Source organism: Escherichia sp. MOD1-EC5495 (assembly GCF_002965965.1).
Taxonomy (GTDB): domain Bacteria; phylum Pseudomonadota; class Gammaproteobacteria; order Enterobacterales; family Enterobacteriaceae; genus Escherichia; species Escherichia ruysiae.
Window position 1 is genome coordinate 1 of the sequence record NZ_PTRI01000030.1, and the last position, 48,043, is coordinate 48,043.

The 48,043-nt window shown below is 49.2% G+C and carries 38 protein-coding genes and 1 tRNA gene; 27 read left to right on the plus strand and 12 right to left on the minus strand.

Annotation, left to right across the window (positions count from 1 at the left end; all coding sequences use genetic code 11):
• Positions 1–212: 212 nt before the first annotated feature.
• From BEG40_RS19465 to BEG40_RS19480, 4 genes are all read right to left on the minus strand, one after another.
• Positions 213–695, minus strand: coding sequence for a YqeJ family protein (locus BEG40_RS19465; RefSeq protein ID WP_000199214.1), 483 nt, complete (start codon positions 693–695; stop codon positions 213–215).
• Positions 682–1,497 (minus strand): winged helix-turn-helix domain-containing protein, encoded by an 816-nt coding sequence (locus BEG40_RS19470; RefSeq protein WP_105285979.1) that lies wholly within the window; start codon positions 1,495–1,497, stop codon positions 682–684. Before BEG40_RS19470 ends, BEG40_RS19465 begins: the two co-directional genes overlap by 14 nt.
• A 333-nt stretch (positions 1,498–1,830) precedes the next feature.
• Entirely contained in the window at positions 1,831–2,463 is a 633-nt protein-coding gene (locus BEG40_RS19475; RefSeq protein ID WP_010354900.1) for a helix-turn-helix transcriptional regulator, read from the minus strand.
• Positions 2,464–2,921: 458 nt separating this feature from the next.
• Positions 2,922–4,151 (minus strand): amino acid permease, encoded by a 1,230-nt coding sequence (locus BEG40_RS19480; RefSeq protein WP_000036850.1) that lies wholly within the window; start codon positions 4,149–4,151, stop codon positions 2,922–2,924.
• 256 nt (positions 4,152–4,407) lie between these two features.
• Between BEG40_RS19480 and BEG40_RS19485 the strand changes: the two genes are divergently transcribed.
• From BEG40_RS19485 to BEG40_RS19510, 5 genes are all read left to right on the plus strand, one after another.
• Entirely contained in the window at positions 4,408–5,589 is a 1,182-nt protein-coding gene (locus tag BEG40_RS19485; protein ID WP_000656049.1) for an acetyl-CoA C-acetyltransferase, read from the plus strand.
• Between the two features lie 284 nt (positions 5,590–5,873).
• Complete coding sequence (gene kduI, locus BEG40_RS19495; RefSeq protein WP_000383242.1) at positions 5,874–6,710, plus strand: 5-dehydro-4-deoxy-D-glucuronate isomerase; 837 nt, start codon at positions 5,874–5,876, stop codon at positions 6,708–6,710.
• Between the two features lie 29 nt (positions 6,711–6,739).
• Positions 6,740–7,501 (plus strand): 2-dehydro-3-deoxy-D-gluconate 5-dehydrogenase KduD, encoded by a 762-nt coding sequence (gene kduD / locus BEG40_RS19500; protein WP_000602499.1) that lies wholly within the window; start codon positions 6,740–6,742, stop codon positions 7,499–7,501.
• Positions 7,502–7,816: 315 nt separating this feature from the next.
• A complete protein-coding gene (gene araE / locus BEG40_RS19505; RefSeq protein ID WP_105285980.1) occupies positions 7,817–9,235 on the plus strand; it encodes an arabinose-proton symporter AraE in 1,419 nt (472 codons plus the stop codon).
• A gap of 128 nt (positions 9,236–9,363) precedes the next feature.
• Positions 9,364–10,056 carry an aspartate/glutamate racemase gene (locus tag BEG40_RS19510; RefSeq protein WP_105285981.1) on the plus strand — a complete coding sequence of 231 codons (693 nt, stop codon included), beginning with the start codon at positions 9,364–9,366 and terminating at the stop codon, positions 10,054–10,056.
• Positions 10,057–10,060: 4 nt separating this feature from the next.
• Here the strand turns inward: BEG40_RS19510 and lysR are convergent, their stop codons facing one another.
• Positions 10,061–10,978, minus strand: coding sequence for a DNA-binding transcriptional regulator LysR (gene lysR, locus BEG40_RS19515; protein ID WP_000741843.1), 918 nt, complete (start codon positions 10,976–10,978; stop codon positions 10,061–10,063).
• Between the two features lie 254 nt (positions 10,979–11,232).
• Between lysR and lysA the strand changes: the two genes are divergently transcribed.
• Complete coding sequence (gene lysA / locus BEG40_RS19520; RefSeq protein WP_105285982.1) at positions 11,233–12,495, plus strand: diaminopimelate decarboxylase; 1,263 nt, start codon at positions 11,233–11,235, stop codon at positions 12,493–12,495.
• A 6-nt stretch (positions 12,496–12,501) separates the two neighbouring features.
• On the opposite strand, the gene galR is transcribed toward lysA, so the two are convergent.
• Positions 12,502–13,533: an HTH-type transcriptional regulator GalR gene (gene galR, locus BEG40_RS19525; protein WP_000201036.1), complete on the minus strand. Its 1,032-nt coding sequence runs from the start codon at positions 13,531–13,533 to the stop codon at positions 12,502–12,504.
• Positions 13,534–14,119: 586 nt separating this feature from the next.
• On the opposite strand from galR, the gene aas reads away from it, so the two are divergent.
• Together aas and lplT are read left to right on the plus strand one after the other, a co-directional pair.
• Complete coding sequence (gene aas / locus BEG40_RS19530; protein ID WP_000899033.1) at positions 14,120–16,279, plus strand: bifunctional acyl-ACP--phospholipid O-acyltransferase/long-chain-fatty-acid--ACP ligase; 2,160 nt, start codon at positions 14,120–14,122, stop codon at positions 16,277–16,279.
• A complete protein-coding gene (gene lplT, locus BEG40_RS19535) occupies positions 16,272–17,465 on the plus strand; it encodes a lysophospholipid transporter LplT (protein WP_000004643.1) in 1,194 nt (397 codons plus the stop codon). The genes aas and lplT overlap by 8 nt, the downstream gene beginning before the upstream one ends.
• A 32-nt stretch (positions 17,466–17,497) precedes the next feature.
• Here lplT and BEG40_RS19540 read toward each other — a convergent pair whose 3' ends face one another.
• The 4 genes from BEG40_RS19540 to mutH form a co-directional block, all read right to left on the minus strand.
• The gene (locus BEG40_RS19540) at positions 17,498–18,538 is read right to left on the minus strand and encodes an NADP(H)-dependent aldo-keto reductase (RefSeq protein ID WP_001199282.1); all 1,041 of its coding nucleotides are present in this window, start codon (positions 18,536–18,538) and stop codon (positions 17,498–17,500) included.
• Positions 18,539–18,645: 107 nt separating this feature from the next.
• The gene (gene ygdR / locus BEG40_RS19545) at positions 18,646–18,864 is read right to left on the minus strand and encodes a lipoprotein YgdR (RefSeq protein WP_000758660.1); all 219 of its coding nucleotides are present in this window, start codon (positions 18,862–18,864) and stop codon (positions 18,646–18,648) included.
• A 137-nt stretch (positions 18,865–19,001) separates the two neighbouring features.
• Positions 19,002–19,715 carry a TerC family protein gene (locus BEG40_RS19550; RefSeq protein ID WP_000895630.1) on the minus strand — a complete coding sequence of 238 codons (714 nt, stop codon included), beginning with the start codon at positions 19,713–19,715 and terminating at the stop codon, positions 19,002–19,004.
• 68 nt (positions 19,716–19,783) lie between these two features.
• The gene (gene mutH / locus BEG40_RS19555; RefSeq protein WP_000082202.1) at positions 19,784–20,473 is read right to left on the minus strand and encodes a DNA mismatch repair endonuclease MutH; all 690 of its coding nucleotides are present in this window, start codon (positions 20,471–20,473) and stop codon (positions 19,784–19,786) included.
• Positions 20,474–20,658: 185 nt separating this feature from the next.
• Here mutH and BEG40_RS22195 point away from each other — a divergent pair, with 185 nt between their 5' ends.
• From BEG40_RS22195 to recD, 13 genes are all read left to right on the plus strand, one after another.
• The gene (locus BEG40_RS22195) at positions 20,659–20,805 is read left to right on the plus strand and encodes a hypothetical protein (protein WP_016159643.1); all 147 of its coding nucleotides are present in this window, start codon (positions 20,659–20,661) and stop codon (positions 20,803–20,805) included.
• Positions 20,806–21,157: 352 nt separating this feature from the next.
• Positions 21,158–21,688 carry an RNA pyrophosphohydrolase gene (gene rppH / locus BEG40_RS19560; protein WP_000564488.1) on the plus strand — a complete coding sequence of 177 codons (531 nt, stop codon included), beginning with the start codon at positions 21,158–21,160 and terminating at the stop codon, positions 21,686–21,688.
• Positions 21,689–21,700: 12 nt separating this feature from the next.
• Entirely contained in the window at positions 21,701–23,947 is a 2,247-nt protein-coding gene (ptsP, locus tag BEG40_RS19565) for a phosphoenolpyruvate--protein phosphotransferase (protein WP_105285983.1), read from the plus strand.
• A gap of 150 nt (positions 23,948–24,097) precedes the next feature.
• Entirely contained in the window at positions 24,098–24,973 is an 876-nt protein-coding gene (gene lgt / locus BEG40_RS19570) for a prolipoprotein diacylglyceryl transferase (RefSeq protein WP_000204651.1), read from the plus strand.
• 6 nt (positions 24,974–24,979) lie between these two features.
• Positions 24,980–25,774: a thymidylate synthase gene (gene thyA, locus BEG40_RS19575; protein ID WP_000816226.1), complete on the plus strand. Its 795-nt coding sequence runs from the start codon at positions 24,980–24,982 to the stop codon at positions 25,772–25,774.
• Positions 25,775–25,959: 185 nt separating this feature from the next.
• On the plus strand, positions 25,960–26,430 hold the full coding sequence (locus tag BEG40_RS19580; protein ID WP_000857048.1) for a prepilin peptidase-dependent protein: 471 nt from the start codon (positions 25,960–25,962) through the stop codon (positions 26,428–26,430).
• Positions 26,421–26,984 (plus strand): prepilin peptidase-dependent protein, encoded by a 564-nt coding sequence (locus tag BEG40_RS19585; RefSeq protein ID WP_105285984.1) that lies wholly within the window; start codon positions 26,421–26,423, stop codon positions 26,982–26,984. The genes BEG40_RS19580 and BEG40_RS19585 overlap by 10 nt, the downstream gene beginning before the upstream one ends.
• A complete protein-coding gene (locus tag BEG40_RS19590; RefSeq protein ID WP_001078546.1) occupies positions 26,981–27,388 on the plus strand; it encodes a DUF2509 family protein in 408 nt (135 codons plus the stop codon). The genes BEG40_RS19585 and BEG40_RS19590 overlap by 4 nt, the downstream gene beginning before the upstream one ends.
• Entirely contained in the window at positions 27,373–27,696 is a 324-nt protein-coding gene (locus BEG40_RS19595) for a prepilin-type N-terminal cleavage/methylation domain-containing protein (RefSeq protein WP_001276468.1), read from the plus strand. Before BEG40_RS19590 ends, BEG40_RS19595 begins: the two co-directional genes overlap by 16 nt.
• Before the next feature lie 12 nt (positions 27,697–27,708).
• A complete protein-coding gene (gene recC, locus BEG40_RS19600) occupies positions 27,709–31,077 on the plus strand; it encodes an exodeoxyribonuclease V subunit gamma (protein WP_105285985.1) in 3,369 nt (1,122 codons plus the stop codon).
• 175 nt (positions 31,078–31,252) lie between these two features.
• Positions 31,253–34,141, plus strand: coding sequence for a pitrilysin (ptrA, locus tag BEG40_RS19605; RefSeq protein ID WP_105285986.1), 2,889 nt, complete (start codon positions 31,253–31,255; stop codon positions 34,139–34,141).
• Entirely contained in the window at positions 34,134–37,676 is a 3,543-nt protein-coding gene (gene recB, locus BEG40_RS19610; RefSeq protein WP_105285987.1) for an exodeoxyribonuclease V subunit beta, read from the plus strand. Before ptrA ends, recB begins: the two co-directional genes overlap by 8 nt.
• Complete coding sequence (gene recD / locus BEG40_RS19615) at positions 37,676–39,502, plus strand: exodeoxyribonuclease V subunit alpha (RefSeq protein WP_000775922.1); 1,827 nt, start codon at positions 37,676–37,678, stop codon at positions 39,500–39,502. Before recB ends, recD begins: the two co-directional genes overlap by 1 nt.
• A gap of 81 nt (positions 39,503–39,583) precedes the next feature.
• Here recD and argA read toward each other — a convergent pair whose 3' ends face one another.
• On the minus strand, positions 39,584–40,915 hold the full coding sequence (gene argA, locus BEG40_RS19620) for an amino-acid N-acetyltransferase (RefSeq protein ID WP_000237966.1): 1,332 nt from the start codon (positions 40,913–40,915) through the stop codon (positions 39,584–39,586).
• A 229-nt stretch (positions 40,916–41,144) separates the two neighbouring features.
• Between argA and amiC the strand changes: the two genes are divergently transcribed.
• From amiC to BEG40_RS19655, 6 genes are all read left to right on the plus strand, one after another.
• On the plus strand, positions 41,145–42,398 hold the full coding sequence (amiC, locus tag BEG40_RS19630; RefSeq protein ID WP_000016908.1) for an N-acetylmuramoyl-L-alanine amidase AmiC: 1,254 nt from the start codon (positions 41,145–41,147) through the stop codon (positions 42,396–42,398).
• A gap of 261 nt (positions 42,399–42,659) precedes the next feature.
• Positions 42,660–43,484, plus strand: coding sequence for a PRD domain-containing protein (locus BEG40_RS19635; protein WP_105285990.1), 825 nt, complete (start codon positions 42,660–42,662; stop codon positions 43,482–43,484).
• A 31-nt stretch (positions 43,485–43,515) separates the two neighbouring features.
• Positions 43,516–45,096, plus strand: a complete 1,581-nt coding sequence (locus tag BEG40_RS19640; RefSeq protein ID WP_105285988.1) for a PTS transporter subunit EIIC — start codon at positions 43,516–43,518, stop codon at positions 45,094–45,096.
• Complete coding sequence (locus BEG40_RS19645; RefSeq protein WP_000350908.1) at positions 45,096–46,286, plus strand: MalY/PatB family protein; 1,191 nt, start codon at positions 45,096–45,098, stop codon at positions 46,284–46,286. Before BEG40_RS19640 ends, BEG40_RS19645 begins: the two co-directional genes overlap by 1 nt.
• On the plus strand, positions 46,273–46,869 hold the full coding sequence (locus BEG40_RS19650) for a KpsF/GutQ family sugar-phosphate isomerase (RefSeq protein WP_105285989.1): 597 nt from the start codon (positions 46,273–46,275) through the stop codon (positions 46,867–46,869). The genes BEG40_RS19645 and BEG40_RS19650 overlap by 14 nt, the downstream gene beginning before the upstream one ends.
• Positions 46,870–46,940: 71 nt before the next feature.
• Positions 46,941–47,888: a phosphoglycerate dehydrogenase gene (locus BEG40_RS19655; RefSeq protein WP_016159634.1), complete on the plus strand. Its 948-nt coding sequence runs from the start codon at positions 46,941–46,943 to the stop codon at positions 47,886–47,888.
• Between the two features lie 78 nt (positions 47,889–47,966).
• On the opposite strand, the gene BEG40_RS19660 is transcribed toward BEG40_RS19655, so the two are convergent.
• Positions 47,967–48,043 (minus strand) — tRNA-Met (locus BEG40_RS19660).

A 48,043-nucleotide genomic window follows, 5' to 3' on the forward strand; every position in this document is an offset into this window, starting at 1 on the left:
AGGCCAGTAATGGGTTAAGTGATAACAGGTGTCTGGAAATATAGGGGCAAATCCAGTTAATTTGAAGAGTGAGTGTCATACTGAGAGAAGGGGAATATATTGCTGATGTTTTTAGGGAGTGGAAGGTTGCTATATAGATATGTATGGTTATAAAAAATTATAGAAATATTGCATGTGTTATTTTTAATATTTTTATTTCGACCGTGTCAGGGTTACCTTGCACAGTACATAATCGCTCTGTTACTAATGTTAAAAAGAAAACCGCGATTACCCTGTGTTTGTATATTATAGCTTATCATTTTTCCTGAAAAGACATAGAAGTCAGGAAGGAGTAGTGCGAGTTTATTATCTTCAACTTGATCAATAATATCGAACTTATTTATTTTGTTGGAGGTGAGATGCAACGTATTATAATTTTCAGTCCATGTATATTCAATATCACGTCGAATTGCTTTATAAGCCTTTGTGTTTTGTTTCCATGTACCGCTGAGTGCAACTATACCTGTCTTTTTGTTTTTATTATACATAAAGTCAAGAGTAAGATTGGCTTGTCCCTGGTCATTAAAAATAACCCAGTTAGCTGTACATTTTTCATTGTATGCGATTTGCTGTTTAGAATAATGATAGGTAATAAAAAGAACAAATCCGCTAATAAAACATAAAATAAGTATCAGGGCTTTTTTATAACGAGTCACGATTAATCCCACGATAAGACAAAGTTAAACAACCTGCAACTTCGTTATTTATATAGCTTTTTTTGCAGGCCATAACAATCAAGCCCGGAAACGATCTGGCAAGAGGGAAATATAGCCATGGATATTTTTTGCAGTCAATTCCTGACGCTAATATATGCTTTTTATATTTATCAAAATCTTTCAGGCCATTAATGCTATCTTCTGTTACATTAAAATGACAACCATTTATTTCTGCAACAGTCCTGTAATCTCTAAAGAATGGTTTGGGTTGATTATTATTCCATAGTAAAAATGCGGTAAGCAAACCCACACCAAATGCACTTAACATGAGTAAATAAAATTTAGAGTGCCGGAGTATGTTCCTGACATGATTATCTGGAGCAGCATTTATCTCTTTAACCTCATCTGTAACGTTCAAACTGAGGGGAGAGTTGTGCTTTTGAACATCTATTGCAGAGAGGGGGGTATGATTTTCTATGTTGATATCGTTATTGAGTTTGAACCCTTTTCTCGGCACGGTTGCAATAAGCGAATGGGTCGTATCACCAACCGCGCGAAACCCACGCCTGATAATCGATATGTTTTGGTATAACGTGTTGACCGGTACACGCATACCTTCTTCTTCCCAGACTCTGGAGAAAAAGTCCTGCTGGGCGACCACATCTGGAAAAGCTTCGAGTAGCAACGATAAACACCTGCTTGCGGGCGTTGTCAGAACAACGTTCAACTCGGCGTCATGTACCGAAATTAATTTCTTGTGTTCCGGCCAGAACTCAATATTATTGTTAATAATCCAGTACATAGGTCAATAAAACACAGCATCAAGAAAATTCAAATGAGATAGTTTGGTAAGTATATTAGTATTCATCTAATAAATATATATTAATTTTATATTCATTATGACAATTATAATTGCAATATATTAATGCAACTTAAATAACCATGTGTGTTAACAAATTTAACGGTTATAACGTCTACTTTTATGGTTTTTTCTCTCATGAATTTTTGAATAGCACACAAAATTCACATGATTAAACTAAAAATTAACAAGCGGACTTGAAGCTCATCGTATAAAACACGGGCATCATTATAAATGCCCGTATATACAATAATTATTATTGCCGATAGTTACGCTTCAATGCTGAACTGAGTTTGAGCGTATAAATAATTCGTTTATTTTACCACCCATCCTTTTTTCAATTCTTTGCTTGTAGGCGTAGATGCTACGGATATCCATGTCGAGAGTGTCTGCAATCTGATATGGATTATAGCCAGAGACCATATGCCCCATTATGGTGAACTCCATTTGAGTCAACGTATTGCCTCTGGTAAATGACAGGTAACGACCAATAAACAACTGCCTGATCTTCTCGTTAGCAACATCCAGTCCATCATCATTATATATAATGGCTGATATTGCGGGGTTGTGTTTTCTCCAGTAATTAGCAAGAGATTGCATATTCCTGTCGCTTATCAACACAATTCCCATTTCCGTACTTGCAAGATACTCAATCCAGTCTTTATCCAGGAAAAGACGTAAAAAACTTACTGAAAAATCCACAAAAATGTATCCGCTTAATCGAGCATTGTGATTTTTACTTAATATGCCTTCAACCACGCCACGATTAAAATACGAACTATCTTCGGGCCACATACAAAAACAGGCGTTTGCACAATACTGCAAGCGCGGTGACTTTTCTGGCATTATTTGGCAATGCATTGAGCAACTATTGCATGTAAGACTTTTATATCTACTACAAAGTCTCATGTTAATAACCTCCCTATTCATAGATAATCGCATAATTTCATTGGTTATTGATGATGTCAATACACCCTGATTTAATAAGCTTTTAATTGGAATTTGCGTTTAATCTGTATTTGATATTATTCTCAATAAGATATTTAAGAATGCATCATTAAGTTTTAAATATGGCTTGATTTCACTCATTTAACCATGTTTGGCTTATCGCAAATCAGATAAATGCTTAATGCATTAGGAATATCTATACTGCAAATTGTTTTCGAATAACCAGACGATATCGTGTAAATCTAAGTGACGCATCTTAAATAGTCTTATTTAAGATGTTCAGATTTTTACTGAGGATAACAGCTTGATATTGTTTGTTTATGCTATAGATAGTCAGGAGGGTGATTAATGGTGGAGAGGCATTGTAAGAACTGGAATGGTTCAAAATAATGACTATTTTGAACCATTCTCATCAGCGATTAACTAAAGAACATTACCGACACGCACAGGATACCCACGATCAACGTAATTAGATTTCCGATGGAGCGCCAGGGTTTAAGGGCTGGAATGAGATACGTAGACAGTGTTGGCATGATAAAAAGAATCATGGCAATGAGCGGACCACTGATCGCGTAAATCATCGAAATTGCGTTAGGGTTGATGCAGCAAACGATGAAAGTAATCAGTGATACCAACATAATTGACAGCGCGCGGTTAAATGCACGGCTTTTTTTAACGCCCGCCTGCTGTAACGTGGTTTTGACTAATTCCGTCGCACCTTCAATAACGCCAAAGTAGGTGCCTAAAAATGATTTAGACATTGCAACTACCGCGACTATAATCCCGGAAATTGACAACCATGCAGGGGAATTTGGCAGCATAGACAGTGCCGATAAAATGGTGACGCCTTCCTCTTTGGCTGCCTCAATATATGAAGGTGGAATTGATAACAGGCAGCTAAACACGAAGAACAGCACGCTCACACAGATGATGAGATAAGCGACCTTCATAATTTTTTTGCATTTATCCATAGCGTGTTCGCCGTATTTTTCTCGTCTGTCGATGGCAAACGTAGAAATAATCGGAGTATGGCTAAAGGCGAAAACCATCACGGGAATCGATATCCATATCTGGTGAAGGGTATTCTGATTGAACTCTACCTGGGTTGTTAATAAAGAAGGCTGCCAGCTACCGACCAGGTAGATGGAAAGAAATAAGAAGTAAGCAATCAGCGGGAAAACCAAAAATCCCATTACCCGAATTGTGGCATGACGCCCCATCAGAAAAATAAGATTCAGGATTAACACAACGCCAAGACTCACCAGCATACGGATGCGTAGATCAATGACCATATGCTTCGCCAGCTGTTCAGTGAGTGAGTTGGTGATTGCCACTGCGTATATCAGTACAACGACAAAAAAGGCAATGAAGTACAGAGTGGTAATCAGATTACCGATCTTCTTGCCATAGTAGTGAGTTACCGCGCCAGTGATCCCTTCGCCTGCCGATGTTTTTGAAGAAAGGATGAACTGGCACAAGGCCTTATGTGGCCAATATGTTAAAGGCCAGGCGACCAGTGCAGTAATAAACAGGACCACCGCTCCTGCTGAACCTAATTGAATAGGAAGGAAGAGCGTGCCTGCGCCAACGGCTGTGCCGTAGAGTGCGAAGCTCCAGAGAGTTTCTTCTTTTGACCAAATTTTAGACATTATTTGAACGTATCATCTACAAATTAAACAAAATGGAGGGCAATTTACCATAAACCAGGCCGGACATGGGAGATTAACGCTATATCAACCTCTGGATTGGTGTGTTAGTAGATGCAAACCTTGCGTGCCAGTCAGATATCATCGCCCCTTCTTACGGTAAATTTCCTTTGTGATAAAAATCACTTTTTTTAAACATTTTGGATAATTGAAATTAACAATCATTTACTATTGCGCTGTTAATTGGTGCGAGGTTGTGATGAAAGATGTTGTGATTGTCGGTGCGTTACGAACACCTATCGGCTGCTTTCGTGGCGCGTTGGCTGGTCATTCTGCGGTAGAATTAGGCAGTCTGGTCGTGAAAGCATTATTAGAGCGCACCGGCGTTGCTGCACATGCGGTGGATGAAGTGATTCTTGGACAGGTTCTGACTGCCGGGGCAGGGCAGAATCCAGCACGGCAATCTGCCATTAAAGGTGGTCTTCCCAACAGCGTTTCGGCAATAACCATTAATGATGTTTGTGGTTCCGGGCTAAAAGCTTTGCATCTTGCTACTCAGGCGATCCAGTGTGGCGAGGCTGATATTGTTATTGCCGGTGGTCAGGAAAATATGAGTCGTGCGCCACATGTTTTGACTGATAGCCGCACCGGAGCACAGCTTGGCGATAGCCAATTGGTTGATAGCCTGGTGCATGATGGCTTGTGGGATGCATTCAATGATTACCATATTGGTGTCACTGCCGAAAATCTGGCGCGCGAATATGGTATCAGTCGTCAGTTACAAGATGCCTACGCACTTAGCTCACAACAGAAAGCGCGAGCGGCCATTGATGCCGGACGATTCAAAGATGAGATCGTCCCGGTCAGAACGCAAAGTAACGGGCAGTTACTGATTGTTGATACCGATGAGCAGCCGCGTACTGATGCCAGTGCCGAAGGGCTGGCTAGTTTAAATCCGTCATTTGATAGTCACGGTTCTGTTACCGCAGGAAATGCCTCATCCATCAATGATGGCGCAGCTGCGGTAATGATGATGAGCGAAGCCAAAGCACATGCGTTGAATTTACCCGTGCTGGCACGTATTCGCGCCTTTGCCAGCGTTGGTGTTGATCCTGCACTGATGGGTATTGCTCCTGTGTATGCGACTCGCCGTTGCCTGGAGCGTGTAGGCTGGCAGCTGGCTGATGTTGATCTTATTGAGGCTAATGAAGCATTTGCCGCGCAGGCGCTTTCTGTTGGCAAGATGCTTGAATGGGATGAACGCCGGGTCAATGTCAATGGCGGCGCGATTGCATTGGGTCATCCGATTGGCGCCTCTGGTTGCCGCATTTTGGTTTCTTTGGTTCATGAAATGGTGAAACGCAACGCTCGTAAAGGATTGGCTACACTCTGTATTGGTGGTGGTCAGGGGGTGGCGTTAACTATTGAGCGTGACGATTAGATCTGTATTTCTTCCTTATCAGTTAAACCTCTACCGCCATCAAGCTGCTTTATAATGATGGCTGGCACGTCTATGCATATCCCATATAGAACCTGACTTTTTCCTTTCCCCGGCTTATTCGTGATCGACACTACACTTTTCACAATCGCCTTCTTAAAAATGAAACAATGTTTTATTTTTAATTGAAAAGAGCACATCACGGGCTTATCATCCTTCAATAGAAAAACGAAACGATGTTTCATAATCGTTCTAATTTCACACTTCAATGATTATCGGAGGTTGATGTGGACGTAAGACAGAGCATCCACAGTGCGCACGCGAAAACGCTGGATACCCAAGGGCTGCGCAATGAATTTTTGGTTGAAAAGGTATTCGTCGCGGATGAGTACACCATGGTTTACAGCCACATTGACCGTATTATTGTTGGCGGCATTATGCCGGTAGCAAAAACGGTTTCCGTTGGCGGGGAAGTAGGAAAACAACTGGGCGTGAGCTACTTTCTTGAGCGTCGTGAGCTGGGCGTTATCAATATTGGCGGAACCGGTACGATTACCGTCGATGGCCAATGTTATGAAATCGGTCACCGCGACGCCCTCTATGTTGGTAAAGGTGCAAAAGAAGTTGTTTTTGCCAGCATTGATAGCGCCACTCCGGCGAAGTTTTATTACAACTGCGCACCTGCTCACACGACGTATCCCACCAAAAAAGTCACGCCGTCTGAAGTGTCTCCGGTTACGCTGGGCGATAATCTCACCAGTAACCGCCGCACGATTAACAAATACTTTGTGCCGGATGTGCTGGAAACCTGCCAGTTGAGTATGGGGCTAACGGAACTGGCACCGGGAAACCTGTGGAATACCATGCCGTGCCACACCCACGAGCGCCGGATGGAAGTTTACTTCTATTTCAACATGGACGATGACGCCTGCGTTTTCCACATGATGGGGCAACCGCAAGAAACGCGTCACATTGTGATGCATAACGAACAGGCGGTGATTTCCCCAAGCTGGTCTATCCATTCAGGTGTAGGAACCAGGGCTTATACCTTTATCTGGGGCATGGTCGGTGAAAACCAGGTCTTTGATGATATGGACCACGTTGCCATTAAAGATCTGCGCTAGTCGCGGATATATATGAATAAGGTATTCTCATGATTTTAAATGCATTTTCTCTTGAAGGTAAAGTTGCAGTTGTCACCGGTTGTGACACTGGGCTGGGGCAGGGAATGGCGTTGGGTCTGGCGCAAGCGGGCTGTGACATTGTTGGCATCAACATTGTTGAGCCAACAGAGACCATTGAACAGGTCACTGCGCTGGGGCGTCGTTTTTTAAGCCTGACCGCCGATCTGCGTAAGATTGATGGTATTCCAGCACTGCTGGATCGTGCAGTGGCAGAATTTGGTCATATTGATATCCTGGTGAATAACGCCGGTTTGATTCGCCGCGAAGATGCTCTCGATTTCAGCGAAAAAGACTGGGACGATGTGATGAATCTGAACATCAAGAGCGTGTTTTTCATGTCCCAGGCGGCGGCGAAGCACTTTATCGCGCAGGGCAATGGCGGCAAGATTATTAATATCGCGTCAATGCTTTCATTCCAGGGCGGGATCCGCGTGCCCTCATATACCGCATCAAAAAGCGGCGTAATGGGTGTGACGCGCCTGATGGCGAACGAATGGGCAAAACACAACATCAACGTTAACGCGATTGCTCCGGGTTACATGGCGACCAACAATACTCAGCAACTGCGGGCTGATGAACAGCGTAGTGCGGAAATTCTGGATCGTATTCCTGCGGGGCGTTGGGGGTTGCCGAGCGATTTGATGGGGCCGGTGGTGTTTCTGGCATCCAGTGCTTCTGACTATGTTAATGGCTACACCATTGCCGTGGATGGGGGCTGGTTAGCACGTTAATTCATTTAGCTTACATTTATGACCCTGTCACATTGGCAGGGTTTTTTATTTCTGATAATCAACATAATCCATATCACGGCTATTAAATAATCCATATCAATTATCAATTGATGAGTTTTATTGGTTTTATCTACTTTAAAATTAGTTGGTTAATTATAATGTCATTAATTTCACTTAATTTTAAAAGTGTAATGTCCATCACATAACTGCATGTGGCAGCAATTTAATCCATATTTATGCTATTTCCGACCTGACACCTGAGTTAATTGTTCACGTATTTTTTCACTATGTCTTACTCTGTGCTGGCAGGAAAAAATGGTTACTATCAATACGGAATCTGCTTTAACGCCGCGCCCTCTGCGTGATACGCGGCGTATGAATATGTTTGTTTCGGTAGCTGCTGCGGTCGCGGGATTGTTATTCGGTCTTGATATCGGGGTTATCGCAGGTGCATTACCGTTTATCACCGATCACTTTGTGCTGACCAGTCGTTTGCAGGAATGGGTCGTCAGTAGCATGATGCTTGGCGCAGCAATCGGTGCGCTATTTAACGGCTGGCTGTCATTCCGTCTGGGACGTAAATACAGCCTGATGGCTGGTGCTGTGCTGTTCGTATTGGGCTCAATAGGATCAGCGTTTGCCACCAGTGTCGAAATGTTAATCGCGACCCGTGTGGTTCTGGGGATTGCGGTGGGGATTGCCTCTTACACTGCGCCACTGTATCTCTCTGAAATGGCGAGTGAAAAAGTACGTGGCAAGATGATCAGTATGTACCAGTTAATGGTCACGCTTGGCATCGTTCTGGCGTTTTTATCCGACACAGCATTCAGCTATAGCGGTAACTGGCGCGCAATGTTAGGTGTTCTTGCCTTACCGGCAGTTGTGTTGATTATTCTGGTGGTCTTCCTGCCGAATAGCCCGCGCTGGCTGGCGGAGAAGGGGCGTCATATTGAGGCGGAAGAAGTGCTGCGTATGCTGCGCGATACGTCGGAAAAAGCGCGAGACGAACTCAACGAAATTCGTGAAAGCCTGAAATTAAAACAGGGCGGTTGGGCGCTGTTTAAGATCAACCGTAATGTCCGTCGAGCAGTGTTTCTCGGTATGTTGTTGCAGGCGATGCAGCAATTTACCGGTATGAACATCATCATGTACTACGCGCCTCGCATCTTCAAAATGGCGGGCTTTACGACCACAGAACAACAGATGATTGCGACTTTGGTCGTGGGGCTGACATTTATGTTCGCCACCTTTATTGCTGTCTTTACAGTAGATAAAGCGGGGCGTAAACCGGCACTGAAAATTGGTTTTAGCGTGATGGCATTGGGAACTCTGGTGTTGGGCTATTGCCTGATGCAGTTTGATAATGGTACGGCTTCCAGTGGTTTGTCCTGGCTCTCTGTTGGCATGACAATGATGTGCATTGCCGGTTATGCGATGAGCGCCGCGCCAGTGGTATGGATCCTGTGCTCCGAAATTCAGCCGCTGAAATGCCGCGATTTTGGTATTACCTGCTCGACCACCACAAACTGGGTGTCGAACATGATTATTGGCGCGACCTTCCTGACTCTGCTCGATAGCATTGGTGCGGCAGGTACGTTCTGGCTCTACACTGCGCTGAACATTGCGTTTGTTGGCATCACCTTCTGGCTTATTCCGGAAACCAAGAATGTCACGCTGGAACATATCGAACGTAGACTGATGGCTGGTGAGAAATTGAGAAATATCGGTGTCTGATTTCACAGGCCGGATGTGCTGTACATCCGGCCTTTTTTTCGCTAATAGAGATCTGGCACCAGGCCGTTGAGGCGTTTGTCTCGTTCCTTAATCAGCCCTGTTGCGGTAACTCACACCAGGAGAGAGGAATGAAAACAATTGGTTTGCTGGGAGGAATGAGCTGGGAATCCACTATTCCTTACTATCGCCTGATAAATGAAGGCATTAAACAGCGACTTGGCGGGCTTCACTCTGCGCAAGTGCTGCTACATAGCGTCGATTTTCATGAAATAGAAGAGTGCCAACGTCGCGGTGAGTGGGACAACACAGGAGAGATTCTTGCCAGTGCGGCGCTTGGATTACAACGGGCAGGAGCAGAAGGCATTGTGTTATGTACCAATACGATGCACAAAGTAGCAGATGTCATCGAGTCTCGTTGCTCACTGCCTTTCTTACATATTGCGGATGCCACCGGGCGTGCCATCACCCGTGCTGGAATGACGCGCGTGGCGCTGCTGGGAACGCGCTACACCATGGAACAGGATTTTTATCGTGGACGGCTGGCAGAGCAATTTTCTATCGATTGTCTGGTGCCTGAAGCGGATGAGCGGGCGAAAATTAATCAGATTATTTTTGAAGAGCTGTGTCTGGGGCAATTTACCGAAACGTCACGCGCTTATTATGCACAAGTCATTACTCGTCTCGCAGAACAGGGGGCGCAGGGCGTGATTTTCGGTTGTACTGAAATTGGTTTACTGGTGCCAGAGGAGCGCAGTGTCCTGCCCGTGTTCGATACCACCGCTCTTCATGCCGAGGATGCCGTCGCCTTTATGCTGTCGTAACTCGCTACAAAATAGCGTTAAGTGAGGCAACCAGATTCGGTAAACCTGCCTGTAAGTGCTCACTAAATGCCTGCACCAGTGCTGATGACGGGCGGTGAAGGGGGCGAATCAGGCTAACGGTAAACGGAACTGCAATGCTAAATCGCCGCACCACTAAACCGCTTGCCGCATAATCCAGTGCGGTGAGCGGGTTAACCACGGAAACTCCCGCCCCCGCCCGTACCATCGCGCAGACTGACGCGGCGCTGTGGGTCTCCACAATCATGCGGCGTTTAACCTGATGTTCATTAAATAGTTGATCCAATAACTGGCGATAGCTGTCAGTACGGGAAAGGCTGATGTAATTCTCACCCTGAAAATCTTCCGGCGTTAATACCTCTTTTGCTGCCAGCGGATGCCCCTGCGGTAAAACACAGACTTCATCTAAAGACAGTAATTCAGTACGTTCCGTACCCGCAGGTGTATGCAGCGTCTCGGTGAGGCCTAAATCATGGCGCTGGGCCGAGAGCCACTCTTCAAGTAGCGGCGATTCCTGCGGCACTATGTTTAAGCTGACTTCAGGATAGCGAGCCAGAAACGGTTGCATCAGTGGCGGCAAAAAAGACTGCGAAAAGACCGGCAGGCAGGCAATAGACAGTTCGCCCTGGCGAAACTCGCGCAAACTTTCTGCGGCACTGACAATGCGATCCAGGCCGTACCAGGATCGCTGCACCTCTTCGAACAGCCGCAGCCCTTGCACGGTAGGATGTAATCGTCCACGTACGCGCTCAAACAATTTCAGCCCAATCACTTTTTCAAAGCGCGCCAGTTCGCGGCTGACAGTGGGTTGTGAAGTATGTAGCAGTTGTGCCGCTTCAGTCAGGCTTCCGGCGGTCATCACCGCATGAAAAATTTCAATATGACGTAAGTTAACGGCGGCCATCTGCTTAATCTCATTCTTCGGTAATCCATATCATTTTTGCATAGACCTGGCATAAATCGATATTTTTTATTCTTTTTATGATGTGGCGTAATCATAAAAAAGCACTTATTCAGATTGTTGACAATGTGCGCTTTGTTGATGCGCCTACAAGATCATGCAAATTCAATATATTGCAGGAGCCATGTAGGCCTGATAAACGAAGTGCATCAGGCAATGTTTTATTCGCCGTCAGCCTCACTTATTCGGAGTTTGTTATGCCACATTCACTGTTCAGCACCGATACCGATCTCACCGCCGAAAATCTGCTGCGCTTGCCTGCAGAATTCGGTTGCCCGGTTTGGGTCTACGATGCACAAATTATTCGTCGGCAGATTGCGGCTCTGAAGCAGTTTGATGTGGTGCGCTTTGCGCAGAAAGCCTGCTCCAATATCCATATTTTGCGCTTAATGCGAGAGCAGGGCGTGAAAGTAGATTCCGTCTCGTTGGGCGAAATCGAGCGCGCGCTGGCGGCGGGATACAATCCACAAACGCATCCCGATGATATTGTTTTTACCGCTGATGTTATCGACCAGGCTACGCTCGAGCGTGTCAGTGAATTGCAAATTCCGGTGAATGCGGGTTCTGTCGATATGCTCGACCAACTAGGCCAGGTTTCGCCAGGGCATCGGGTATGGCTGCGCGTTAATCCGGGATTTGGTCACGGGCATAGCCAAAAAACCAATACCGGTGGCGAAAATAGCAAGCACGGTATCTGGTACACCGATCTTCCCGCCGCACTGGAAGTGATACAGCGGCATCAATTGCAGCTGGTTGGCATTCACATGCACATTGGTTCCGGTGTTGACTATGCGCATCTGGAACAGGTGTGTGGTGCGATGGTGCGGCAGGTTATCGACTTTGGTCAGGATTTACAGGCGATTTCTGCTGGCGGTGGGCTTTCAGTTCCTTATCAGCATGGAGAAGAAGCGGTTGATACCGAGCATTATTATGGCCTGTGGAATGCGGCACGTGAGCAGATCGCTCATCATCTGGGTCACCCTGTGAAACTGGAAATTGAACCGGGTCGCTTCCTGGTGGCGCAGTCTGGTGTGTTGATTACCCAGGTGCGAAGCGTCAAACAGATGGGGAGCCGCCACTTTGTGCTGGTTGACGCCGGGTTTAACGATCTGATGCGCCCGGCAATGTACGGCAGTTACCATCACATTAGCGCACTGGCGGCTGATGGTCATTCCCTTGAGCACGCACCAACGGTGGAAACCGTTGTCGCCGGGCCGCTATGTGAATCGGGGGATGTTTTTACCCAGCAGGAGGGGGGGAATGTCGAAACTCGTGCTTTGCCGGAAGTGAAGGCGGGGGATTATCTGGTACTGCATGATACTGGCGCATATGGCGCGTCAATGTCATCAAACTACAATAGTCGCCCACTGCTGCCAGAAGTTCTGTTTGATAATGGTCAGGCGCGGTTGATTCGCCGTCGCCAGACCATTGAAGAATTACTGGCGCTTGAGCTGCTTTAATTGCGGCTAGTTGCTGGAGGCGTTATGACTTGCCTCCAGCGACGGTGTTGAAACTGAATGGCGACGTACCAGCGTTGGACTAAAGACGTTGGTAATTTCAGGAAGCGGGTGATTGTTCGCCAGTGCCAAAGCCAGTTCGGCAGCCTGAGTCGCCATCGTTACAATTGGATAGCGTACTGTCGTCAAACGCGGACGCACATAGCGCGATACCAGCACATCATCAAAGCCAATCAATGAAATCTCACCCGGTACATCAATACCATTATCATTGAGTACACCCATCGCGCCTGCCGCCATTGAATCGTTATAACAGGCCACGGCAGTGAAATTTCGCCCCCTTCCCAGCAGTTCAGTCATTGCCTGTTCGCCGCCGCTTTCATCCGGTTCGCCAAAAGTTACCAGCCGATCATTGGCCGGAATACCGCTTTCGGCAAGGGCATCGTAATAACCCTGCAGACGATCTTCGGCGTCAGAAATAGAGTGGTTAGAGCAGAGATAACCAATGCGAGTATGGCCTTGTTGAATCAAATGACGCGTCGCCAGCCAGGCGCCATAACGATCGTCCAGTGCGATGCAACGATTCTCAAACCCCGGAAGGATCCGGTTGATCAGCACCATGCCGGGCATTTGTTTCATCAATGCTGTCAAATCGGCATCGGGAATCATTTTGGCATGAACGACCAGTGCGGCGCAGCGATGGCGGATCAACTGCTCAATGGCCTGACGTTCTTTTTGCTCGTTGTGGTAACCATTACCAATCAATAAAAAATTACCCGTGTGATAAGCCACCTGTTCAACCGCTTTCACCATTGCGCCGAAAAAAGGATCGGAGACATCGCCAACAATCAAACCAACGGTTTCGGTGGCCTGTTGTGCCAGCGCCCGGGCGTTGGCGTTCGGGTGATAGCTAAGAGACTCCATTGCACTATGTACAGCCAGCCGGGAAGCTTCGCTGGCTTTGGGAGAATTATTAATGACGCGGGAAACTGTGGCGACTGAAACGCCTGCCAGTCGGGCTACATCCTTTATGGTCGCCATGAAAATACCTTTGTGGGTAAACGCTTACATTCTGTCAGTGTTACGGAAAACGTCCGTTGGTTCAAGGGGTGTGGTACTTTCAGCGCGGGGAATGTGAGCGAAACGCAAATAAGTAAGACAAAAAAAGAGATTGCAAACCTTTGGTTACACTTTGCGAAACGCTGTTGCGATTGACCGCTGGTGGCGTTTGGCTTCAGATTGATAAAGTGGTGATCCCAGAGGTATTGATAGGTGAAGTCAACTTCGGGTTGATCACATGAATTACACCAACCTGCGCAGATGCGCAGGTTTTTTTTGTCTGTCATCAATCTGTAACAGTAACCGATAATTTACACACCTGGTTGCATTTCCCTTCACTCCTTTGCGTTTTCTCGCTGGCGAACAGTCTGTGTGCAGACCACAATCAAGATCCCAGAGGTATTGATTGGTGAGATTATTCGGTACGCTCTTCGTACCCTGTCTCTTGCACCAGCCTGCGCGGATGCGCAGGTTTTTTTTCGCACCCATTTTACTGTCGCTCGCGTTCTCCTTCTGGTGTAATCTCGCACCATTCGCTTTTACTGAAGAATGAGCAAAGGGAGTTGGAATGCTTTTTAGCTTTTTTCGTAATTTGTGCCGTGTCCTGTACCGTGTTCGTGTGACAGGCGACACCCAGGCACTGAAGGGCGAGCGCGTTCTTATCACGCCCAATCACGTCTCATTTATTGATGGCATATTGCTGGCACTGTTTTTACCCGTTCGCCCTGTTTTTGCCGTTTACACCTCCATCAGCCAGCAGTGGTATATGCGTTGGCTGAAATCATTTATCGACTTCGTTCCCCTCGACCCGACGCAACCTATGGCAATTAAACATCTGGTACGTCTGGTGGAACAGGGGCGACCGGTGGTGATTTTCCCTGAAGGACGAATCACGACAACCGGCTCGCTGATGAAAATCTACGATGGCGCGGGTTTTGTCGCTGCGAAGTCAGGTGCGACAGTCATTCCAGTGCGTATTGAAGGGGCGGAACTTACGCACTTCAGCCGCCTGAAAGGTCTGGTTAAACGTCGCTTGTTCCCGCAAATTCATCTGCATATTTTGCCACCAACGCAGGTACAGATGCCGGATGCGCCGCGTGCCCGTGACCGTCGCAAAATCGCTGGCGAAATGCTGCATCAAATTATGATGGAAGCGCGTATGGCAGTGCGCCCGCGTGAAACGTTGTACGAATCCTTTTTGAGTGCGATGTACCGCTTCGGTGCGGGTAAAAAGTGTGTCGAAGATATCAATTTTACCCCTGACACCTATCGTAAATTACTTACCAAAACGCTGTTTGTCGGGCGCATTCTTGAAAAATACAGTGTTGAAGGGGAACGCATCGGCTTAATGCTGCCCAATGCGGGCATCAGTGCGGCAGTGATTTTCGGAGCCATCGCACGTCGTCGCATTCCCGCAATGATGAACTACACCGCCGGGGTAAAAGGGCTGACCAGCGCCATTACGGCGGCTGAAATCAAAACCATCTTCACTTCCCGCCAGTTTCTCGATAAAGGCAAACTCTGGCATCTGCCGGAACAGCTAACTCAGGTACGTTGGGTCTATCTGGAAGATTTAAAAGCGGATGTCACCACTGCCGACAAAGTGTGGATCTTCGCGCATCTGCTGGTGCCGCGCCTCGCACAGGTAAAACAGCAGCCAGAAGAAGAGGCGCTGATCCTCTTTACCTCCGGTTCTGAAGGTCATCCGAAAGGTGTTGTCCATAGCCATAAAAGCATTCTGGCGAACGTCGAGCAGATTAAAACCATTGCCGACTTCACCACCAACGATCGCTTTATGTCGGCATTGCCACTGTTCCACTCTTTTGGTCTGACTGTTGGTCTGTTTACGCCACTGCTGACGGGGGCGGAAGTATTCCTTTATCCAAGCCCGCTGCATTACCGCATTGTGCCGGAACTGGTGTACGACCGCAGTTGTACCGTGCTCTTTGGCACCTCGACCTTCCTCGGTCACTACGCGCGCTTTGCCAACCCGTATGATTTCTATCGTCTACGCTATGTGGTGGCAGGCGCAGAGAAACTGCAAGAAAGCACCAAACAGCTTTGGCAGGATAAATTTGGCCTGCGCATTCTTGAAGGTTACGGTGTGACGGAATGCGCGCCCGTGGTGTCCATCAACGTACCGATGGCGGCGAAACCAGGTACGGTAGGGCGTATTTTGCCTGGTATGGATGCGCGACTGCTGGCGGTTCCGGGTATCGAAGACGGTGGTCGCCTGCAACTGAAAGGGCCGAACATTATGAACGGCTACCTGCGGGTAGAGAAGCCGGGCGTGCTGGAAGTGCCCACCGCCGAGAATGTTCGCGGCGAGATGGAGCGCGGCTGGTATGACACGGGCGATATCGTGCGTTTCGACGAGCAGGGCTTTGTGCAGATTCAGGGACGCGCGAAACGCTTTGCCAAAATTGCAGGCGAAATGGTGTCGCTGGAAATGGTGGAACAACTGGCTATTGGCGTTTCACCAGACAAAATGCATGCCACTGCGATTAAGAGCGATGCCAGCAAAGGTGAGGCGCTGGTGCTTTTCACCACGGACAGTGAACTGGCGCGCGATAAACTGCAACAGTATGCCCGCGAGCACGGCGTGCCGGAACTTGCCGTACCGCGCGACATTCGCTATCTGAAACAGATGCCATTACTGGGCAGTGGTAAACCTGACTTTGTCACGTTGAAAAGCTGGGTAGACGAAGCGGAACAACACGATGAGTGAGTCAGTGCACACTAATACTTCGCTGTGGTCGAAGGGGATGAAAGCGGTTATCGTCGCGCAGTTTCTCTCTGCGTTTGGCGATAACGCGCTGCTGTTTGCCACTCTGGCGTTACTGAAAGCACAGTTCTATCCGGAGTGGAGTCAGCCCGTCCTGCAAATGGTGTTTGTAGGTGCTTACATTCTTTTTGCGCCGTTTGTCGGGCAGGTGGCCGATAGCTTTGCCAAAGGTCGGGTGATGATGTTTGCCAACGGTCTTAAGCTGCTGGGTGCTGCCAGTATCTGCTTTGGCATCAATCCCTTTCTCGGCTATACGCTGGTCGGCGTGGGAGCTGCGGCGTATTCACCGGCGAAATACGGCATTCTCGGCGAATTAACCACGGGTAGTAAGTTAGTAAAAGCTAACGGTTTAATGGAAGCTTCTACCATAGCGGCGATTTTGCTCGGTTCCGTAGCCGGTGGTGTACTGGCAGACTGGCATGTTCTTGTCGCTCTGGCAGCATGTGCGCTGGCCTATGGTGGTGCGGTCGTCGCCAATATCTACATTCCAAAACTGGCGGCGGCGCGTCCGGGGCAGTCGTGGAATCTCATCAACATGACCCGCAGTTTCCTGAATGCCTGCACCTCGTTATGGCGCAATGGAGAAACGCGTTTTTCGCTGGTAGGCACCAGTTTGTTCTGGGGAGCAGGCGTCACGCTGCGTTTCCTGTTAGTACTTTGGGTGCCAGTGGCGCTGGGCATTACCGATAACGCTACGCCGACCTATCTCAACGCCATGGTGGCGATTGGCATCGTGGTTGGTGCCGGCGCGGCAGCGAAGCTGGTCACGCTGGAAACCGTTTCACGCTGTATGCCCGCCGGGATTTTAATTGGCGTGGTGGTGCTGATTTTCTCCCTGCAACATGAGCTGCTGCCAGCCTATGCCTTGCTGATGTTGATTGGCGTGCTGGGCGGCTTTTTTGTCGTTCCATTGAATGCGTTACTCCAGGAACGAGGTAAAAAAAGCGTCGGGGCGGGGAATGCGATTGCAGTACAGAACCTGGGCGAAAACAGTGCCATGTTGCTGATGTTGGGGATTTATTCACTGGCGGTAATGGTGGGGATTCCGGTCGTGCCCATTGGCATTGGCTTCGGTGCGCTGTTTGCGCTGGCAATAACGGCGCTGTGGGTCTGGCAACGCCGTCATTAATATTTAACGCCGGGTAACCCCGGCGTTAATGCTTAAGGTGCCGGATAAGTATAAACCTGATGCACCGCTTCAATTTCAGTTAATACGTCTTCGCTCAACTCCAGATGTAAACTTTCGATGTTAGTTTTCAACTGTTCCATCGTCGTTGCGCCCAGCAGCGTGCTGGCAACAAACGGTTGGCGGCGTACAAAAGCGAGCGCCATCTGAGCAGGATCGAGACCATGACGTCTGGCAATATCAACATACGCCGCGACAGCTTTTTGCGTTTGCTCACCACTATAACGGGTGAACCGACTAAAGAGCGTATTACGCGCACCAGCCGGTTTTGCACCATTGAGATATTTACCGGTCAGCGTGCCGAAACCCAGACACGAATAGGCCAGCAACTCGACGCCTTCATACTGGCTGACTTCCGCCAGACCCACTTCAAAGCTGCGGTTTAACAGGCTATAGGGGTTCTGAATAGTGACGATGCGCGGCAGATCGTGTTTGTCCGCCAGATGTAGATAACGCATTACGCCAAATGCGGTTTCATTCGACACGCCGATATAACGAATTTTCCCTGCGCGTTGGTATTCTGCCAGTGCATCCAGCGTATCCAGCAGCGAAACCGCAGGCGCGGAATCCGTCCAGCTATAACCGAGTTTGCCGAAGCAGTTGGTCGGGCGCTGCGGCCAGTGCACCTGATAAAGATCGAGGTAATCAGTCTGTAGGCGCTTGAGGCTGTCATGCAGAGCTTCGCGAATATTCTTCCTGTCCAGCGCCTGATCCGGGCGAATACCCTTGTCATTGTTGCGCGACGGTCCGCTCACTTTGGAGGCGATAATTAATTTTTCGCGGTTGCCATGTTTTGCCAGCCAGTTACCGACATAGGTTTCGGTCAGACCCTGAGTTTCGGGGCGCGGCGGTACAGGGTACATCTCGGCAACGTCGATAAGATTAATGCCCTGAGCGACGGCATAGTCGAGTTGTGCGTGGGCGTCGGCTTCGCTGTTCTGTTCACCAAACGTCATCGTGCCAAGCCCCAGCGTGCTGACTTCCAGCGAGCTGTGGGGTATACGGTGATATTGCATAGCCGTTTCCTTTTTATAATCACGACATAAGGAATATAAAAATGGCAGAGGGAAGGGAAAAGGGAAAGCGAAAAATCTTAAGGCCAGCCGGATGCTGACCTTATTTTTTAACGTTCAATAATTTGCGAGACATCATCGCGGTTAATTTGCATCGCGTTACCTTGTTGATCGTGATAACTCACAAGCCCGGTATCATCGTCAATTTCCGGTTTTCCATCAGTCAGGATCATTCGACCATCTTTAGTTGCCATCACATAATCGCTGCTACAACCGGAAACAGCAAATGCCAGTCCGACTGCGGAGATTAATACTGCCCATTTTTTCATCCGGTTATCCTCATTAAGCCCATCAATGATAATAGTCTGTTTATAATCTGACGTTATACATCTTGAAAGCAGGAAAGTCTTAAACTGTGAGAATAAAGGGAAGACGTTCGCTCTCCCACAGGAGAGCGAACGGAATATCAGAGCGGATTCTTTTTATTGCGAATCAGGTTGAGGCTTTCTACTGCAATGGAGAAGAACATCGCGAAGTAGATGTAACCTTTCGGTACGTGGATATCGAAACTTTCCAGGATCAGGGTAAAGCCCACCAGAATCAGGAAAGAGAGCGCCAACATTTTCACTGATGGATGGCGTTCAACAAAATCACCAATCGAACGTGCGGCGAACATCATCACGCCTACGGCAATGACTACGGCCGCCATCATAATAAACAGGTGATCCGACAGACCCACGGCGGTAATCACCGAATCGAGGCTGAAAATAATATCCAGCAGCATAATCTGCACGATAGCGCCGAGGAATGATGAAACACGTGTTTTCAGCCCTTCTTCTTCGCCTTCGATAGACTCGTGGATCTCCTTACTGGCTTTCCAGATAAGGAACAGACCACCCAGCAGCAGAATCAAATCACGAGCGGAAATTTCCTGATTGAAAATTGTAAAAAGCGGATTCGTCAGGCGCGTAACCCAGGCAATCGACGCCAGCAGCGCCAGACGCATAACCATGGCTCCTGCCAGTCCCAGACGCCGCGCGTGACCACGCTGTGCGGTGGGCAACTTTGCGACCACCAGAGAAAGGAAAATAATATTATCGATCCCAAGAACGATCTCCAGCAGCGTCAGCGTACCGAGCGCAAGCCAGGCGTTAGGATCGGTTATCCATGCAAATAACATCTAAAAAGCCCTGCCAAAAAAATGAAGCGGTAATTATATGCCCGGAATGCAGCAGGTCAAAGCGATGGCTACTGGATCAAAAAATGACGCGCCAGCAGTGCGCTGGTGAAATTCTTTTTCAGATAAAATCCGCGCGGCAATGTCAGAATTCGTTCACCCTCGGCGCCAATGGCTTCGGTGAGAGCTTTCGCATTCGCCGCTTTCGGTCGTATTTGCAAATATTCCCCGTGACGAGCGGTGATTCGCTCAACCTGACCGAGGACAATCATATCCATTAATTCTTCCCAGTCTTCGCGTAGCTGGCGGTCTTCCTCTTCGTTCGGACTCCACAGCAACGGTGCTCCTACGCGACGCTGCGCCAGTGGGATGCTGCGCTCGCCTTCAACCGGTATCCATAACACCCGTTTGAGTTTGTGGCGCACGTGGCTGGTTTCCCAGGTCACACCGCTATTGCCAGTTAACGGTGCAACACAAACGAATGTCGTTTCCAGCGGGCGACCAAGAGTATCTACAGGTATAGTTTTGAGTTCCACGCCTAAAGCGGCAAAATCTTGTTCAGGTTTACTTCCTGCGCTGGCGCCAAGCCAGATCTCCAGTAACACACCGATCCAACCTTTATCGCGTTTTAAATTCTCCGGCGTAACCAATCCGGCAAGTGCTGCCAGTTCTCCAAGGGTGTAACCAGAAAGTTGCTGTGCTTGCGCTAATAACTGCGCTTCAGTTTCGGGGGGAGAGGGCAATGGACGAGGTTGAGACATGGCATTACACCTTGATTAAAAAACAAGCAGCTATTTTGTACCGAATATTCAGAGTGTAACTTTTTCCACAAGCGTTATTCAATTCTATGATTTATCTTGTTTTTTAATTCACAGGTGACGGTGTTGCGCAACGTCCTGGTGGGTTTTCCAATTCTGGTCACTGAAAATAAACAGGATCTTACACCATGTTATCCACAGAAAGCTGGGATAACTGTGAAAAACCCTCACTACTGTTTCCATTTACAGCCTTGACGTGCGACGAAACTCTAATTTTTAGTGGTTCGGTGCTTAACTTAGTGGCACATTCTGTGGATAAATACGACGTTGGTTGATCTTTCGCCAACGCGTAAATGAGTGGTGTGACATGGGTCACGAACTTGTCTGTTTTATCAATATTTATGTATTTAATATATTGATTAATAACGAATATTTTAAAGTGTATTTTAGCGGCTGATTCAGAGTGCTCTGGGTTTTCCCGTGGTAATTCCGTAGTTCTTCACAACTCTATCCACAGAAAAGGTGAATAAAAACGGCTATTCACCCCTTCCTCTGTTTATAACTCTGCACTTAACTGTGAGTTATTCAATTGTTATTAGTGTGTAATGCCTTGCAGAGAGTGGTTTACCGTCTTCCTGGAGTATGAAACAATCATTCGTATATAAAGCTTTATTTTGAGGTAGTCCGGTGATTGATGACGATGGCTACCGCCCAAACGTAGGTATCGTGATTTGTAATCGTCAGGGGCAAGTAATGTGGGCCCGGCGATTTGGTCAGCACTCCTGGCAATTTCCGCAAGGCGGAATTAATCCCGGAGAATCCGCAGAACAGGCGATGTACCGTGAATTGTTTGAAGAAGTAGGATTAAGCCGTAAAGACGTTCGAATCCTTGCTTCAACGCGTAACTGGTTGCGCTACAAATTACCGAAACGTTTGGTGCGTTGGGACACGAAGCCGGTGTGTATCGGCCAAAAACAAAAATGGTTTCTCTTGCAGCTGGTGAGCGGCGATGCGGAAATCAATATGCAAACCAGCAGTACACCAGAGTTTGACGGCTGGCGATGGGTAAGTTACTGGTATCCGGTCAGACAGGTGGTGTCATTTAAACGTGATGTCTACCGTAGGGTAATGAAAGAGTTCGCAAGTGTTGTGATGGCGCTGCAAGAAAATACGCCTAAACCACAAAACGTATCTGCTTATCGACGTAAAAGAGGTTAAGTCACGCCCATTATGCTCACTCGCCTGCGCGAAATAGTCGAAAAGGTAGCCAGCGCACCACGCCTGAATGAGGCGTTAAATATTCTGGTTACCGACATCTGTCTTGCGATGGATACCGAGGTCTGTTCGGTCTACCTGGCCGATCACGACCGACGTTGTTACTACCTGATGGCGACCCGGGGATTAAAAAAGCCACGTGGTCGCACCGTAACGCTCGCGTTTGATGAAGGGATCGTCGGCCTGGTTGGCAGGCTGGCGGAACCGATAAACCTTGCGGATGCGCAAAAACACCCCAGCTTCAAATATATCCCCTCCGTAAAAGAAGAACGTTTCCGCGCGTTTTTAGGCGTGCCAATTATTCAACGTCGCCAGTTACTTGGTGTACTGGTGGTACAGCAACGAGAGTTGCGGCAGTACAACGAAAGTGAAGAATCTTTCCTGGTGACGCTTGCCACCCAGATGGCAGCTATTCTTTCTCAGTCGCAGTTGACTGCCTTGTTTGGGCAATATCGCCAGACGCGAATTCGCGCATTACCGGCAGCGCCCGGCGTAGCGATTGCCGAAGGCTGGCAGGATGCCACGTTACCCTTAATGGAACAGGTGTATCAGGCATCAACGCTGGATCCGGCTCTGGAACGCGAGCGACTGACCGGGGCGCTGGAAGAAGCGGCTAACGAGTTTCGTCGCTACAGCAAACGCTTTGCCGCCGGTGCACAAAAAGAAACGGCGGCTATTTTCGATCTTTACTCACACCTGCTTTCTGACACGCGTCTGCGTCGCGAATTATTTGACGAGGTGGATAAAGGCTCAGTTGCAGAGTGGGCGGTGAAAACGGTCATTGAAAAATTCGCCGAACAGTTTGCTGCGCTAAGTGATAGCTATCTCAAAGAGCGAGCCGGTGATTTACGTGCGCTGGGCCAACGATTGTTGTTTCACCTTGATGATGCCAACCAGGGGGCGAACGCCTGGCCGGAACGTTTCATTCTGGTGGCAGATGAACTGTCAGCGACAACCCTTGCAGAGCTGCCTCAGGATCGCTTAGTCGGCGTTGTCGTGCGCGATGGCGCAGCCAACTCCCATGCTGCGATTATGGTACGTGCGCTGGGGATCCCTACCGTGATGGGCGCGGACATTCAGCCTTCGGTGCTGCATCGTCGCACACTGATCGTTGACGGTTATCGTGGTGAATTGCTGGTCGACCCGGAGCCGGTGCTGCTGCAAGAATATCAGCGGCTGATTAGCGAAGAGATTGAGCTTAGCCGCCTGGCGGAAGATGACGTCAATTTACCCGCGCAGTTAAAAAGCGGCGAGCGCATAAAAGTCATGCTCAATGCGGGATTAAGCCCGGAACATGAAGAAAAACTGGGCAGTCGCATTGATGGTATCGGTCTTTATCGTACTGAAATCCCTTTCATGCTGCAAAGTGGTTTCCCGTCGGAAGAAGAACAGGTGGCGCAGTATCAGGGGATGCTGCAAATGTTCAATGATAACCCCGTCACCTTGCGTACGCTGGATGTCGGTGCTGACAAACAACTGCCTTACATGCCGATCAGCGAAGAGAATCCATGCCTGGGATGGCGTGGGATTCGCATTACGCTCGATCAGCCGGAGATCTTTTTGATCCAGGTGCGGGCGATGTTGCGCGCCAATGCTGCAACGGGCAACCTGCACATTCTGTTGCCAATGGTCACAAGCCTGGATGAAGTTGACGAAGCGCGTCGCCTGATTGAACGTGCCGGACGTGAAGTTGAGGAGATGATCGGTTACGCAATTCCCAAACCACGCATCGGTATCATGCTGGAAGTACCTTCAATGGTATTTATGCTGCCGCATCTGGCAAATCGGGTCGATTTTATCTCTGTTGGCACCAACGATCTGACTCAATACATCCTGGCCGTTGATCGCAATAACACCCGGGTCGCGAACATTTATGACAGTCTTCATCCTGCAATGTTACGTGCTCTGGCGATGATCGCCCGTGAGGCGGAAACGCAGGGAATCGATCTGCGTTTATGCGGTGAAATGGCGGGCGATCCCATGTGCGTGGCAATCCTCATTGGGCTGGGGTATCGCCATCTGTCGATGAACGGACGTTCTGTCGCGCGCGTCAAATACCTGCTGCGGCGCATTGATTTTGCCGAAGCAGAAAATCTTGCGCAGCGCAGCCTGGAAGCGCAACTAGCGACCGAAGTTCGTCATCAGGTCGCGGCATTTATGGAGCGTCGCGGTATGGGCGGGCTGATTCGCGGAGGGTTATAGCGCGGATCATATACATATCTTTTAACGGTATCCGGCAACCAGCCAGGTTCCCTTGTGCTATTATTCGCACCTTTGGAGCGCCTGAAACCTGCGGCGCGCATTTCAATCGCTGTTCTCTTTCAGCGAAATAACAAGAACTTGTGGTGACAGATGACCAGTAGCTATCTGCATTTTCCGGAATTTGATCCGGTCATTTTCTCAATAGGACCCGTTGCGCTTCACTGGTACGGCCTGATGTATCTGGTGGGTTTCATTTTTGCGATGTGGCTGGCTGGGCGTCGGGCTAGCCGTCCGGGCAGTGGCTGGACCAAAAATGAAGTTGAAAACTTACTCTATGCGGGCTTCCTCGGCGTCTTCCTTGGCGGACGTATTGGTTATGTTCTGTTCTACAACTTCCCGCAGTTTATGGCCGATCCGCTGTATCTGTTCCGTGTCTGGGACGGCGGCATGTCTTTCCACGGCGGTCTGATTGGCGTGATTGTGGTGATGATTATCTTCGCCCGCCGCACCAAACGTTCCTTCTTCCAGGTGTCTGATTTTATAGCACCGCTCATTCCATTTGGCCTTGGAGCCGGGCGTCTGGGCAACTTTATTAACGGTGAATTGTGGGGGCGCGTTGATCCGAACTTCCCGTTTGCCATGCTGTTCCCAGGCTCCCGTACTGAAGACATTCTGCTGCTGCAAAACAACCCTCAGTGGCAATCTATTTTCGACACCTACGGCGTACTACCGCGTCACCCGTCGCAACTTTACGAGATGCTGCTGGAAGGTGTGGTGCTGTTTATTATCCTCAACCTGTATATCCGTAAACCGCGCCCGATGGGGGCTGTCTCGGGCTTGTTCCTGATTGGCTATGGCGCGTTTCGCATCATTGTTGAGTTTTTCCGCCAGCCCGATGCGCAGTTCACCGGCGCATGGGTGCAGTACATCAGCATGGGGCAAATTCTTTCCATCCCGATGATTGTCGCGGGTGTTTTCATGATGGTCTGGGCATATCGTCGCAGCCCACAGCAACACGTTTCCTGAGGAACCATGAAACAGTATTTAGAACTGATGCAAAAAGTGCTCGACGAAGGCACACAGAAAAACGACCGTACCGGAACCGGAACGCTTTCCATTTTTGGTCATCAGATGCGTTTTAACCTCCAGGATGGATTCCCGTTAGTGACAACCAAACGTTGCCACCTGCGTTCCATTATCCACGAGCTGCTGTGGTTCCTGAAGGGCGACACTAACATTGCTTATCTGCACGAAAACAATGTCACCATCTGGGACGAATGGGCCGATGAAAACGGCGATCTTGGTCCGGTTTATGGTAAACAGTGGCGCGCCTGGCCCACGCCGGATGGTCGTCATATTGACCAGATTACTACGGTACTGAACCAGCTGAAAAACGACCCGGATTCCCGCCGCATTATTGTTTCGGCATGGAACGTAGGCGAACTGGATAAAATGGCGCTGGCTCCATGCCATGCGTTCTTCCAGTTCTATGTGGCAGACGGCAAACTCTCTTGCCAGCTTTATCAGCGTTCCTGCGACGTCTTCCTCGGCCTGCCGTTTAACATTGCCAGCTACGCGTTACTGGTGCATATGATGGCGCAGCAGTGCGATCTGGAAGTGGGTGATTTTGTCTGGACCGGTGGCGATACGCACCTGTACAGCAATCATATGGATCAAACCCATCTGCAATTAAGTCGTGAACCGCGTCCGCTGCCGAAGCTGATTATCAAACGTAAACCTGAATCCATCTTCGACTACCGTTTCGAAGACTTTGAGATTGAAGGCTACGATCCGCATCCGGGAATTAAAGCGCCGGTTGCTATCTAAATTACGCAACATCCTGCCAGAGCCGACGCCAGTGTGCGTCGGTTTTTTTTATCCTTCGCTAAATTCTTCGAGACGCCTTCCCGAAATTTTGCAACGCCCTGCAACAGCGTAAATAGTCCGGAAGACGCGCCAAAGAATGAGAAACTGACCCTCGTCTTTTTTTCTCCTCGCTCCATACTGCCGGCATGAAAACACAACGTGGTTATACGCTGATTGAAACGCTGGTTGCGATGCTGATTTTGGTCATGCTAAGCGCAAGTGGACTCTATGGCTGGCAATACTGGCAGCAGTCGCAACGGCTCTGGCAAACCGCCAGCCAGGCGCGGGACTATTTGCTCTATTTACGTGAGGATGCCAACTGGCATAACCGCGACCACAGTATCAGCGTCATCAGGGAGGGGAAGTTATGGTGTCTTGTGAGTTCTGCCGCAGGGGCGAATGCCTGTCATGGCAGTTCACCGTTGGTCTTTGTGCCACGCTGGCCCGACGTAGAAATGAACGACCTGACGCCTTCGCTCACTTTCTTTGGCCTGCGCAATACCGCATGGGCCGGGCATATTCGCTTCAAAAATTCAGCGGGAGAGTGGTGGCTGGTGGTTTCGCCGTGGGGAAGGCTCCGGCTTTGCCAGAAAGGAGAAACAGAAGGATGCCTGTAAAAGAGCAAGGATTTTCTCTGCTGGAAGTTTTGATTGCTATGGCGATCAGTAGCGTACTGTTGCTGGGGGCTGCACGATTTCTGCCTGCATTACAGCGTGAAAGTTTGACGAGCACCCGTAAGCTGGCGCTGGAAGATGAAATATGGCTGCGGATATTTACAGTCGCGAAGCATCTCCAGAGAGCAGGTTATTGTCATGGTAGCTGCACTGGCGAGGGGCTGGTCATTGTCGGACAGGGTGACTGTATCATTGTGCAGTGGGATGCGAACAGTAACGGTATCTGGGAGAGCGAACCGGTAAAAGAGTCCGACCAGATTGGATTTCATCTGAAGGAGCATGTGCTGGAAACGCTACGCGGTGCGACATCTTGTGAAGGTAAGGGCTGGGATAAAGTCACTAATCCGGATGCCATCATTATCGACACTTTTCAGGTCGTGCGTCAGGATGTCAGCGGTTTCTCGCCGGTGTTGACGGTGAATATGCGGGGCGCCAGTAAGGCTGAACCACAAACCGTGGTGGATGCCAGCTATAGCGTAACAGGATTCAACCTGTGAATCGTGAACGGGGAGTTTCATCGCTGGCACTGGTTCTAATGTTGCTGGTTTTGGGCAGCTTGCTGCTACAGGGAATGAGCCAACAGGATCGCAGTTTTGCCTCTCGGGTGACTATGGAAAGCCAGTCATTGCGCCGCCAGGCTATCGTACAGTCGGCGCTGGAATGGGGCAAAATGCACTCCTGGCAGACACAGCCCGCAGTTCAGTGCTCACAGTACGTTGCAACCGGTGCCCGGGTTTGTCTGCGTTTACTGGCAGATAATCAAACCTTGCTGATTGCCGGTTATGAAGGCGTTTCATTATGGCGAACAGGCGAAGTCATCGATGGAAACATTTTTTTTTCGCCACGCGGCTGGAGTGATTTTTGTCCGCAGAAAGAGGGGGCGTTATGTCAGCTTCCCTGAAGAATCAACAAGGCTTTAGCCTGCCGGAAGTGATGTTGGCGATGGTGCTGATGGTGATGATTGTCACTGCGTTATCGGGGTATCAGAGAACATTAATGAACAGTCTTGCCAGCAGAAACCAGTATCTGCAACTCTGGCGGCATGGCTGGCAGCAAACGCAACTGCGCGCGATTTCGCCACCTGCCAATTGGCAGGTTAACCGAATGCAGACATCGCAGGCGGGATGTGTCAGCATCAGCGTTACGTTAGTTTCACCCGGGGGCAGAGAAGGCGAGATGACCCGCCTGCATTGCCCGAATCGTCAGTAGTCAGGAGCCGCTATGCTAAGGGTCTACCATTCCAATCGTCTGGACGTGCTGGAAGCGTTGATGGAGTTTATCGTCGAACGCGAACGGCTGGACGATCCTTTCGAACCAGAAATGATTCTGGTGCAAAGTACCGGTATGGCGCAGTGGCTGCAAATGACGCTGTCGCAGAAGTTTGGCATTGCGGCAAACATTGATTTTCCGCTGCCGGCGAGCTTTATCTGGGATATGTTCGTCCGCGTATTGCCGGAGATCCCTAAAGAGAGCGCCTTCAACAAGCAAAGCATGAGCTGGAAACTGATGACTCTGCTGCCGCAATTGCTGGATCGCGAAGATTTTACCCTGTTGCGTCATTACCTGACTGACGATAGCGACAAGCGCAAGCTGTTTCAGCTTTCCTCAAAAGCGGCGGACCTGTTTGACCAGTATCTGGTCTATCGCCCGGACTGGCTGACACAGTGGGAAGCGGGACATCTGGTTGAAGGGTTGGGAGAAGCGCAGGCCTGGCAAGCTCCCTTGTGGAAGGCGCTGGTGGAATATACCCATGAACTGGGGCAACCGCGCTGGCACCGTGCCAATCTCTATCAACGCTTTATCGAAACGCTGGAGTCCGCGACGACCTGCCCGCCGGGGTTACCTTCGCGCGTCTTTATATGCGGTATTTCCGCGTTACCGCCTGTTTATCTACAGGCGCTACAGGCGCTGGGTAAACATATTGAAATCCATCTTCTGTTTACCAATCCCTGCCGTTATTACTGGGGCGATATTAAAGATCCGGCTTATCTGGCGAAACTGCTGACTCGCCAGCGCCGACACAGTTTTGAAGATCGCGAATTGCCGCTATTCCGCGATAGCGAAAACGCCGGACAGTTGTTTAACAGCGACGGCGAACAGGATGTTGGCAACCCGCTACTGGCCTCATGGGGAAAGCTGGGGCGCGACTACATCTATCTGCTTGCTGATCTCCAGAGCAGTCAGGAGCTGGACGCATTCGTTGATGTTACGCCAGACAGCCTGCTGCATAACATCCAGTCCGACATTCTCGAACTGGAAAATCGTGCCGTTGCGGGCGTGAATCTGGCAGAGTTTTCCCGTAGCGATAATAAACGTCTGCTTGATCCACAAGATAACAGCGTCACCTTCCACGTATGCCACAGCCCGCAGCGCGAAGTGGAAGTTTTGCACGATCGCCTGCTGGCGATGCTGGAAGAAGATCCGACACTTACTCCACGCGACATCATCGTGATGGTGGCCGACATCGACAGCTATAGTCCGTTTATTCAGGCTGTATTTGGTAGCGCACCTGCGGATCGTTACCTGCCTTATGCCATTTCCGACCGTCGGGCGCGGCAGTCACATCCAGTACTGGAAGCATTTATTAGCCTGTTATCACTGCCTGACAGCCGCTTTGTGTCGGAGGATGTGCTGGCGCTGCTGGACGTGCCGGTACTGGCGGCGCGGTTTGATATCACCGAAGAAGGGCTACGTTATTTACGTTTGTGGGTTAATGAATCCGGCATTCGCTGGGGGATTGATGACGACAACGTTCGCGAGCTGGAACTCCCCGCCACCGGGCAACACACCTGGCGATTTGGCCTGACGCGCATGTTGCTGGGCTATGCAATGGAGAGTGCCCAGGGCGAGTGGCAATCGGTTCTGCCTTATGATGAATCGAGCGGCTTAATTGCGGAACTGGTAGGGCATCTGGCGTCACTGCTAATGCAACTGAATATCTGGCGTCGCGGGTTAGCGCAGGAGCGCCCGCTTGAGGAGTGGCTGCCGGTTTGTCGCGATATGCTTAACGCCTTCTTCCTGCCGGATGCGGAAACTGAAGCGGCGATGACGCTTATCGAACAACAATGGCAAGCGATTATCGCCGAAGGTTTAGGTGCGCAGTATGGCGACGCGGTGCCGCTGTCGCTGTTACGTGATGAACTGGCACAACGCCTCGATCAAGAACGTATCAGCCAGCGTTTTCTTGCAGGTCCGGTTAACATTTGTACGTTGATGCCAATGCGTTCAATCCCGTTCAAAGTGGTTTGCCTGCTGGGAATGAACGATGGTGTTTATCCGCGCCAGCTTGCGCCATTGGGCTTTGATTTAATGAGTCTGAAACCGAAACGTGGCGATCGTAGCCGTCGCGATGATGACCGCTATCTGTTCCTGGAAGCGTTAATTTCCGCGCAGCAAAAACTCTATATCAGCTATATCGGGCGTTCCATTCAGGATAACAGTGAACGTTTCCCGTCGGTGCTGGTGCAAGAACTGATCGACTACATTGGACAAAGTCATTATCTGCCGGGTGATGAAGAGCTTAACTGTGATGAAAGCGAGGTACGGGTAAAAGAGCATCTTACTTGCCTCCATACCCGGATGCCGTTTGATCCGCAAAACTACCAGCCTGGCGAGTTACAAAGCTATGCACGTGAATGGCTACCGGCAGCCAGCCAGGCAGGCAAGGCGCATTCTGAATTTGTCCAGCCTTTACCGTTTACCTTGCCGGAAACCGTGCCGCTGGAAACACTACAACGATTCTGGGCGCATCCGGTGCGAGCGTTTTTCCAGATGCGTTTACAGGTGCACTTCCGTACCGAAGACAGCGAAATTCCCGATACCGAACCATTTATTCTTGAAGGGCTTAGCCGTTATCAAATTAATCAGCAGTTATTAAATGCGTTGGTGGATCAGGATGATGCAGAACGCTTGTTCCGCCGCTTCCGGGCGGCAGGGGATTTACCGTACGGCGCTTTTGGTGAAATTTTCTGGGAAACGCAGTGTCAGGAGATGCAGCAGCTTGCTGACAGAGTCATTGCCTGTCGCCAGCCGGGGCAAAGTATGGAAATCGATCTCGCCTGCAACGGTGTGCAGATAACTGGGTGGTTGCCGCAGGTTCAGCCGGATGGCCTGTTGCGCTGGCGTCCCTCTTTGCTCAGTGTGGCACAGGGAATGCAACTTTGGTTAGAACACCTTGTCTACTGTGCCAGTGGTGGTAACGGTGAAAGCCGCCTTTTTCTACGCAAAGACGGCGAGTGGCGTTTCCCGCCGCTTGCAGCCGAACAGGCTTTACATTACCTCTCCCAACTGATTGAAGGGTATCGTGAAGGGATGTCCACGCCGTTGCTGGTGTTACCTGAAAGTGGCGGCGCATGGCTAAAAACCTGTTATGACGCGGCAAACGATGCCATGCTGGATGACGATTCCACGTTGCAAAAAGCTCGTACGAAATTCCTTCAGGCTTACGAAGGCAACATGATGGTGCGTGGTGAAGGTGATGATATCTGGTATCAACGGCTCTGGCGGCAATTAACGCCAGAGACAATGAAAGCCATCGTTGATCAGTCGCAGCGTTTCCTGTTACCGCTGTTTCGTTTTAATCAGTCATGAGTTCTGTATAAAAATTGCGCAATCCATCTGCTTACTTTATGATGCGCACCAGTCACGGACTGATGGTTATATAGACACTGGCTGGCTCGTTCAGCACAAGATTATATTCTGCCGGATGATTTTCTTTAAGCTATTGAATCTGGTTGAAAAATAAAGTTGATAATGAGGTTCGTGAATGCCCCGCAGCACCTGGTTCAAAGCATTACTGTTGTTTGTTGCCCTTTGGGCTCCCTTAAGTCAGGCAGAAACGGGATGGCAGCCGATTCAGGAAACCATCCGTAAAAGTGATAAAGATAACCGCCAGTATCAGGCTATACGTCTGGATAACGGTATGGTGGTGTTGCTGGTTTCTGACCCGCAGGCGGTAAAATCGCTTTCGGCGCTGGTAGTGCCCGTTGGGTCGCTGGAAGATCCTGAGGCGTATCAGGGGCTGGCGCATTACCTTGAACATATGAGTCTGATGGGGTCGAAAAAGTACCCTCAAGCAGATAGCCTCGCTGAATATCTCAAAATGCACGGCGGCAGTCACAATGCCAGTACGGCACCATATCGCACCGCTTTCTATCTGGAAGTGGAAAACGATGCCTTGCCTGGTGCAGTAGACCGCCTGGCCGATGCCATCGCTGAACCCTTGCTCGACAAGAAATATGCTGAACGTGAACGTAATGCAGTGAACGCAGAATTAACCATGGCGCGCACGCGTGACGGGATGCGCATGGCGCAGGTCAGCGCAGAAACCATTAACCCGGCGCACCCAGGTTCAAAGTTTTCTGGCGGTAACCTGGAAACCTTAAGCGACAAACCCGGTAATCCTGTGCAGCAGGCGCTGAAAGATTTCCATGAGAAATATTACTCTGCCAATCTGATGAAGGCGGTTATCTACAGCAATAAACCATTGCCGGAACTGGCAAAAATGGCGGCGGACACCTTCGGTCGCGTGCCTAACAAAGAGAGCCAGAAACCGGAAATTACCGTACCGGTAGTCACCGACGCGCAAAAGGGAATTATCATTCATTACGTCCCGGCACTGCCGCGTAAAGTTCTGCGCGTCGAGTTTCGCATCGATAACAACTCGGAGAAGTTCCGTAGTAAAACGGATGAGTTGATTACCTATCTGATTGGTAATCGCAGCCCAGGTACACTTTCTGACTGGCTGCAAAAGCAGGGATTAGTTGAGGGCATTAGCGCCAACTCCGATCCTATCGTCAACGGCAACAGCGGCGTATTAGCGATTTCTGCGTCCTTAACCGATAAAGGTCTGGCGAATCGCGATCAGGTTGTGGCGGCCATTTTCAGCTACCTCAATCTGTTACGCGAAAAAGGGATTGATAAACAGTATTTCGATGAGCTGGCGAATGTGCTGGATATCGACTTCCGTTATCCGTCAATCACCCGTGATATGGATTACGTCGAATGGCTGGCGGATACCATGATTCGCGTTCCTGTTGAGCATACGCTGGACGCGGTAAATATTGCCGATCGGTATGATGCTAAAGCAGTAAAAGAACGTCTGGCGATGATGACTCCGCAGAACGCGCGTATCTGGTATATCAGCCCGAAAGAGCCGCACAATAAAACGGCTTACTTTGTTGATGCGCCGTATCAGGTCGATAAAATCAGTGAACAAACCTTCGCTGACTGGCAGAAAAAAGCCGCCGACATTGCGCTCTCCTTGCCGGAGCTTAACCCCTATATTCCTGACGAGTTCTCGCTGATTAAGTCAGAGAAGAAATACGACCATCCAGAGCTGATTGTTGATGAGTCGAATCTGCGCGTGGTGTATGCGCCAAGCCGTTATTTTGCCAGCGAGCCCAAAGCTGATGTCAGCCTGATTTTGCGTAATCCGAAAGCCATGGACAGCGCCCGCAATCAGGTGATGTTTGCGCTCAATGATTATCTCGCAGGGCTGGCGCTTGATCAGTTAAGCAACCAGGCGTCGGTTGGTGGCATAAGTTTTTCCACCAATGCTAACAACGGCCTTATGGTTAATGCCAATGGTTACACCCAGCGCCTGCCGCAGCTGTTCCAGGCTCTGCTGGAAGGCTACTTTAGCTATACCGCTACGGAAGATCAGCTTGAGCAGGCGAAATCCTGGTATAACCAGATGATGGATTCGGCAGAAAAGGGCAAAGCGTTCGAGCAGGCGATTATGCCCGCGCAGATGCTCTCGCAGGTGCCGTACTTCTCGCGAGATGAGCGACGTAAAATTTTGCCCTCCATCACTCTGAAAGAGGTGCTGGCCTACCGCGACGCCTTAAAAACGGGGGCACGACCAGAGTTTATGGTTATCGGCAACATGACCGAATCACAGGCAACAACGCTGGCGCGCGATGTGCAAAAACAGTTGGGCGCTGATGGCACTGAGTGGTGTCGTAACAAAGATGTGCTGGTTGAGAAAAAACAGTCCGTCATCTTTGAAAAAGCCGGTAACAGTACCGACTCTGCCCTGGCAGCGGTTTTCGTACCGACTGGCTACGATGAATACACCAGTTCAGCCTACAGTTCTCTGCTGGCGCAGATTGTACAGCCGTGGTTCTACAATCAGTTGCGTACCGAAGAACAGTTGGGTTATGCCGTGTTCGCGTTTCCTATGAGTGTGGGCCGCCAGTGGGGCATGGGCTTCTTGCTGCAAAGCAATGATAAACAGCCTTCATACCTGTGGGAGCGATACAAAGCCTTTTTCCCAACCGCAGAGGCAAAATTGCGGGCGATGAAGCCAGAAGAGTTCGCGCAAATTCAGCAGGCGGTCATTACCCAGATGCTGCAGGCTCCGCAAACGCTCGGCGAAGAAGCATCGAAGTTAAGTAAAGATTTCGATCGTGGCAATATGCGCTTCGATTCGCGTGATAAAATTGTGGCACAGATAAAACTGCTGACGCCGCAAAAACTGGCCGATTTCTTCCATCAGGCGGTGGTCGAGCCGCAAGGCATGGCTATCCTGTCGCAGATTTCCGGCAGCCAGAACGGGAAAGCCGAATATGTACATCCTGAAGGCTGGAAAGTGTGGGAGAACGTCAGCGCGTTGCAGCAAACAATGCCCCTGATGAGTGAAAAGAATGAGTGATGTCGCCGAGACACTAGATCCTTTGCGCTTGCCCTTACAGGGCGAGCGCCTGATTGAAGCCTCTGCCGGCACAGGCAAAACCTTTACGATTGCGGCGCTCTATTTGCGCCTGTTACTTGGACTAGGCGGTTCCTCCGCCTTTCCCCGCCCATTGACCGTTGAAGAACTGCTGGTGGTCACCTTTACCGAGGCTGCCACTGCAGAATTGCGTGGCCGTATCCGTAGCAATATTCATGAATTACGCATCGCCTGTCTGCGTGAAACCACCGACAATCCGCTGTATGCACGCCTGCTGGAAGAGATCGACGATAAAGCGCAAGCCGCGCAGTGGTTGCTGTTAGCTGAGCGACAGATGGATGAAGCAGCAGTCTTTACCATCCACGGTTTTTGCCAGCGAATGCTCAACCTGAATGCCTTTGAATCCGGCATGTTGTTTGAGCAGCAGCTGATTGAAGACGAGTCTCTACTGCGCTACCAGGCCTGCGCCGACTTTTGGCGTCGCCACTGCTATCCGTTACCGCGTGAAATTGCCCAGGTAGTCTTTGAAACCTGGAAAGGGCCGCAGGCGTTGCTGCGCGATATTAATCGTTATCTGCAAGGCGAAGCGCCGGTTATCAAAGCACCGCCGCCCGATGATGAAACGCTGGCTTCCCGCCACGCGCAAATTGTGGCGCGTATTGATGCGGTAAAACAGCAGTGGCGTGACGCAGTAGGTGAACTGGATGCGCTGATTGAATCTTCCGGTATTGATCGCCGCAAGTTTAACCGTAGCAATCAGGCTAAATGGATAGACAAGATCAGTGCCTGGGCAGAAGAAGAGACCAACAGCTACCAGTTGCCTGAGTCGCTGGAAAAATTTTCTCAGCGTTTCTTAGAAGATCGCACAAAAGCAGGGGGCGAGACGCCGCGCCACCCGTTATTTGAAGCGATCGATCAATTGCTTGCCGAACCATTATCGATCCGCGATCTGGTGATCACCCGCGCGTTAGCTGAGATCCGCGAAACAGTAGCGCGCGAAAAACGTCGCCGTGGCGAACTGGGCTTTGACGACATGCTAAGTCGGCTGGATTCCGCGCTGCGTAGCGAAAGCGGAGAGGCGCTGGCGACGGCGATCCGTACGCGCTTTCCGGTGGCAATGATCGACGAATTTCAGGATACCGACCCTCAGCAGTACCGGATTTTCCGCCGTATTTGGCACCATCAGCCGGAAACGGCGTTATTGCTGATTGGTGACCCGAAACAGGCCATTTACGCATTCCGTGGTGCAGATATCTTCACCTACATGAAGGCGCGTAGCGAAGTTCACGCCCACTACACTTTAGACACCAACTGGCGTTCTGCGCCGGGAATGGTGAACAGTGTGAACAAACTTTTCAGCCAGGCGGATGACGCTTTCATGTTCCGCGAAATTCCGTTTATTCCAGTGAAATCAGCCGGGAAAAATCAGGCACTGCGTTTTGTATTTAAAGGTGAAACGCAGCCGGCGATGAAAATGTGGTTGATGGAAGGCGAAAGCTGCGGTGTTGGCGATTATCAAAGTACCATGGCGCAGGTATGTGCTGCGCAAATCCGCGACTGGCTACAGGCCGGGCAGCGGGGCGAAGCATTGCTGATGAACGGCGACGACGCGCGTCCTGTTCGCGCCTCGGACATCAGTGTGCTGGTACGCAGCCGCCAGGAGGCCGCCCAGGTGCGCGATGCCTTAACGTTGCTGGAAATCCCTTCCGTTTACCTTTCGAACCGCGACAGTGTTTTTGAAACACTGGAAGCGCAGGAGATGCTTTGGCTGTTGCAGGCTGTAATGACGCCTGAACGTGAGAACACTCTGCGCAGTGCGTTAGTAACGTCGATGATGGGGTTGAACGCCCTGGATATCGAAACGTTGAATGATAACGAAAATGCGTGGGATGCAGTCGTCGAAGAGTTTGATAGGTATCGACAAATCTGGCGCAAACGCGGCGTTATGCCGATGCTGCGGGCGCTGATGTCGGCGCGCAACATTGCAGAAAACCTGCTGGCCACGGCAGGTGGCGAGCGTCGTCTTACCGATATCTTGCATATCAGCGAACTGCTACAAGAAGCCGGAACGCAGCTGGAAAGTGAACATGCACTGGTACGCTGGTTATCGCAACATATCCTCGAACCCGACAGTAACGCCTCCAGCCAGCAAATGCGCCTCGAAAGTGACAAACATCTGGTGCAGATCGTCACGATCCATAAATCGAAAGGACTGGAATATCCGCTGGTCTGGTTGCCGTTTATCACCAATTTCCGTGTCCAGGATCAGGCGTTCTATCACGATCGTCATTCGTTTGAGGCTGTACTTGATCTTAACGCTGCGCCAGAAAGCGTCGATCTCGCCGAGGCCGAACGTCTGGCGGAAGATCTGCGTTTGCTTTACGTGGCGCTGACGCGTTCGGTCTGGCATTGTAGTCTCGGCGTTGCGCCGCTGGTGCGCCGTCGTGGCGATAAAAAAGGTGACACCGACGTCCATCAAAGTGCGCTCGGGCGCTTGCTGCAAAAAGGGGAACCACAAGATGCGGCAGGGCTTCGCGCCTGTATTGAGGCACTGTGCGATGATGATATTGCCTGGCAAACGGCACAAACGGGTGATAACCAACCCTGGCAGGTTAATGATGTTTCTACAGCAGAACTGAATGCGAAGACGCTACAACGTTTGCCCGGCGATAACTGGCGCGTCACCAGTTATTCAGGTTTGCAGCAGCGTGGTCACGGTATCGCTCAGGATCTGATGCCACGGCTGGATGTTGACGCCGCAGGCGTGGTTAGTGTTGTTGAAGAACCTACGTTAACACCGCATCAGTTTCCGCGCGGCGCCTCACCGGGGACGTTCTTGCACAGTTTGTTTGAGGATCTGGATTTTACCCAGCCGGTTGACCCGAACTGGGTGCGAGAAAAACTGGAACTTGGCGGCTTTGAACCGCAGTGGGAACCTGTGTTGACCGAGTGGATCACCGCTATTCTTCAGGCGCCGCTCAATGAAACTGGCGTCACGCTGAGTCAGCTTTCCGCCCGCGATAAACAGGTGGAGATGGAGTTTTACCTGCCGATTAGCGAGCCGCTTATTGCCAGCCAGCTTGATGCGCTAATCCGCCAGTTTGACTCGCTATCCGCTGGCTGCCCGCCGCTGGAGTTCATGCAGGTGCGCGGCATGTTAAAAGGCTTTATCGACCTGGTGTTTCGCCATGAAGGGCGTTATTACCTGCTCGACTATAAATCCAACTGGCTGGGTGAAGACAGTTCGGCTTACACCCAACAGGCTATGGCAGCGGCGATGCAGGCACACCGCTATGATCTGCAATATCAGCTTTATACCCTGGCGCTGCATCGTTATCTGCGCCATCGAATTGCTGATTACGACTATGAGCGCCACTTTGGCGGCGTTATCTATCTGTTCCTGCGTGGTGTTGATAAAGAACATCCGCAACAAGGAATTTACGCAACCCGCCCCGATGCCGGGTTGATTGCGCTGATGGATGAGATGTTTGCCGGTATGAGCCTGGAGGAGGCGTAATGAAATTGCAAAAGCAATTACTGGAAGCTGTGGAGCACAAACAGCTACGCCCGCTGGATGTGCAGTTCGCCCTGACCGTGGCGGGTGATGAACATCCCGCCGTCACCCTTGCGGCGGCACTGTTAAGTCACGACGCCGGAGAGGGGCACGTCTGCTTGCCGCTTTCACGACTGGAAAATAACGAGGCGTCACATCCGCTGCTGGCGACCTGTGTCAGTGAAATCGGTGAGCTACAAAATTGGGAAGAGTGCTTGCTGGCTTCACAAGCGGTCAGCCGGGGAGATGAACCAACGCCAATGATCCTCTGTGGCGATCGCCTTTACCTGAATCGCATGTGGTGTAATGAGCGCACAGTGGCGCGATTTTTCAACGAAGTGAATCATGCCATTGAGGTTGATGAAGCTCTACTGGCGCATACCCTGGACAAACTTTTTCCAGTAAGCGATGAAATTAACTGGCAAAAAGTTGCAGCGGCAGTGGCGCTGACGCGGCGGATCTCGGTGATTTCCGGCGGCCCTGGCACCGGTAAAACGACCACCGTGGCGAAGTTGTTGGCTGCGTTAATTCAGATGGCAGACGGCGAACGCTGCCGTATCCGACTGGCCGCGCCAACGGGGAAAGCTGCTGCGCGCTTAACTGAATCGCTTGGCAAGGCTTTGCGCCAGTTACCGCTGACCGATGAACAAAAGAAACGCATACCGGAAGACGCCAGCACCTTGCACCGCTTGCTGGGCGCGCAGCCGGGCAGTCAGCGTTTACGTCATCATGCTGGTAACCCACTGCATCTTGATGTGCTGGTGGTAGATGAAGCATCAATGATCGATCTGCCTATGATGTCGAGACTGATCGACGCCTTGCCCGATCATGCCAGAGTGATCTTTCTTGGCGATCGCGATCAACTGGCTTCCGTTGAGGCTGGGGCTGTGCTGGGCGATATCTGCGCTTATGCCAACGCAGGGTTTACCGCAGAGCGTGCCGGGCAATTAAGTCGTCTGACAGGAAGTCACGTTCCAGCGGGAAGTGGCACAGAAGCGGCATCTTTGCGCGATAGCCTCTGCCTGCTGCAAAAAAGCTACCGTTTCGGCAGCGATTCTGGCATTGGTCAGTTAGCTGCGGCGATCAACCGTGGTGATAAAACGGCAGTGAAAACGGTTTTTCAGCAGGATTTTACTGACATCGAAAAACGGCTTTTGCAGAACGGCGAAGACTATATTGCGATGCTTGAAGAAGCTCTTGCGGGTTACGGACGTTATCTGGATCTGCTACAAGCACGTGCCGAGCCGGATTTAATCATTCAAGCGTTCAATGAATACCAGCTATTGTGCGCCCTGCGGGAAGGGCCATTTGGCGTCGCTGGACTGAATGAGCGAATTGAGCAGTTTATGCAACAGAAGCGCAAAATTCATCGTCATCCGCACTCGCGCTGGTACGAAGGCAGGCCGGTAATGATTGCCCGCAATGACAGCGCGCTTGGGTTGTTCAATGGTGATATTGGGATTGCGCTGGATCGTGGGCAGGGAACGCGCGTCTGGTTTGCGATGCCAGATGGCAATATCAAGTCAGTGCAACCGAGCCGCCTGCCGGAGCACGAAACTACGTGGGCGATGACGGTACATAAATCGCAGGGATCGGAGTTCGACCATGCGGCGTTGATTTTACCGAGCCAGCGTACACCGGTGGTAACACGAGAGCTGGTTTACACTGCGGTAACCCGTGCGCGTCGCCGTTTGTCGCTATATGCCGATGAGCGCATATTGAGTGCGGCAATCGCCACGCGCACCGAGCGGCGTAGCGGGCTGGCAGCGTTGTTTAGTTCGCGGGAATAAACGTGATTGCCTGATGCGACGCATGGGCGTCTTATCATGCCTGGAGGTATTGCGTATGCCGCATCCGGCTATATCCATCGCTTACCCTAAATCCGCCATCAACACCTTTGATTTACGCTGGTAGTTGTACATCTGCTTTTTGCTCTCCGGCAGTGAGTCAATATCCACCGGGGTAAATCCGCGCTCCTGGAACCAGTGAATACTGCGCGTGGTCAGCACAAACAATTTGCTTAACCCGCTCTGCTTCGCCTGAGCGGCAATGCGTTCCAGTAAAACCTCGCCCCGTGATGAACTACGGTAATCCGGGTGTACCGCCACACAGGCCATTTCGCCAATCTTCTCTTCCGGGAACGGATAGAGTGCGGCGCAGGCAATAGTTGTGTTATCGCGCTGAATAATAGTGAATTTGTCGATTTCCATCTCCAGTTGTTCGCGAGAACGACGTACCAGAATGCCTTGCTGCTCCAGCGGGCGAATCAACTCCAGAATACCGCCAATATCGTTGATTGTTGCGCGACGAATCTGCTCCGCGCTTTCCATCACAATTTGCGTACCGATACCGTCACGTGAGAACAGCTCTTGCAACAGCGCGCCATCTTCCTGATAACTGATTAAATGACAGCGACGAACACCGCTGCGACAGGCTTTCACCGCGCCACGCAAAAAGCGCACCGTACCAGAGTTGTAATCGCCTTTCTCTTCCTGGGCTTCTACTCGCGCTTGCGCCTCGTTAGGGAAAAGTTCGGAGACAATATCGCCATCGTCATTGGTGACGCCCTGTGAAGAGCAAAAACCAATCATCTTCTCAGCTTTCAGTTTGATGGCCAGTTGTGTGGCAATCTCTTCCGAGGTCAGGTTAAAGCTCTCGCCAGTGACCGAAACCGCCACCGGGCCCATCAGCACAATCGCACCGCTGTCCAGTTGGCGATGAATCGCTTCTTCGTCAATCCGCCGGATACGCCCGCTATGGCAGTAATCCACGCCGTCATCGACGCCCAGCGGCTGGGCAATAATAAAATTGCCACTGACGACATTGATATGCGCGCCCTGCAATGGCGTGTTATTAAGGCTCATCGACAGGCGTGCTGTGATGTCTAGTTGCAATGTCCCCGCAGCTTGCTTCACCAGCTCCAGCGTTTTGCCGTCAGTCACGCGTATATTCTTGTGGTACAGCGGTTCGTGATGATGCGCCGCCAGATTCGCGTCGATCTGTGGACGCGCGCCATAGACGACGACCAGACGTATGCCGAGGCTGTGCAATAGCCCAATATCATTAACGATACTGGAGAAATTCTCATGCTCAATGGCTTCGCCGCCGAGCATGATGACAAACGTTTTTCCCCGATGAGTGTTGATATAGGGAACCGAATGGCGGAATCCCTCGACCAGCTCGGTTTTACGTTCCTTCACCACGGCACACCTCTTTGCATGATTATTCGAAATTAATGTATTTTTATTCTGTTTTTTCGCCGTGTGCAAGTGCAAATTTTACGCATGAGCAACTTTTTTATCAGTAATGCTGTGAATATAAAAAGAATGTTTACCGTTTTATAGATGACAGATTATGCGTCTTTCGCTAAAGTTTCCGGTCAAATTGGTCGTTTACTTGTTACACAGCTTAGATTTTTTGCTCGGGAGAGGCATGTCAGGATCCAATACTGCAATCAGCCGTCGTCGTTTACTGCAAGGCGCGGGTGCCATGTGGCTATTGAGCGTAAGTCAGGTCAGCCTGGCTGCGGTCAGCCAGGTCGTGGCGGTGCGCGTCTGGCCTGCGTCCAGCTATACCCGTGTGACGGTTGAATCAAATCGTCAGCTGAAATATAAGCAGTTCGCGTTGAGTAATCCTGAGCGCGTGGTGGTGGATATTGAAGATGTAAACCTGAACTCGGTGCTCAAGGGGATGGCGGCACAAATTCGTGCTGACGACCCGTTCATCAAGTCAGCTCGTGTCGGGCAATTTGATCCGCAAACCGTGCGGATGGTTTTTGAATTAAAGCAAAACGTAAAACCACAGATGTTTGCCCTCGCGCCGGTTGCCGGATTTAAAGAGCGTCTGGTGATGGATCTCTATCCGGTCAATGCGCAGGATATGCAAGACCCGCTGCTGGCTCTGCTGGAGGATTACAACAAAGGCGATCTCGAAAAACAGGTGCCGCCTGCGCAAAGTGGTCCGCAGCCAGGTAAGGCAGGGCGCGATCGCCCGATTGTCATCATGCTTGACCCTGGCCACGGTGGCGAAGACTCCGGCGCAGTGGGGAAATACAAAACGCGTGAAAAAGACGTGGTATTACAAATTGCCCGCCGTCTGCGCTCTCTGATCGAGAAAGAGGGCAATATGAAGGTGTACATGACGCGTAATGAAGACATCTTCATTCCATTGCAAGTGCGCGTAGCAAAAGCACAGAAACAACGTGCTGACCTGTTTGTCTCTATCCATGCAGATGCCTTTACCAGCCGCCAGCCGAGCGGTTCCTCGGTGTTTGCGCTTTCGACCAAAGGCGCAACCAGTACTGCGGCAAAATATCTGGCGCAAACCCAGAACGCCTCGGACTTAATTGGTGGTGTGAGCAAAAGCGGCGACCGCTATGTCGACCACACCATGTTTGATATGGTGCAGTCGCTGACCATTGCCGACAGCCTGAAGTTTGGTAGGGCAGTACTAAATAAACTTGGTAAAATCAACAAGCTGCATAAAAATCAGGTCGAGCAGGCCGGGTTTGCCGTGCTGAAAGCGCCTGATATTCCCTCCATTCTGGTCGAAACGGCGTTTATCAGTAACGTTGAGGAAGAGCGCAAACTGAAAACGGCGACTTTCCAGCAGGAAGTTGCAGAGTCCATTCTTGCGGGAATTAAAGCGTATTTTGCCGATGGAGCGACGCTGGCGAGAAGGGGATGATGTTTTAATTTATCCATTCAATTAATTTATATTTAATTGAATGGATATTATTTATATGAATGTTAAACGATGATTTTGTGACTGCTGTCGAATATTTGAAAGTTAGCTTGAAAAATAAGCCTGGCGTCTCTTTTATTAAAGGCAATCCCGTGTAAGGTATAGGCATTAGTTAATCATCTTGTAACTGTTAAATCAGGCAAGGCAATGTTTGAAGTAATTATTACTTCTGACGTGCCTTGCCTTTTTTTTTGGAGCCATGAAATGATCATCGAAAAAGTCATGAACAATAATTGTGTGCAGGCATCGATGAATGGACAGGAGGTTATCATTTCTGGACCTGGTGTCGGTTACAACAAAAAATATGGTATGCCTGTACCCGAACATCCGGCTAACCGAATTTTTTATGTCAGGAATGAGCAAAAAAATAAACTCTACAAACTGATTGAGCATGTGGATATTGAGTATGTATTTGTGGCTGAAAAGATAGTGCAATATGCGGAGATCAATCTTGAAAAAAAGCTAAATCCATCGCTACTGCTCATTCTTGCCGATCACATTTCGAATGCAATATCCCGAGTCGCCTCCGGAATACAAATTAATAATGTTTTACTTGAGGAAATCAAAGCGTTGTATAAAGCAGAATATGCGATAAGTCGGGATGCATTAACAATCATCAATGATCAATTTAGCTTTCAGCTTCCGGATGACGAGATTGGTTTTATTGCATTACATATTTTAAATAACTATGAAAACTCAATTGATTATGAATCTGTACGAATTATTGAGTTGTCTCAAAAAATTACGGAGATTATTGAGGGAATTTATAACAGAAGGGTGGACAGGAGTTCATTTAACTATTCAAGATTTATGATGCATCTTAAGTATTTTTCTTGTCGAGTATTATGCAATGAAAAAATAAAACAGAAAGATATTGGCGATATCTATGAACAGTTTCTTGAAAAAGACATTCAATTGCAACGCGCTATTCATGAAATAGAAAGGTATCTGTACAGCACGTTTAAATATGAATTGATTTTAGAAGAAAAGCTATATCTCTCTATTCGTACCAAAGTATTAATGGACTAACTACATATAATATTTTTATGAGATAACCAGCATGAAACAAAAGAAAGCCTGGAGTTTTTTTCAGAGCCTGGGAAAAGCATTTATGTATCCCATCGCTCTGCTAAGTGTATGTGGCATGATGCTAGGACTAGGAAGTGGTTTAGCCAGTGATGATATGGCAAAGTTAATTCCATTTCTGGCTATTCCAATAATTAAAACCATACTTGATTTCATTGTTAGCCTTGGTTTGTTTGCTTTTGTTAATTTACCTGTACTATTTGCGATAGCGATTCCCTTAGGATTATTAAAAGAGAAAGATGATAAAGCCTATGGTGCATTTTCTGGCTTAATTGGTTTTATGGCGATGCATTTGGGAACAAATTTTTACCTTAAACAACACGATTTATTGGTCGCAGCTGACCAAATGTCGACACATGGACAAACTATCATTTTGGGGATCCAGTCCTATAATACCAGTGTGCTGGGAGGGATTGTTTCAGGTTTATTAGTCGCCAGCATGTATAAAAAGATCGTTAACTTACGCATTCCTGAGTCATTAGGTTTTTATAGTGGTCCGCGCCTGGTGCCTATCATTACACTAATTGTGATAAGTGGGTTTGGCCTGATTATTCCTTTTATCTGGCCGCCATTTTTCAATCTTTTCATGCTCATTGGTCACTGGATTTCAACTTCCGGTCCTGTCGGTTATTTCTTCTATGCAGTTGCTGAACGCGTGACGATACCTTTTGGCCTAAACCATCTGGTGACATCAGTTTTCCGATTTACCCCAATCGGCGGTTCGGCAGTAATTGGTGGTGAAGAATATTACGGCACTCTGAATATGTTTATGGCGTACGTCAAAGAGAATACTGTTATTCCGCTGGATTTGGCGGGGAAAATGGAACAGGGCAAACTGATGATCCAGTATGGTCTGGCTGGTGCCGCGCTGGCGATGTATCGCACCGCTCATGCTCAGAACCGAAAGGCTATCAAAGCATTGCTTATTTCCGGTGTGCTGACGGTCATTATTGGTGGCGTTAGCGAACCGATTGAATTTCTCTTCTTGTTTGTCAGTCCGTTGCTGTTTGTCTTCCATGCTTTTATGAATGGATTCGCTAACATGGTTCTGCCATATATGGGCGTGAAGATGGGGTTTACTGGCGATCTGATTCAGTTTATTAGCTTTGGTGTCTTACGTGGCACAAGAACGGGCTGGCCGATAGCGGTTTGTGTAGAAGTGGCCTATTTCTTTATTTATTACTTTGTGTTCCGTTGGACCATTCTTAAATTTAACCTGATGACCGTAGGACGTGAAGAGTCCAGCCCCATCGCGATAAACGCCCACGAAGATACTGCTATAGCGGATATCCCAACTCATGATAAATCAGAGTTGCAGGCAGCGGCGCAGATGGTTCAGGCACTTGGCGGTAGAGAGAATATTAAATCTCTGGATAATTGTGTAACTCGTTTACGTTTAACTATCGCAGATATGGGATTAATTGATGAGGTTGCGATAAAAAGAGCCGGAGGGATTGCGGTTGTTAAACTTGATCAAAATACCCTACAAGTCATTATCGGCACTAAAGTCATCGCCCTGCGTCGGGATATGGATAATTACATGGGGATACGCTAATGGATATTTTTAATACCACAATTTCCCGTAAAGGAACATATTGTACCCAGTGGGACTTTTGTGAGGACAGATTTGGTGTAAAAGATGTATTGCCATTCTCTATTTCAGATATGGATCTTCCGATACCAGAAGCTATCACCAGAGCATTAAAAAAACGCCTGGAACACCCGATTTTAGGGTACAGCCGTTGGCAACATGATGAATATCTGAATGCGATAGTTAATTGGTATTATAAACAGTATAAAACAGATATTAAACCAGAATGGATAACCTATAGCCCAAGTGTGATGTATTCCATTGCTAAAGCAATAGAGTTACTGACATCGAGTGGCGATAACATTCTCATTTTTACACCTGTCTATAACGCATTTTTTGATGTTATTAAAAATAGTGGGCGAAATACGCTGGAAACTTCTTTGAGTAAAGATAACGAGGGAGATTACGTTATCGACTGGCAAGATTTTGATCTAAAAATTAAAAAAGCGAAGATGGTGTTATTATGCAATCCTCATAACCCGACAGGAACCGTCTGGCCTGAAGATTGTCTGCATAAAATCGCTGCAAGCTGTGCAAGACACGATGTTTGGTTGTGTTCAGATGAAATCCATAGTGATTTTGTATTTAATCGTTGCTTCACGTCTGCGCTTAAAATAATAAATGAAAAGGTGGTGGCGTTTAATTCAATATCGAAAACATTTAACGTTCCTGCGCTAACGGGTTCGTATATGATTTCACCTGATGAAAATTTCAATCACCAATTCAGAACGATATCGAGGTATCGCGATTTTGTAAACTCCCCATCAGTACTGAATGTAATTGCGACTATTGTTGCCTATAACGAATGTGAGGAATGGTTAACGTCATTAAAGGAGCATCTTGCTTCAAATATTCAATTTACCCAGTGGTATATAAATGAAAATATTCCGGGGTTAATCGTGAAGCCGGCTGATGGTTGCTATTTTTCGTGGATTAATTGCTCTGCCATTGGTTATCCCTTTGATAAATTTTACAGCCGATTAATTTATGAAGGTAAAGTAGGTATTATGGCGGGGCATGTCTATGGAACCGAAGGGGAGGGCTATCTTCGTCTGAATTTGGCTTGCAGTCGAGAAAAGTTATATATGGGGCTTACGCGCATTGCAGGTGTAATCAGAAATATTAATCAGGAAAAAGAAAATGAACAACACTGATCTTATCTATCTTATTAAACATTTTATGCGCAACGAACATAAAGCAGTTGAAGAGGTTATCGATTCTCCCCTTTCGGAAGTTGCTGCTTTAATTAAAATATTACAATCTTGTCAGGGTAAAGTTGTTTTTATTGGCGTAGGGAAGTCCGGCATTATTGCCAGAAAACTCGCAGCAACATTTGCCAGCACCGGAACTCCCTCGTTTTTTGTTCACGGTACGGAAGCGGTACACGGCGATCTTGGTATGGTGGCGAAAAACGATATTGTTATTCTTATTTCAAACAGCGGTGAGACGGCAGAAATTCTGGCAACGTTGCCCAGCCTAAAAAAAATGGGTAATTATTTGGTCTCCTTTACTCGCAGTCATCGTTCATCGCTTGCGATAAGTTGTGATTTATCCGTTGAAATTCCCGTCAAAAGCGAGGCGGATAATTTAGGTTTAGCGCCGTCATGTTCATCTACAGTCGTTCTGGTTGTGGGTGATGCGGTGGCGCTTGCTCTCTCCGAATTGAAAAAATTTACTCGTGCTGATTTCGGCTTATATCATCCAGGAGGTGCGCTCGGTATTAAAGCAAACTCATAGTTTCAGAATATAAAAACAGTAACCGGTCACGCCATCTTTTGGGGTGGCGTTCATTGAAGTGAGTGTCAGCTATGAAAAACGTTCTGGTCACCGTTCCCAGCTTTTCAGCGCGCTGTGTTTCCGCCAGCAAGTTGCTAAGAGAGAATAATTTTAACCTTATTATTAAGAATAATGTGGAGCATCTGCTTAAATCAGAATCCACTGCATTACGAGAATCTATTTGTGCGGCCATTGCCGGAAAAGATTGTTATCAGGCGGACACGCTATCACTACTGCCTGGTGTGAAAATAATATCGAGATTTGGGACAGGGATTGATAATGTTGATCTTCACGCGGCACGACAATCAGGGATTGTGGTCAATAATACGGTTGGGATTAATTCAAATGCGGTTGCGGAATTTATCATTGGTCTTATCTTCGCGAGCATGAGAAATATCCCAGGCAGCTATCATGCGATGCAAAATGGTTACTGGGGAGAGTCGCATGGCTGCGAGTTACAAGGTAAACGGATTGGCCTGCTTGGCTACGGCAATATAGGTAAAACCCTGGCGAAAAGGTTGTCTGGTTTTGATGTTGAGCTTTTAGCTTTTGACAAACAACCCGATTATCAGGTTGCAGGTAAAACCGGAGTTCAGTTCGTATCAATTGAAGATATCTTCATGCTGTCGCATGTCATCATTGTTCTTTTGCCTTTTTCTCCTGACCTGGAGAACTTCATCAGCCATAAATATTTGTCGATGATGCGCAATGGCGCTCTGATCATCAATGCCGCAAGAGGAAAGTTGCTGGATGAGGGGGCTTTACTTCAGGTGATTGAAGAACGAAATGTTTTTGCGGCGCTGGATGTTTTTAGCTCTGAACCGCTGGCGCAATTTAGCCCATTGCTGCATACCAAAAATATCATTACAACGCCGCATATTGCAGCCGCCACCGTTGAGTCATACCAGCAAACCGGGATACACGTTGCCCAGTCGATAATTGATTTCTTTGCGGGGAGGGAGATAAAAAACGTGCAGTGAGTTTAGCGATCGAAGATTTTAGATACAAAAAAACCGCAATCCGTGAAACACGTTGCGGTTTATCAGCATTCTAAGTATTGGTTGCGGGGGCCGGATTTGAACCGACGACCTTCGGGTTATGAGCCCGACGAGCTACCAGGCTGCTCCACCCCGCG

Coding starts and splice junctions, on each gene's coding strand:
- galR (WP_000201036.1), bottom strand. CDS start 13,533: ATGGCGACCATAAAGGATGTAGCCCGACTGGCAGGCGTTTCAGTCGCC.
- ptsP (WP_105285983.1), top strand. CDS start 21,701: ATGCTCACTCGCCTGCGCGAAATAGTCGAAAAGGTAGCCAGCGCACCA.
- BEG40_RS19650 (WP_105285989.1), top strand. CDS start 46,273: ATGAACAACACTGATCTTATCTATCTTATTAAACATTTTATGCGCAAC.
- ygdR (WP_000758660.1), bottom strand. CDS start 18,864: ATGAAAAAATGGGCAGTATTAATCTCCGCAGTCGGACTGGCATTTGCT.
- BEG40_RS19475 (WP_010354900.1), bottom strand. CDS start 2,463: ATGAGACTTTGTAGTAGATATAAAAGTCTTACATGCAATAGTTGCTCA.
- amiC (WP_000016908.1), top strand. CDS start 41,145: ATGTCAGGATCCAATACTGCAATCAGCCGTCGTCGTTTACTGCAAGGC.
- BEG40_RS19580 (WP_000857048.1), top strand. CDS start 25,960: ATGAAAACACAACGTGGTTATACGCTGATTGAAACGCTGGTTGCGATG.
- thyA (WP_000816226.1), top strand. CDS start 24,980: ATGAAACAGTATTTAGAACTGATGCAAAAAGTGCTCGACGAAGGCACA.
- BEG40_RS19640 (WP_105285988.1), top strand. CDS start 43,516: ATGAAACAAAAGAAAGCCTGGAGTTTTTTTCAGAGCCTGGGAAAAGCA.
- BEG40_RS22195 (WP_016159643.1), top strand. CDS start 20,659: ATGTTATCCACAGAAAGCTGGGATAACTGTGAAAAACCCTCACTACTG.
- lplT (WP_000004643.1), top strand. CDS start 16,272: ATGAGTGAGTCAGTGCACACTAATACTTCGCTGTGGTCGAAGGGGATG.
- kduD (WP_000602499.1), top strand. CDS start 6,740: ATGATTTTAAATGCATTTTCTCTTGAAGGTAAAGTTGCAGTTGTCACC.
- recB (WP_105285987.1), top strand. CDS start 34,134: ATGAGTGATGTCGCCGAGACACTAGATCCTTTGCGCTTGCCCTTACAG.
- BEG40_RS19470 (WP_105285979.1), bottom strand. CDS start 1,497: ATGTACTGGATTATTAACAATAATATTGAGTTCTGGCCGGAACACAAG.
- mutH (WP_000082202.1), bottom strand. CDS start 20,473: ATGTCTCAACCTCGTCCATTGCCCTCTCCCCCCGAAACTGAAGCGCAG.
- BEG40_RS19480 (WP_000036850.1), bottom strand. CDS start 4,151: ATGTCTAAAATTTGGTCAAAAGAAGAAACTCTCTGGAGCTTCGCACTC.
- BEG40_RS19595 (WP_001276468.1), top strand. CDS start 27,373: ATGTCAGCTTCCCTGAAGAATCAACAAGGCTTTAGCCTGCCGGAAGTG.
- aas (WP_000899033.1), top strand. CDS start 14,120: ATGCTTTTTAGCTTTTTTCGTAATTTGTGCCGTGTCCTGTACCGTGTT.
- BEG40_RS19635 (WP_105285990.1), top strand. CDS start 42,660: ATGATCATCGAAAAAGTCATGAACAATAATTGTGTGCAGGCATCGATG.
- BEG40_RS19645 (WP_000350908.1), top strand. CDS start 45,096: ATGGATATTTTTAATACCACAATTTCCCGTAAAGGAACATATTGTACC.
- lgt (WP_000204651.1), top strand. CDS start 24,098: ATGACCAGTAGCTATCTGCATTTTCCGGAATTTGATCCGGTCATTTTC.
- araE (WP_105285980.1), top strand. CDS start 7,817: ATGGTTACTATCAATACGGAATCTGCTTTAACGCCGCGCCCTCTGCGT.
- BEG40_RS19655 (WP_016159634.1), top strand. CDS start 46,941: ATGAAAAACGTTCTGGTCACCGTTCCCAGCTTTTCAGCGCGCTGTGTT.
- BEG40_RS19585 (WP_105285984.1), top strand. CDS start 26,421: ATGCCTGTAAAAGAGCAAGGATTTTCTCTGCTGGAAGTTTTGATTGCT.
- recD (WP_000775922.1), top strand. CDS start 37,676: ATGAAATTGCAAAAGCAATTACTGGAAGCTGTGGAGCACAAACAGCTA.
- BEG40_RS19485 (WP_000656049.1), top strand. CDS start 4,408: ATGAAAGATGTTGTGATTGTCGGTGCGTTACGAACACCTATCGGCTGC.
- BEG40_RS19510 (WP_105285981.1), top strand. CDS start 9,364: ATGAAAACAATTGGTTTGCTGGGAGGAATGAGCTGGGAATCCACTATT.
- BEG40_RS19550 (WP_000895630.1), bottom strand. CDS start 19,715: ATGTTATTTGCATGGATAACCGATCCTAACGCCTGGCTTGCGCTCGGT.
- ptrA (WP_105285986.1), top strand. CDS start 31,253: ATGCCCCGCAGCACCTGGTTCAAAGCATTACTGTTGTTTGTTGCCCTT.
- lysA (WP_105285982.1), top strand. CDS start 11,233: ATGCCACATTCACTGTTCAGCACCGATACCGATCTCACCGCCGAAAAT.
- recC (WP_105285985.1), top strand. CDS start 27,709: ATGCTAAGGGTCTACCATTCCAATCGTCTGGACGTGCTGGAAGCGTTG.
- BEG40_RS19540 (WP_001199282.1), bottom strand. CDS start 18,538: ATGCAATATCACCGTATACCCCACAGCTCGCTGGAAGTCAGCACGCTG.
- lysR (WP_000741843.1), bottom strand. CDS start 10,978: ATGGCCGCCGTTAACTTACGTCATATTGAAATTTTTCATGCGGTGATG.